The following is a 54,738-nucleotide window of genomic DNA, read 5'->3' on the forward strand; positions in this document are numbered from 1 at the left end:
AGGACTCAACGCGGGGAATGCATCAGCCGTGAGCGAACCCGGCAGACGAATCTCTACCGCGACCGGCAGGTGATCGGAAATGGGTTGGGCCAGCACCTCGACCTTTTCAAGGGTCAGGCTCGGGCTCAGTAGAATGTGGTCCAGGCAGCGCTGCGGACGCCAGCTGGGGAATGTCGCTTCCAGTTGCGGGGCCAACAGGCCGAGGTCGCGCAACGGAGAGTTTTGCAGCAGGTCACTGGCATGGGTGTTCATGTCACCCATCAACACCTGGTGTTTGTAGCCACCGATCAACTCGCGGATGTAGGACAGTTGCAGGCTCCGGGCGCGAGCGCCCAGCGCCAGATGCATCATCACCACCACCAACGCTTCCGAGCCTTCGCCGAAACGCACCAGAATCGCTCCGCGACCCTTGGGGCCCGGCAGCGGGTGATCTTCAATCGCCCACGGGCGCAGGCGGCTGAGCACGCCATTGCTGTGCTGGCCGAGGCGACCGAGATTTCGATTGAGTTGTTGATACCAATAGGGAAAGGCGCCGAGCTGCGCCAGGTGTTCGACTTGATTGACGTAGCCTGAACGCAGGCTGCCGCCATCGGCCTCCTGCAAGGCGACCAGATCGAAGTCACCCAGCAGACTGCCGATTTTTTGCAGATTGTCGGCGCGCCCGGTATGCGGCAACAGGTGCTGCCAGCCTCGGGTCAGGTAATGCCGATAACGCTCGGTACTGATGCCGACCTGGATATTGAAACTGAGCAAGCGCAGACGGCTGTCTGCGGGCAAGCCCGTGGATTCCAGGTGATGCTCGTTGACCCGCGGATCATGCAGGCCAACGACGCGTTCAGTTCCCCAGCGGTGCATGGCAGGCGTCTCGTTTAGTTGGCAGCAGCCTTGTTAGCCGCTCGCTCTTGAGCAACCAGTTTATCGGCCAGTTGCAGGGCTTGTTCGGCACCGCCGGCAGAGCCGATGTCAAAACGGTACTTACCGTTGACGATCATGGTGGGTACGCCGGTGATTTCATATTTCTTGGCCAGTTCTTTGGCCTTGTTGATCTGACCCTTGATGGCGAAGGAGTCGAAAGTGGCCAGGAACTTGTCTTTGTCTACGCCTTGGGTAGCCAGGAAGTCCGCCATGTCATTCTTGTCGGTCAACTTCTTGTGTTCTTTCTGAATGGCCTCGAAAACCGCAGCGTGAACCTTGTGCTCAACGCCCATGGCTTCGAGGGTCAGGAACATTTGGCCGTGTGCGTCCCAAGGACCGCCGAACATGGCAGGGATGCGAACGAAGTTGACGTCGGAAGGCAGTTTTTCGACCCATGGATTGATCACAGGCTCGAATGCATAACAGTGTGGGCAGCCATACCAGAACAACTCCACCACTTCGATCTTGCCAGGTACGGCAACCTGAACCGGGTTGCTCAATTCGACATAAGGGGCGGCTGGGGCTTCGGCGGCCTGGGCAGTCATGCCGAACAGGCTGGCAGCGACAAGTGCGGCGCTGATGATCAGATTACGCATGCTTTACTCCTGGACAAATTTTATCGCCTCGCGCGACCTGTTTTCAGACAGGCCGGGGCGGGCTTGAGTTCTGTAGTGTAACGGCAGCGGCCACAAAAAAGGGCGGCCAAAGCCACCCTTTTTATACTTGCTGCGACGGATTAATCGAGCGTTAACGTTGCAGGAGATGTATGCCCTGATCAACGCCCGATTCGCCGGTCTTAGTGCAGGCCCTGAATGTAGCTGGACACTGCGGCGATGTCTTCGTCGCTCAGCTTTTTGGCAATGCTTTGCATTGGCTTGGTATCGCCGTCGTTGTTGCGCCCACCTTCTTCCTTGCGGAAATCGGTGAGTTGCTTGGCGACGTATTGAGCGTGTTGGCCACCCAGGTGCGGGAAGCCGGCAGCCGCGTTGCCTGCGCCGTTTGGCGAGTGGCAACCGGTGCAGGATGGCAAGCCCTTGGCCAGGTCACCGCCGCGGAACAGTGCTTCACCGCGAGCCACGACTTTCGGGTCGGCGGCGCCGACGCTGCCTTTCTGGCTGGCGAAGTAGGCGGCGATGTCCGCGAGATCCTGGTCGCTCAGGTTGGTCAGCAGGCCGGTCATTTCCAGAACGGTGCGCTTGCCCGACTTGATGTCGTGCAGCTGCTTGGTCAGGTAACGTTCACCTTGCCCCGCCAGTTTTGGAAAGTTTGGCGCCATGCTGTTGCCATCCGGGCCATGGCAGGCACCACATACGGCGGCTTTTGCCTGGCCTGCGGCGGCGTCACCAGGTTTTACTGGCTCACCTGCAGCATGGGCAATGCCGGAGATTCCCACGGTCAACAGCAGACTCACGATCAATTTGTTCATCAGCTAATCCAACTACGGCTAAGGGTTAAAGAGTTATGGACCGGGATCACTCGCTCATCCAGTGGATGATGGCCTGGTAATCCTCGGCACTGCAGTCCATGCACAAACCACGCGGCGGCATCGCCTTGAAACCCTGGGTCACGTGTTGCACCAGCGTCTCCATACCTTTCGCCAACCTCGGCGTCCAAGCTTCCTGATCGCCCTTGCGGGGCGCCATGGGTAGTTGGCCGGAATGACAGGCACCACAAACACGGTTGTACACAGCTTCCGGATCCTGTGTAGCCTGAGCGCTGTAAAGCGGCATCAAGACACCGGCAGCTAGCAGCCATTTCGTCATAAAACGACCTTTTCAGGGTTGAGAGCGTGTTGCGTTCTAATGCGCAATCAAGGTCTGTCGCTCTCGTGAACTTCATCCTTCGCTGGGACAAAGCGCACACAAAATCTGCGGCATTATATACTGGCGTCACTGAAACGGAAGCGACACTGCTTGCCGCGCCCATTCCCGGCGCCTCCCACATCGGAAATCCCATGCAACTCAAGAATCCCATCCTCGGTCTGTGCCAACAGTCCACCTTCATGCTCAGCGCCGCCAAAGTCGACCAATGTCCGGATGACGAAGGCTTTGAAGTCGCCTTCGCCGGGCGTTCCAACGCCGGCAAGTCCAGTGCGCTTAACACCCTGACCCATGCCAGCCTGGCGCGTACCTCGAAAACTCCAGGTCGCACACAGCTGTTGAACTTCTTCAAGCTAGACGATGAACGTCGTCTGGTCGACCTGCCGGGCTACGGTTATGCAAAAGTGCCGATCCCGCTCAAGCAACACTGGCAGCGTCACCTGGAAGCGTACCTGGGCAGTCGCGAGAGTTTGAAAGGTCTGATTTTGATGATGGACATCCGTCATCCAATGACAGACTTCGACTTGCTGATGCTCGATTGGGCAGTCGCCAGCGGCATGCCGATGCACATTCTGCTGACCAAAGCGGACAAGCTGACTTACGGCGCGGCCAAGAACACGTTGCTCAAGGTTCAGTCGGAAATCCGCAAGGGTTGGGGTGACGCCGTGACGATTCAGCTTTTTTCCGCGCCAAAACGCATGGGTCTGGAAGACGCCTACACTGTATTGGCAGGCTGGATGGAGCTGGCGGACAAGGGCGTTGAGGCGGCGGAGTAAGAAATCGCAGGCAAAAAAAACCCCGGACTTCTTATGGGGAGGGGGAAGTTCGGGGTCCAAGTTCTAGACCGCTAGGGCGGGGTCCAGATATCTGCCAACACTTAACACAACATAGGAGCATCGAAGGGCTTCACCAGCCATTCAGTAACTCTGAGTGGCGAAACCGCCGATTAGTTCAGAATATTTTCTAATGTGTTTGGAATAAGCCGACGCAGTTTCCGGATAAAACGCCCTATACCCCTTCTGCCGCGGCAGTATGCCGCAGCAGAAAGCGCCTGTTTCAGACGGCTCAGTGAGCCTCATCCCAGTTATTGCCCACGCCAACCTCAACCAGCAGCGGAACATCCAGTTTCGCCGCGCCGCTCATGTGCAGACGAATTTCTTCGCTGACCTGCTCGACCAGGTCTTCACGCACCTCAAGCACCAGTTCATCGTGCACTTGAAGGATGACTTTGGCATCAATGCCTGACGTGGATAGCCAGTTATCCACAGCGACCATGGCTTTCTTGATGATATCTGCCGCGGTGCCTTGCATCGGGGCGTTGATTGCCGTGCGCTCGGCGGCGGCGCGCTCTTGCGGTTTGTTGGAGTTGATCTCCGGCAGGTACAACCGGCGGCCGAAGAAGGTTTCCACGAAGCCTTGATCCGCCGCCTGCGCACGGGTGCGGTCCATGTACTCGCGAACGCCGGGATAACGGGCGAAGTAAGTGTCGATGTAGGCCTTGGCGGTCTTGGTATCGACGCCAATGTCCTTGCCCAGCTTCTGCGCGCCCATGCCGTAGATCAAACCGAAGTTGATCGCCTTGGCGCTGCGGCGCTGGTCGGAGGTCACGTCAGTGAGCTCGACCTTGAACACCTCGGCGGCAGTTGCGGTGTGCACGTCCAGGTTGTGGCGGAAGGCGTTCATCAAGCCTTCGTCCCGGGACAGGTGCGCCATGATCCGCAGCTCGATCTGCGAATAGTCCGCCGCCAGCAGTTTGTAACCGGTCGGCGCGACGAAGGCCTGACGGATGCGACGCCCTTCGGCAGTGCGCACCGGGATGTTCTGCAGGTTCGGATCGCTGGACGACAGGCGCCCGGTGGACGCTACCGCTTGGTGATACGAGGTGTGAATCCGCCCGGTGCGCGGGTTGATCTGTTCCGGCAAGCGATCGGTGTAAGTGCTTTTCAGCTTGCTCATGGAACGGTATTCCATCAGCACTTTAGGCAACCGGTAGTCGTCCTCGGCCAGTTTGGCCAGCACTTCTTCGGCGGTGGACGGTTGACCCTTGGCGGTCTTCTTCAGCACCGGCAGGCCGAGTTTTTCGTAAAGGATGACGCCGAGCTGCTTGGGCGAACCCAGGTTGAATTCTTCACCGGCAATTTCGAAGGCTTCACGCTCCAGCGCGACCATCTTGTCGCCCAGTTCGATGCTTTGCACGCCCAGCAGGGCAGCATCAACGAACGCGCCCTGACGTTCGATACGCGCCAGCACCGGCACCAGCGGGATTTCAATGTCGGTCAGGACGCTGGCCAGGCTTGGAATAGCATTGAGCTTCTCGAATAGCGCCTGATGCAGACGCAGGGTGATATCCGCATCCTCGGCGGCGTACGGCCCGGCCTGCTCAAGAGCAATCTGGTCGAAAGTCAGCTGCTTCGCGCCTTTGCCAGCGATGTCCTGGAAGCTCACCGTGGTGTGGTCCAGGTATTTCAGCGCCAGGCTGTCCATGTCATGGCGAGTGGCCGTGGAATTGAGCACGTAGGATTCGAGCATGGTGTCGAAAGCGATGCCACGCACGGTGATGCCGTTGGCCTGATCGCCACCGATGGCGCAGTTGGCCAGGATGTTCATGTCGAACTTGGCGTGCTGGCCGACCTTGAGTTTGTTCGGGTCTTCCAGAATCGGCTTGAGGGCACGCAGGACGGTGTCGCGATCCAGTTGCTCGGGTACACCGATGTAGGAATGGGTCAGCGGGATGTAGGCTGCTTCGTTGGCCTTCACGGCGAACGAAAGACCCACCAGTTGCGCCTGCTGGGCGTCGATGCCGGTGGTTTCCGTGTCGAAAGCGAACAGTTTGGCGTTGTTCAGTTTCTCCAGCCAGACATCGAAACGTGCCTGGTCGAGGATGGTTTCATACGCGGCTTCGACGACGGCCGCCGGTGCTGCGGCCTCGGCGGCGCTGAACAGATCGCCGGCCGGCTCTGGCGCGGCGGCAGCGCTCAGTTCAATTCGTTTGGCATCCCGTTGCAGATCGTTTATCCAGCTCTTGAATTCCAGCAGGGTGTACAGCTCGTAGAGTTTGTCCGGATCTTCCGCGCCCATCTTCAAGTCATCGAGGCCGATGTCCAACGGAACGTCGACCTTGATGGTCGCCAGTTGATAGGACAGGAACGCCATTTCCTTGTGCTCTTCGAGCTTGGCCGGCAGGGTTTTGGCGCCGCGAATCGGTAGGGTCGGCACGATATCGAGCTGCGCGTAGAGTTCGGTCAGGCCGCCGTTGACGCCCACCAGCAGACCGGAAGCCGTCTTCGGACCAATACCCGGTACGCCCGGGATGTTGTCGGACGAGTCGCCCATGAGCGCCAGATAATCGATGATCTGCTCGGGAGCGACGCCGAATTTCTCCTTCACGCCCTCCACGTCCATGCTGCTACCGGTCATGGTATTGACCAAGGTAATGTGGCCGTCGACCAGCTGTGCCATGTCCTTGTCGCCGGTGGAAATGACCACTGGACGATCGGCGGCCGCGCTGCTGCGGGCCAGGGTGCCGATCACGTCATCGGCCTCGACGCCTTCGACGCACAACAGCGGGAAGCCCAGGGCGATCACGCTCTGGTGCAGTGGCTCGATCTGCACGCGCATGTCATCGGGCATGCTCGGACGGTTGGCCTTGTATTCGGCGTACAAGTCATCGCGAAAAGTCCCACCCTTGGCGTCGAACACCACGGCGAACGGACTGTCCGGGTACTGCTTGCGCAGACTCTTGAGCATGTTCAACACGCCCTTGACCGCACCGGTCGGCAGGCCTTTGGATGTGGTCAGCGGTGGCAACGCGTGAAAGGCGCGGTACAGGTAAGAAGAACCGTCCACCAGGACGAGGGGGGCTTGGCTCATGAGCAGGATCAACCTTTTCGGCGGGTCCGGCGCTAGAATAGCGGGACCGTTGACGACAAAGGGACAAGGTTATCATGCGCACACTAAATCGCCTGTTGCTGGCTGGCTTGTTTGCAACCGTTCCACTGGCCGTCATGGCGGCGGACGATGCGCCGACTCCGGAGCCTGAAGTCACGATTCGCACGGAAGGAGACAAGGTCATTCAGGAATACCGCCAAAATGGTTTCCTGTACGCGATCAAGGTCACGCCGAAGGGGGCACCACCGTATTTCCTGGTGCGCGCGGACGGTACAGATGCAAACTTTATCCGCTCGGATCAGCCGGATATGCTGATTCCGTCGTGGAAGATCTTTGAGTGGAAATAGTTTCTTAATTTCAATCGGCGCTGGTCCTAGAGCGGCGCCCGTACTGGCAGTTTAAACATGTCTGTGTTCACCCCCCTGGCTCGGCCCGAGCTGGAAGCTTTTCTCGCCCCTTATGGCCTCGGCCGCCTGCTTGATTTCCAGGGGATTGCCGCCGGTAGCGAAAACACCAATTACTTTATCAGCCTGGAGCAGGGCGAATTCGTCCTGACGCTGGTCGAGCGTGGTCCGGTTCAGGAGATGCCGTTCTTCATCGAACTGCTCGATGTGCTGCACGAAGCCGACCTGCCGGTGCCTTACGCCCTGCGTACCACTGACGGCGTGGCGTTGCGTGAGCTGGCCGGCAAGCCTGCTTTGTTGCAACCGCGCCTGGCCGGCAAGCACATCAAGCAGGCCAACGCGCAACATTGCGCGCAGGTGGGCGAGTTGCTGGCGCATCTGCACCTGGCCACTCAGGCGGGAAACATGATCAAGCGCAAAACCGATCGTGGCCTGGACTGGATGCTGGAAGAGGGCACGGAGTTTTTGTCGCACCTGAATGATGAGCCGCGAGCGCTGCTGCAACGGGCGCTGGACGAAATCACTCAGCAGAAAGAGAAAATTCTGGCGCTGCCTCGGGCAAATATCCACGCGGACTTGTTTCGCGATAACGCGATGTTCGAAGGCACGCACCTGACCGGGCTGATCGATTTCTACAACGCCTGTTCGGGGCCGATGCTCTACGACGTGGCGATTGCCTTGAATGACTGGTGTTCGGACGATGATGGTTTGATTGACGGACCGCGGGCGCGGGCATTGCTGGGAGCTTATGCGGCGCTGCGGCCGTTTACGCCTGCCGAGGCCGAATTGTGGCCCACCATGCTGCGAGTGGCGTGTGTGCGGTTCTGGCTTTCACGCTTGATCGCGGCGGAATCTTTTGCCGGGCAGGACGTGTTGATTCATGATCCGATGGAGTTTCAATTGCGCTTGGCGCAGCGGCAGAAAGTCAGCACGCCGTTGCCGTTTGCCCTCTAACAAGCAAAAGATCGCAGCCTGCGGCAGCTCCTACAGAGAAATGCGAAACCCTGTAGGAGCCGGCTTGCTGGCGATGGTCGTTAACGATAACGCGTATGGCCTGGCTAAACGCGGCGTGCTTGAGTCCATCGCCAGCAAGCCGGCTCCGACAAGGGCTGCGATCTTTTTCGATGGTTACAACGACTCCAGACACCCCGCCAGATCATTCCCCAACTTTTCCAATACCTGCTCATACCCCTGTGCAGTCGCAGGCGTGTACCCGCCTAGCGCATCCAGCTCCGCCAGTTTCACCGGCAGGCCCGCCACCAGGGTTTCCGCCAAGCGCGGGCGCAACGGAGGTTCGCTGAACACGCAGGTCTTGCCGACTTCCTGCAACCGCGCGCGCATGGCCGCGACGTGTTGGGCGCCCGGTTGCACTTCGGCCGCGACACTGAACACGCCCGCATGCTTGAGACCGTAGGCGTCTTCGAAGTAGTCGAAGGCTTCGTGGAACACGAAGTAGGGTTTGCCCTCAATTCCTGTCAGACGTTTCTTCAGGCGCAGATCGAGCGCATCGAGACGTTCGTCGAAGGCCTTGAGGTTGCTCTGATAGCGCGCGGCATTCTCCGGATCGGCAGCACTCAGGTCGGCCGCCATTTTCGTGGCGATCACCCGGGCATTGATCGGCGACAACCACAAATGCGCGTCGAGGCTGCCGGGACGGTGATCATGATCATGCTCGTCGGCTTCTTCGGCGTGGGAATGGTTGTCTTCAGCGAAATGACGAAGCTTCAGCCCCGGCAAATCCTGCACGGCAACGCTCGGCAGCGTACGACCATTCAGCACGCGGGGCAGGAAACCTTCCATGTCCGGCCCGATCCAGTACAGCAGATCCACCGATTGCACCTTCCGTACGTCGGACGGGCGCAAGGCATAGTTGTGCGGTGAGGCGCCGGGCGGAAGCAACACTTCCGGAATCGCCACGCCGTCCTGCACGGCTGCGGCGATCAGTTGAAGCGGCTTGATGCTGGTGAGGACTTTGACCTCGGCTTGCGCTGAACCGATCAGCAGAAAACTTGCGATAAATGCGACAAAGATAGAAAAAAGTCGGGGCACGATGACTACTCGAAGAGGCGAGAACGGGTAACATAATAACGTCTCTCACAAAACTCGTCGCCGCTCATGCCTAAAACACCGATTGCCAGCCGTCCCCACGACCACTCTCATTGCGTTCACAGCGCTCTGTCGGAGGCCGATGCCCTGTGTGCACGCCAGGGGCTGCGTCTGACCGCTTTGCGCCGGCGGGTGCTGGAACTGGTGTGGCAAAGCCACAAGCCATTGGGCGCCTACGACATCCTCGCCGTGCTCAGCGAGCAGGACGGCCGCCGCGCTGCGCCGCCGACCGTGTACCGCGCGCTGGATTTCCTCTTGGAAAACGGCCTCGTTCATCGCATTTCATCGCTCAACGCCTTCATCGGCTGCAATCACCCGGAGCACGCGCACCAGGGCCAGTTCCTGATTTGCCGCGACTGCCACGCCGCCATTGAGCTCGAACAGAAATCCATCAGCGACGCGATCGTCGACAGCGCCAAAGATGTCGGGTTTGTCGTCGAAGCTCAGACCGTCGAAGTGATCGGGCTGTGCTCGGGTTGCCAGGGGGCTTGATGAGCAACGCGCTGATCCGCCTCGAGCAGGTTGCCGTCACATTTGCCGGGCAAAGTGTGCTGGATAACATCGAGCTGAGCGTCGAGCCGGGGCAGATTGTCACCCTGATAGGCCCCAATGGCGCCGGCAAGACTACGCTGGTGCGCGCCGTGCTCGGCTTGTTGAAACCGGACAGTGGCACTGTCTGGCGCAAGCCGAAACTGCGCGTCGGCTACATGCCGCAAAAACTTCACGTCGATCCGACCCTGCCGCTCTCGGTGCTGCGCTTCTTGCGCCTGGTTCCCGGTGTCGACCGTGCGATGGCATTGGCGGCACTCAAGGAAGTCGGCGCCGAGCAGGTGATCGACAGCCCGGTGCAAAGTGTTTCCGGCGGTGAAATGCAGCGTGTCTTGCTGGCCCGGGCCTTGTTGCGCGAACCGGAATTGCTGGTGCTCGACGAGCCTGTACAAGGCGTCGACGTGGCCGGCCAGGCCGAACTCTACAGCCTGATCACCCGCCTGCGTGACCGTCACGGTTGCGGGGTGTTGATGGTTTCCCATGATTTGCATCTGGTGATGAGCACAACCGATCAGGTGGTTTGCCTGAATCGCCATGTCTGCTGCTCCGGCCACCCCGAGCAGGTCAGTGGAGATCCGGCCTTCGTCGAGCTGTTCGGAAAAAACGCACAGAGTCTGGCGATTTATCACCACCATCACGACCACGCCCACGACCTGCACGGTTCGGTGGTCAAGGCGCCCGCGTCGGGCCATAACCATGTCCACGGAGATAGCTGCAAGCATGGCTGATTTTCTGCTTTACGCCCTGCTCGCAGGTCTGGCTCTGGCAGTGGTCGCGGGACCGCTGGGTTCATTCGTGGTCTGGCGGCGCATGGCCTATTTTGGCGACACCCTGTCCCACGCGGCTTTGCTGGGTGTGGCATTGGGCTTCCTGCTGGATGTCAGCCCGACCGTTGCAGTGACCGTAGGCTGTTTGCTCTTGGCGGTGTTGCTGGTGACCCTTCAACAGCGCCAACCGCTGGCGTCTGACACGCTTTTGGGAATTCTCGCACCGAGCACCCTCTCTTTGGGGCTGGTGGTACTAAGCTTCATGCACGAAGTGCGGATCGACCTGATGGCGTATCTGTTCGGCGACCTGCTGGCGATCAGCCCGACCGATCTGGCCTGGATTCTCGGCGGCAGCGCGGCGGTGCTGGGGTTGCTGGTGACGTTGTGGCGGCCATTGCTGGCAATTACCGTGCACGAGGAACTGGCGCGGGTCGAAGGCCTGCCCGTGGCGGGGTTGCGCATGGCGCTGATGCTGCTGATCGCCGTGGTAATTGCAGTGGCGATGAAAATCGTCGGTGTATTGCTGATTACTTCGTTGCTGATCATCCCGGCGGCTGCGGCGCAACGTCACGCTCGCTCACCGGAGCAGATGGCACTGGGCGCGAGCCTGTTGGGCATACTCGCCGTATGCGGCGGGCTGGCGCTGTCCTGGTTCAAGGACACCCCCGCCGGCCCATCGATCGTGGTAACGGCCGCCGCGCTGTTTCTGCTGAGTTTTGTTCTGCCCCGTCGAGGGGTGTAGACTTGCTCGTTTTTTGCGCAAATAGAGAGTCGCAGGAATGAAGTTCGCCTCCCGTTATCTGCTCCTTGTCGCATTTTCTTTGCTGCTGGGCGCTTGCCAAAGCACGCCACCGGCGGCCACTGAGGCCACCGATGCGCGGGCCACGGCCATTGCACAGCTTGAGCAAAGCCTCGCCAGCAGCGAGTTGGCCACGGCCGAAGATCAGCTGGCGGCTTTGCAGGCCGAATCGCCCAACGATCAATCCCTTGAGCAATATCAGCGGCAATTGGCCGAGGCCTATCTGATGCGCAGTCAGATTGTGTTGCAAAAAGGCGACGTGAATGCCGCGGCCACTGCTTTGGCCCGTGCCCGCGCGTTGATGCCCAAGGCTCCGGCGCTGACCGGTGGCGTCAACGGCTCCATCGCTCAAGCCCGCAAAGCTGAACTGGAAAAAGCCGAAGCCGCCCTCAAGGCTGCCGAAGCCCAGCCCAAAGCCAAGGTCATCGACCCGACGGCTGAAAGCACCACCGTTGCGTTGAACATCAACGATATGGCCAAGTTGCGTCGTCAACTGGACGCTATCGCCGCCGATGTAGTGAATTTTCAGTGTGATGTGAGCATTCAGGCGCCGCGCACGGATGACTATCCGTGGTTGGCGAATTTGCTGACCAAGCGAGTGAAGAAACTCGATCCGCAATTTGACCTGAACCTGGAGCGGCAGATTATTCGCAGCGTTCCGGCGCAGATGGTGTTGAGTCCGCGTAAGCCTTAAAAGAAAAGATCGCAGCCTGCGGCAGCTCCTACAGAGATGGGTGATTACCCTGTAGGAGCTGCCGAAGGCTGCGATCTTTTGCTTTATTACGCCGGAATCGCCTTCGCCTTCGGCTCCCGATCCCAAACCCGATGCTGCCCAATCGCCGCAAAAAACGGCTTGGCCAATTTGCCATTCGTGCCCACGATCAACCCCGCATCAACCTCCAGCTTCAACACATCCAGCAACTGCTTCGCCTCGCCATGCAACGCGATCGCTTTCAAGTGTTTGTAGGCCTCAAGCAGGTAGTGCAACGCAACGCCGTCCGCGCTCAGCGACTTGATTGACGCTGCACCTCCGGGTACGAACACCGCGTCGAAGGCAATGGACGGCATGCCTTCCATCGATGCATCCACCGGCAGCATTTTGCCGTCGGCGGTGGTGACCGGAGCCGAGGTAGGGCCGAGCAATTTAGCGTGCGCACCTTCGGCTTCCAGCGCTTTTTTCATTGCATCAATCGCGGCGCCATCAACGCCATTGGCCGCCAGAATCGCCACTTTGCGGGTTTTGATATCGCCCGGCAGCAGGTTGGCCTGGCTCAGGGCTGGCGAACGCTCCAAAGAGATTTTTGGCACGTCGACAGTTCCGGCTTTTGGCGCAGGCAGGCCGAGGTTCTGCGCCACGCGCTTGGCCAGCTCCAGATCGATGTTGGCGAGGATCTCGTTGACCTCACGCGCACGGATGAACTCTCGTTCAACCTTGCCCAGTTCAAAGCTATAGGCCGAGATGATGTGCTCTTGCTCGTGCTTGCTCATGCTGTGGAAGAACAGGCGCGCCTGGGAGAAGTGGTCGCTGAACGACTCGCTGCGCTGGCGGATTTTGTTGGCGTCGATACGTTCCGGATAACTCTCGAAGCCGCCGTCCTGAGCGGCGGGCGGGGTTTCTTTCGGCCAGCCGCCGTCGATGGAATTCGGCTCGTAGGAGGCGCGACCCTTATCGATGGTGGTGCGGTGCAGCGCATCGCGCTGACCGTTGTGGAACGGTGCTACCGGACGGTTGATCGGGATTTCGTGAAAATTCGGTCCACCGAGTCGGCTGATCTGCGTGTCGGTGTAGGAAAACAGCCGACCTTGTAGCAGCGGATCATTGGAGAAGTCGATCCCCGGCACGATATGCCCTGGGCAAAAAGCGACCTGCTCGGTTTCAGCGAAGAAATTGTCCGGATTGCGGTTGAGGGTCATTTTCCCCAGCGGCGTAATGGGGACGAGCTCTTCGGGAATCAGCTTGGTGGGGTCGAGGATGTCGAAATCGAAGGCGTGTTCGTTTTCCTCCTCGATGACCTGGACGCCCAGCTCCCACTCCGGATAGTCCCCCATTTCGATGGCTTCCCAGAGATCGCGACGGTGGTAATCGGTGTCTTTGCCCGCCAGTTTCTGCGCTTCGTCCCACACGAGGGAGCAAGTGCCGGCTGTAGGACGCCAGTGGAATTTCACAAAGCGCGATTTACCTTCGGCGTTGATCAACCGGAAGGTGTGCACGCCGAAGCCCTGCATGCTGCGCAGGCTTTTCGGGATGGCCCGGTCGGACATGGCCCAGATCACCATGTGCGCTGATTCCGGGACCAACGAAACAAAGTCCCAGAACGTATCGTGGGCCGAGCCGCCGGTAGGAATCTCGTTGTGCGGTTCGGGTTTTACCGCGTGGACGAAATCCGGAAACTTGATGGCGTCCTGAATGAAAAACACCGGCATGTTGTTGCCCACCAGGTCGAAGTTACCTTCGTCGGTGAAGAACTTCACGGCAAACCCACGTACATCGCGCACGGTATCGCCGGAACCACGGGGGCCCTGCACGGTAGAAAACCGAACGAACACGGGTGTCTGCTTCCCAGGATCTTGTAGGAAACCGGCTTTGGTAAGGACGGAGTGGTTCTCGTAGGACTGGAAGAAACCATGGGCGCCCGTACCCCGCGCATGCACGATGCGCTCGGGAATGCGTTCATGGTCAAAGTGCGTGATCTTTTCACGCATGATGAAATCTTCCAGCAGCGACGGCCCACGGGCGCCGACCTTCAGGGTGTTCTGATTGTCCGCCACCTTCACGCCTTGATTGGTGCGCAAGGCCTGGCCGGTGGCGTCGGAGCGGAAGTTTTCCAGGCTATCGAGTTTGGTGTTGGTGTTGCTGCGGTCCGGGGTATCGGTCCCGGCCAGTGCGCTCTTGGGGGCGGCAGGCTTTTTCGTACTCATCAGGCGTAACTCCTCGGGGTATTTTCGAGATGCTTAAGTAGTGACTGATGAGGGTTTTAGCCGTTCCTTTTATCTGACCTTTGATCGCGTTATTGCCAAATGACTGGATGAATGCGAAATAAATGCTAAGAACCTCTATACGGACAGGCTAAAATGCGCGCCCGGCTAACCGCTGATCCTTTTCCAACGCGCCCCACAAGGTTCGCTACGTGATCGAGTTTCAAAACGTCCATAAAACCTACCGCGTCGCCGGTAAGGATATCCCCGCCCTGCACCCGACCAGTCTGACGATTGAGAACGGCCAGGTCTTCGGCCTCATCGGCCACTCCGGTGCGGGAAAAAGTACCCTGCTGCGTCTGATCAATCGCCTGGAGAACTCCAGTGGCGGCAAGATCTTCGTCGACGGCGAAGAAGTCACCGCGCTCGACGCCAACGGCCTGCGCCGTTTCCGTCAACAAGTCGGGATGATCTTCCAGCACTTCAACCTGCTGGCATCCAAGACCGTTGCCGACAACGTCGCGCTGCCGCTGACGCTGGCGGGTGAAATGTCCCGTGCTGAAATCGACCAGCGCGTCGCCGAATTGCTGGCGCGGGTGGGTTTGTCCGACCACGCCAACAAGTACCCGGCGCAATTGTCCGGCGGGCAAAAGCAGCGCGTCGGCATTGCCCGCGCCCTGGCGACCAAGCCGAAAATTCTGCTATGCGATGAAGCCACCAGCGCCCTCGACCCGCAAACCACGGCGTCGGTCCTGCAATTGCTGGCCGAGATCAATCGCGAGCTGAAGCTGACCATCGTGCTGATCACCCATGAAATGGACGTGATCCGCCGGGTCTGCGACCAGGTTGGCGTGATGGACGCTGGCGTGATTGTCGAGCAAGGCACGGTGGCCGATGTGTTCCTGCATCCGAAACACCCGACCACCAAGCGCTTCGTGCAAGAAGACGAACAGATCGACGAAGGCGAACAGCGCGATGACTTCGCTCACGTGCCGGGTCGCATCGTACGTCTGACCTTCCAGGGCGAAGCGACCTACGCGCCGCTGCTCGGAACCGTCGCTCGCGAAACGGGTGTGGACTACAGCATCCTGGCCGGTCGCATCGATCGCATCAAAGACATCCCTTACGGGCAACTGACCCTGGCCGTGACCGGTGGTGACATGGAAGCGGCCTTCGCCCGCTTCACCGCAGCCGACGTCCACATGGAGGTGCTGCGCTAATGGAAGCCCTGACTACTTTCTTCGCCAACATCGACTGGTTCGAAATCTGGCTGGCCACCGGCGACACCTTGCTGATGCTCGGCGGTTCGCTGTTGTTCACGGTATTGCTGGGCCTGCCGCTGGGCGTGTTGCTGTTCCTTTGCAGCCCGCGTCAGTTGCTCGAGGCCAAAGGCGTGTACGCGATGCTGTCACTGGTGGTGAACATCCTGCGTTCGCTGCCGTTCATCATTCTCCTGATCGTGATGATTCCGTTCACGGTGTTGATCACCGGTACGTCCCTCGGTGTCGCGGGTGCGATCCCGCCATTGGTGGTGGGCGCCACGCCGTTCTTCGCACGATTGGTTGAGACCGCGTTGCGTGAAGTGGATCGCGGCATTATCGAAGCGACTCAGTCCATGGGCGCAACGACGCGGCAGATCATCACCAATGCCTTGCTGCCTGAAGCCCGTCCCGGCATCTTTGCGGCGATTACGGTGACAGCCATTACACTGGTGTCCTACACGGCAATGGCCGGTGTAGTCGGCGCGGGTGGGCTGGGTGACCTGGCGATCCGGTTCGGTTACCAGCGTTTCCAGACTGACGTGATGGTGGTCACGGTGGTGTTGCTGCTGGTGCTGGTACAGGTCCTGCAAACCGTCGGCGACAAACTGGTTGTCCACTTCTCTCGTAAATGATCAATGAGCCGGCCATTCGCTGGCAGGCGCCAAACGGGCGCCGCAAGCGGGCACCCACAAGGAGTTAGCTGTATGAAAAAACTACTCGTCGCATTCGCTGCCGTTGCAGCCTTTTCCGCCCACGCCGACACCCTGACTGTCGCGGCGACCCCGGTCCCACACGCGGAAATCCTCGAGTTCGTTAAACCGGCCCTGGCCAAAGAAGGCGTGGAGCTGAAGGTAAAAGTTTTCACCGACTACATCCAGCCGAACGTACAGGTTGCCGAAAAACGCCTGGACGCCAACTTCTTCCAGCACCAGCCGTACCTCGATGAGTTCAACAAGGCCAAGGGCACTAACCTGGTTTCCGTGGCCGGCGTGCACCTGGAACCGCTGGGCGCTTACTCCAGCAAGTACAAAGCGCTGACCGAATTGCCGGGCGGCGCCAACGTGGTGATCCCGAACGATGCCACCAACGGCGGCCGTGCGCTGTTGCTGCTGGCCAAGGCCGGCCTGATTACTTTGAAGGATCCGACCAACATCCTGTCGACCGTCAAAGACATCACCGCGAACAGTAAAGACCTGAAGTTCCGCGAACTGGAAGCCGCGACCATCCCGCGCGTGCTGACCCAGGTTGACCTGGCCCTGATCAACACCAACTACGCGCTGGAAGCCAAGCTTGATCCGGCCAAGGATGCGCTGGTCATCGAAGGCAGCGACTCGCCTTACGTGAACATCCTGGTCGCTCGTCCGGAAGACAAGGACAGCGCCGCGATGCAGAAACTGGTTGCTGCACTGCACAGCCCTGAAGTGAAAGCCTTCATTCTTGAGAAGTACAAAGGCGCGGTCGTGCCGGCGTTCTGATCTGAAGCGGTAACAAAAATGGGGCGCATTGAATGCGCCCCATTTTTTTATGCCTGAAATACAGCCCCTGTAGGAGCCGGCTTGCTGGCGATGGAGCCAAGTGCGCCGCGTTTATCCAGGCCACACGCATTATCGCTAACGACCATCGCCAGCAAGCCGGCTCCTACAGGGTTATGCATTTCCCCGTAGGCGCAACGCGTAGTGATTACTGACGCTTGAGCATCACCGGCAATTGCGCCACCAGCTTCACATTATTCAACGGCGCCCGAATGAACCCGCGCTGCGTCCCGTCCGGCCCGATCACGGCCAGATTGCCGCTGTGATCGACGGTGTAGTTCGGCTTGCTGGTATCCGCCGGGATGAACGGAATGCTCACCGCGTTGGCGACTTTCTGCAGTTCTTCAATAGACGTCGGCGTCAGGCCGATGAACTGCGGGTCGAAGTAACCCAGGTACTGCTTGAGTTGTTTCGGCGTATCACGATTCGGGTCGACGCTGACCAGCACGATCTGCAACTTGTCCACAGCCTCCGGCGGCAACTCGCTTTTGATCTGGCGCAGTTGGGCGAGGGTGGTTGGGCAGATGTCCGGGCAGAAGGTGTAGCCGAAAAACAGCAGGCTCCACTTACCTTTCAGTTCGTTGATAGCCACAGGTTTGCCGTCCTGATCGGTCATCGTCACGTCCGGTAGGTTGCGGCTTTGTGGCAACAAAATAATGCCAGCGTCGATCAGTGCCGTCGGGTCGCCCTGGCCTTTGCCGGAGAGCACTTTGTTGATGGTCAGGCCCAGGACCAGCGCGATCATGGCGACGAGAATGAAGACGGTTTTCTGGGTTCGGGTCATAGGTTCAACAATAAGTAGTGGTCTACGAGCAGGGCGATGAACAGCAGGAACAAGTAGTAAATAGAGTACTTGAAGGTGTTGATCGCCGCGTGCGGCCGAGTGCCACGGTACAGCACCACGGCCCATTGCAGAAACCTCGCGCCGAGGACGATGGCGCAAATCAGGTAGAGCAGGCCGCTCATGTGGATCACGTATGGCATCAGGCTGACGGCCAGCAACGCGCCGGTATAAAGCAGGATGTGGAGCTTGGTGTAATGCTCGCCGTGGGTGACCGGCAGCATCGGAATGTCGGCCTTGGCGTATTCCTCTTTGCGGTGGATCGCCAGCGCCCAGAAGTGCGGTGGGGTCCAGGCGAAGATGATCAGCACCAGCAGGAGCGGTTCGGCACTGACATGGCCGGTGGCAGCGGTCCAGCCGAGCAGTGGTGGAGCGGCACCGGCCAGGCCGCCGATGACGATGTTCTGCGGCGTCGCACGCTTGAGAAAACCGGTGTAGACCACCGCGTAGCCGAGCAGGGAGGCGAGGGTCAGCCACGCGGTCAGCGGATTGGTGAAGGCCAGCAACAAGGCCTGGCCGAGCAGCGCCAGCACCAAGGCAAAGGTCAGCGCCGCGGCCGGTGACACCCGGCCTTCAGCCAAAGGGCGTTTGTGGGTGCGCGCCATGACGGCATCGATCCGCCGATCCACCACATGATTGACCGCTGCCGCGCCACCGGCACACAAGGCGATTCCCAGATTGCCGAACACCAGCACCGTCCACGGCACCCCGGCGCGGGTCGCGAGGAACATCCCCACCAGCGAGGTGATGAGCATCAGCACCACCACTTTCGGCTTGGTCAGCTCCAGGTAATCACGCCAGATCGCCTGACTGTGACGTTCGCCGATCAGAATCGCCATGGCATCTCTCCTTTTATTGTTATGGGCCCGGCTGAATGTTTACGCGGGCTGAAGCGCCAGCGTGTCGGCTGCTTGACCCGAACCAGACTGGTTCGCGCGTGATAATTGACCAGCACCATCGTTAGCAGCAGCGCGGCGCCCCCGGCGTTGTGCGCGACAGCCACCGGCAGTGGCAGATGAAACAGCACATTGCTGATGCCCAGGGTGATTTGTGCGGCGAGGGCAATCAGCACCAGGCCTGCCAGGCGCGTCATGCCAACCACCTTCAGTTGCCAGGCCAGGCCGAGCAGCACCAGCGTCACCAGCAACGCGCCGATACGGTGAGTCAGGTGAATGGCGGTGCGGGCGTTGCTGTCCAGTTGCCCACCGAGGTAGTTCGGGCCGATGTGTTGGGTCAGGTGAAAGCCATTGGCGAAGTCTGCAGGGGGCAGCCATTGGCCGTGGCAGGTCGGAAAGTCGATGCAGGCCACGGCGGCGTAATTGGAACTGACCCAGCCGCCGAGGGCGATTTGCCCGATCACCAGCAGCAGCCCGGCAGTCGCCCAATACTGCAAACGCCGTGGGACGGTCAGCGCTGGCAGCACGCCGGACAGCCGCAGTGTGAGCAAAAACAGCAGACTCAATGTGGCAAAGCCGCCGAGCAAATGCCCGGTCACCACTTGCGGCCAGAGCTTGAGCGTCACCGTCCACATGCCGAACGCCGCTTGGGCGAATACCACCGCCAACAGGAACAACGGCAATTTCACCGGTTGCCCCGGATGCCGACGATGAACCCAGGCGCGCCCGGCCAACACCGAGATCAGCAACCCGAGCGTGCCGGCGAAGTAGCGGTGGATCATCTCGTTCCAGCCCTTGTGGGCTTCGACGGGCGTATCAGGAAAATGCAATTCGGCATGGGCCAGTTGCGCTTCGCTTTTCGGCACGCTGATGAAGCCATAACAGCCCGGCCAATCCGGGCAACCGAGGCCGGCGTGGGTCAGGCGGGTGTAGGCGCCGAGCAACACCACAATCAGTGCCAGCAAGGTGGCAAACAGCGCGAGGCGAAATCCAGGTTTGGCCATGACGATGCCCTTATCCGATGTTCGACAGTTTCAGCAGGTGACGCAGGTCGTTGAGCAGGTCTTTGCCCTTGACCGACGGGTCGTAGCGCAGCACCAGATTGCCGTGAGGGTCGATGATCCACAGCTGCGGCACGGCCTGGTCACCCGTGGTCTTGCTGAAGGTGGTCAGATCCATGGGGTAGCGTTGCAATTGCGGATACTCACGGGTGAGCTTGGCGTCGTAATCACTGCTCAGTGGTTGTGCCGCCGCCAATGCGTGACTGGCACGCCCGGCATCGCGACCGAGGCCGATCTGGACCTGCCGCGCCAGGTACACCAGTTGCTGGCAATCCACCCAACAATCCTTCGGCGCCGTCACCAGTAATTGCCAGCGCTGATCATCGGCCTGCACCCCAAGGTCGGCGCGGGTCTGGCCATTGCCGATCAGTTCGCCGTGATAGCTGCGACCTTCCGGCACCCAGAACTGCAATTTGTACATGCCGGTGGCGAGGATCATCGGACCGATCACCCCGAGCAGAATCAGCAGCAGCTGCAAACGGCCCTTGCGCCGGTTCGGCGTTTTCGCCTCAGACATGCTGGGTGGATTCATGGCCGCTCCCATGGTGTTTCTCCTTTGCGTTGTGCCAGCCGAGGTAGAGATAAAGACCGAGCAGGGCGATCGACATGGCGAACCACTGCACGGCATAAGCGATATGTTTTTCTGGGCCCATGGCAACCACGGGCCAATCGGCCTGGTAAGTAGCGGGTCCGGTTTCTGCGCGTAATTCGTAGGCGAAGCCGTCCCGGTCGAGGGCTGTCCAGAGCTTCGCCGGCTCGACCGCCGTAATCAGTTGTGGCCAAGCGGTGGTGCTCGGGTCCGCGTGTAATTGAAACGTCGCACCGGGAGATACGTAGACCCAGGCGTCGACGCTCAAGGCATTGGTCGGTGTGGTAAATTGCGGCGGAGTGCGACGGTCCGGCCATGGCAGCCAGCCACGATTGACCAGCAGCCACAGCCCGGTGGCTTGATCCTGGAACGGTTGCAGCAACTCGACCCCGACCTTGCCGTCGCGCTGGCGGTTATCCAGCAGCAGACTGTGGGCGGCGTCGAAATGGCCGTGCAGGCGCACCCGGCGAAAGGCTGGGTCTGCGGTGTGTTGCAGCTCGGTACTGGCCATCGGTTCGGCGGCCCGGCGCTCGGCGTAGCTTTGCAGCAGCGCGCTTTTCTCCGCGCCCCGGCTCAATTGCCAGAACCCGAGCGACACCAGCAGCGGCAGCAACAGCGCCACCACCAGCGTCGGCACAATGCCCGGCCGAAAGCGCTTCATGGCATCGCCAGAAAGTCGGTCATCGCGATAGCTATACTCAAGTGCATCGCTTGTCCCCCGGAGTCTCACCATGCTCAAAGCAGCCATCGTCCTGATGCTGATTGCCACGGTTGTCAGCCTGTTCAGCGGCCTGTTTTTTCTGGTCAAGGACGACAGCAGCTCGAACCGCCTCGTCATTGCCTTGAGTGTCCGTGTAGCGCTGGCCGCCATTACCGTCGGCTTGATTGCCTGGGGTTTTTTCAGCGGCCAGTTGGTGTCACATGCGCCGTGGTAGCACTCAGAGTACGTAGACGAAAACGAACAGCCCGATCCACACCACGTCCACGAAGTGCCAGTACCAGCTCGCGGCCTCGAAACCGAATTGGTGCTCGTTGTCGAAGTGCCCGCGCATGACCCGCATCAGCATCACGAACAGGATGATGGTGCCGATGGTCACGTGGGCGCCGTGGAACCCGGTGAGCATGAAGAACGTCGCCCCGTAGATGCCCGAGCCCAGGGTCAGGCCCAGTTCGTGGTAGGCGTGGATGTATTCTTCGGCCTGAAAGCCGAGGAACGCGCAGCCCAGCAACACGGTGATCGCCAGCCAGAGTTTCAGCGCGCCGCGATGGCCCTTTTTCAAGGCGTGGTGGGCGATGGTCACGGTCACGCTGGAACTCACCAGCAGCACGGTGTTGAGCAGCGGCAAGCCCCAAGGGCTGATGACGTCTTTGGGTGGCGGAAACAGTTTGGAATCCGGGTTGTTCAGCAGTGGCCAGACAAACTCGAAGTTCGGCCATAGCATGTGCGCAATGCCTTTGGCGCCTTCACCGCCGAGGGCCGGCCCGGAGACGTGGCGCACATAAAACAGCGCGCCGAAGAAGGCGATGAAGAACATCACCTCCGAGAAAATGAACCAGCTCATGCCCCAGCGGAACGAGCGATCCATCTGGGCGCTGTACAAGCCGCCGCGACTTTCCTTGATCACCGTGCCGAACCAGCCGAACAGCATGTAAGCCAGCAGCAGGCCACCGACGAAAAAGATCAGCGGGCCATGGGATTCCGGCCGCGCTGCTTTCAGATCGTTGAACCAGGTGGCCAGGCCGAGCACCGTGACGAACATCCCGACTGTGGCGATGATCGGCCATTTGCTCTGGGCCGGAACGTAATAATGCTCATGAGTTGCCATTTATTGTTCTCCTTATCGGGCACGCTCAACCGCCAGTGTTTACTGCGACCGGTGGATGTCGGGCGGTGATATCGAACAGCGTGTAGGACAGCGTCAGGTGCTTCACATCCTTGGGCATGTCGCGGTCAACGATGAAACGTACCGGCATCTCGATCCGCTGCCCGGGTTGCAGCACTTGCTGGGTAAAGCAGAAACATTCGGTCTTGTGGAAGTACGCCGCCGCTGCGCTGGGCGCGATGCTTGGAACGGCCTGGGCGCTCATCGGCTTGTCGGTGGGGTTGTGTGCAATGAAGATCATCTCGTTCACCGCCCCGGGGTTGGCCGTCAGTTCATCGTGCTTGGGATAAAAATCCCAGGACATGTCGGCGGAATTGGTCGACAGAAACTGCACGCGAACCTGCCGCGAGGTATCGACCGTTTGCTCGCCTTCGTACTGCCCGGCAGTCTTGCCATTGATGCCGAACGCCTTGCACATCACGTCGTAGATCGGCACCAGGGCAAAGCCGAAGACAAACATCGCGACCACCACCAGCAATAGCCGAGTGACCAGCTTCTTCATCGAAATCGAATCAGCCATGATTCACGCCCTCCACACAAAACCCTGTGGGAACGCGAAACTGTGGCGAGGGAGCTTGCTCCCGCTGGGTCGCGGAGCGGCCCCAAAAGCTTTTCGTCTGCTTCGCAGCCGAGCGGGAGCAAGCTCCCTCGCCACAAGAGCCCGCGCCCATAAGGCTTGCAGTGTTCATTTCACTTCCGGCGGCGTGGTGAAGGTGTGATACGGCGCGGGTGACGGAATGCTCCACTCCAGCCCTTCAGCCCCATCCCATGGTTTGGCCGGTGCCGGCGGGCCGCCGCGAATGGTCTTGATCACGATGAACAGGAAGAACAGCTGCGTGGTGCCGAACATGAACGCGCCAATCGACGACACCATGTTGAAGTCGGCGAATTGCAGGTTGTAGTCCGGAATCCGCCGCGGCATTCCCGCCAGCCCCACGAAGTGCATCGGGAAGAAGGCCATGTTCATGCCGATGAATGACAGCCAGAAATGCAGCTTGCCGAGGGTTTCGTCGTACATGTGGCCGGTCCATTTCGGCAGCCAGTAGTAGGCCGAGGCGAAGATCCCGAAGATCGCCCCCGGCACCAGTACGTAGTGGAAGTGCGCGACCACGAAGTAAGTGTCCTGGTACTGGAAGTCCGCCGGGGCGATGGCCAGCATCAGCCCCGAGAACCCGCCGATGGAGAACAGGATCACGAACGCCACGGCAAACAGCATCGGCGTCTCAAAGGTCAGCGAGCCTTGCCACATGGTGCTGGCCCAGTTGAACACCTTCACGCCCGTCGGCACGGCGATCAGCAACGTGGCGTACATGAAGAACAGTTCGCCCACCAGCGGAATGCCGACCACGAACATGTGGTGCGCCCAGACGATGAACGACAGGAACGCAATACTGGCCGTGGCGTAGACCATCGAGGTGTAGCCGAACAGCGGCTTGCGCGAAAAGGTCGGGATGATCGAGCTGACGGCACCGAAGGCTGGCAGAATCATGATGTACACCTCGGGGTGACCGAAGAACCAGAACACGTGCTGGAACAGCACCGGGTCACCGCCGCCGGCAGCACTGAAGAAGCTGGTGCCGAAGTGGATGTCCATCAGCATCATCGTCACGCACCCGGCCAGCACCGGCATCACCGCGATCAGCAGGAATGCGGTAATCAGCCAGGTCCAGACGAACAGCGGCATCTTCATCAGCGTCATGCCGGGGGCGCGCAGGTTGAGGATGGTGGCGATCACGTTGATCGCGCCCATGATCGAACTGATCCCCATGAGGTGGATGGCGAAGATGAAGAACGTCACGCTTTCCGGTGCGTAGGTCGTCGACAGCGGGGCGTAGAACGTCCAGCCGAAGTTAGGTCCGCCGCCGGGAGTGAACAGGGTCGACACCAACAGGATGAACGCCGCCGGCAACAACCAGAAGCTGAAGTTGTTCATCCGTGGCAGGGCCATATCCGGCGCGCCGATCATCAGCGGGATCATCCAGTTGGCGAGGCCGACGAAGGCCGGCATCACCGCACCGAACACCATCACCAGACCGTGCATGGTGGTCATCTGGTTGAAGAATTCCGGCTGGACGATTTGCAGCCCGGGCTGGAACAGCTCGGCACGAATCACCATCGCGAACGAGCCGCCGAGCAGGAACATGGAAAACGCAAACCACAGGTACAGCGTGCCGATGTCCTTGTGGTTGGTGGTCAGCACCCAGCGCATCAGGCCTTTGGCGGGGCCGTGGGCGTGGTCGGCATGACCATGGTCATCGATGACGGCGCTCATGGCCTTTCTCCTGTCAACGAATGGGCTGGGCGGGCCGGGGCGCGCTGCCCCGACCGGTTGCTTACGTGCGCAATGGACCGGGTCATTTGCTTTCCGCCTGTTTCAGCTCCAGCACTTCTTTCGGAGTGACCATGTCGCCCTTGTTGTTGCCCCAGGCGTTACGTTCGTAGGTCACGACCGCCGCAATATCGACTTCCGAGAGCTGCTTGCCGAACGCCGCCATCGCGGTGCCAGGCTTGCCGTGGAAGACGATGCTCAGGTGATCCTTGATCGGTCCGGTGGCGATTTTCGAGCCCTTGAGCGCCGGGAACATCGGCGGCAATCCCTGACCTTCGGCCTGGTGACAGGCCACGCACGTGGTGTGATAAACCTTGTCGCCGCGCTCCTTGAGCTCGTCGAGGGTCCATTCCTTGCTGGTCAGCTCCTTGAGTTGCGCGGCTTCGGCCTTGCGTTCGCCCAGCCATTTTTCGTAATCGGCCTTTTCCTTGACCTCGACCACGATCGGCATGAAGCCGTGATCCTTGCCGCACAGCTCGGCGCACTGGCCGCGGTAGATGCCGGGCTTTTCGATGCGCGTCCAGGCTTCGTTGACGAACCCCGGGATCGCATCGCGCTTGACCGCGAAGGCCGGTACCCACCAGGAGTGGATCACATCGGCGGATGTCACCAGGAAGCGCACCTTGGCGCCGATCGGCAGCACCAAAGGCTTGTCGACCTCGAGCAAGTAGTGCTCGCTCTTGGCTTCTTTGTTGTGGATCTGATCGGCGGGCGTGGCCAGGTTGCTGAAGAACTCGACGTCCTGGCCCAGGTATTTGTAGTGCCATTTCCACTGATAGCCGGTGACCTGGATATCGATATCCGGCTCACTGGCGTCGTACATCTTGATCAGGGTCGCCGTCGCGGGAACCGCCATGGCCACCAGGATGATGAAGGGCACGATGGTCCAGAGGATTTCGACGGTGGTGCTTTCATGAAATTTTGCCGCCACCTGCCCGGTCGAGCGGCGGTGCAGAATCATCGACCAGAACATGGCGCCGAAGACGATGATGCCGATCACTACACAGATCCAGAAAATGGTCATGTGCAGGTCAAAAACAGCGTGACTGATTTCAGTCGCTCCAGGCGCCATATTCACAGTCCAGGCCGCTTGCGCCTGACTGAAAATCGACCACAACAGGAGGCCCATCCAGACATGTGGATGTCGCATCATTGCGGGTTCCCCTTATCGTTCTTGTTATCCCGCCGGCTTTCACCTGCGGCAAGGGAGCGGCTGTTTCAGACTACGAACTTGAATCGCCGGGCCTTGCTGCATATGCAGTCGGGCGTCATCAGCTAACTCCATTCCAACCCGAGTATAGACAGCGACTCCCACCTCGCAATGTGAAGGCGTAAATCTACTGAAACAGCATTAACTTGCATTGCAGGTCACGAATGGAGAAGGATGCAGACGAGTGGTGGCGAATCGATATAACGTCGATGTCTCAAGGATGAAATAATTATGACAAATGCGTCTTAGCGTTTTTCGTAAGCCAGCTAAGTTATGTCTTTCCTATTTCATTGCCTTGTTTCCTGGAGTTTTCATGAACACCGCCGCATTGCGCGAGCAGATCCAAAAAGCCCAACAACACGAAGCCGAGACCGGCCTGCTGACGCGTCAGCTGGAAACCAAACTGCCTAATTTACACCCGGCGATCCAACTGCCGGAAGCGGATGCCAACGGCGTATTGACGCGTTTTGTCGCCGCCTACATCGACGAAGTTCCTGATCTGCTGGATGCAGCCAATGAAGTCGCCAGGGAAGCGGGCATTGAGTCACAGATCAAACCGGTACTGAAAATCGCCGAGCAATACTTCCTCCAGCCGCCTGCCATCATGGCCGGCCACGTCGGGCTCGACAGCCTGCTGGACGAGGCCTATCTGGCGCACCGGTTTGTCGAAGAGGTCAACGACCTGTACATCAAGCATTTCGGCCAGCCACTGATCCCCTTGGACATGACTGTCGCCAACCTGATCGCTCACCAATTGATCGGTGAGGAATTTGCCAACCAACTGGACGAGGCGGTGCATCACGCCATCGACGAGATGCTCAACGAAGAAAGCTTTGCGCTGGAGTCGGTCGAAGCCTACCGCGAGAAGCTGAGCAGCCCGGACACCGGCGCCGCGTGGAAACGCTGGCCGTGCATGTCCCGCCGCCTGGGCGTAGGCCTGGAGCTGGATCAGCCGGTGGCATAAGTCCAGATTTCTGTAGGAGCTGGCTTGCCGGCGATGAACGATGACGCGGTCTGTCAGATCAACCGCGTTATCGTTCATCGCCGGCAAGCCAGGCTCCTACAAGGCTTATCCTGTGGAACCTACTCCGGCGGTGGTCCTCACCCGCCCTTCAAGCCGACGCTTCAACCCCCGCGCTTCAATCAACAGCTTCGAACCCTTCGCTGCATTGGCCCGACCCCATTCCTCCAGCAATTCGAGACACGCGTGATCGATGTAGCTCAGATTATTGAGCGGCACATGCACCGTCGCGCCGGCAGGAATGCTGCCCAGTACCTGCGTCAACGCCGGCACTTTAAGGAACGTCGCTGCACCTACCAGACGCAACTCCATTTCGCCGTCCTGCGGCAGGTCGATCAGGCTGATCTTCAAGCGCGAAGCTTTCCACGCCAGTTTGGCCAGGGTCAGGCCGAAGCCGATCAGCACACCGGTCAGCAAGTCAGTGAATATGATTGCCAGCGCCGTCGCGGCGTAGGTGAACATTGGCATCCGGCCGTAACGACCCAAACCGCGAAAGACCTTGAGGTCGACCAGTTTGAATCCCGTGTACACCAACACGCCGGCCAGGCTCGCCACCGGAATGCTTTGCAGCACGCTCGACAGCAACAACACGAACGCGAGCAGCCACAATCCGTGGAAAATCGTCGAGTACCGGGTGGTAGCACCGGCCTGCACGTTGGCCGAACTGCGCACGATTACGCCGGTCATTGGCAACGCGCCGAGCAGTCCGCAGAGCATATTGCCGACTCCTTGGGCAGACAGTTCGCGATCGAAGTCCGAACGCTGGCCACTGTGCATGCGGTCTACTGCGGCGGCGGATAGCAGGGTTTCTGCACTGGCAATAAACGCCACTGCGAACGCTGCAATCAACAACGTGGGATCAGCCAGGTTCAGCAAATCCGCCGGTTTCAGCCAGTCGATGGCTTCAGCCAGGTTAGCCGGGACTTCCACCCGTTTAACTTGCAACGCCAAGGCCAGGCTGGCAACAGTGGCGAGGCCGACGCCAAGCAGTGCGCCGGGAACGAAACGCAGGGCATGGGGGCGGAATTTTTCCCACAGCCACATCACGGCGATCGTCCCCAGCCCAAGCAAACCGGCCTGCCAGCCTAAAGAAGGCAAGGCTTGAGCCACGGCGCTTGGGAACGCTGCGAGGTTATCCAGCCCTGAGGGTTTCGGCGCGGCGTCGAGCATCACGTGCACCTGGGACAGGATGATCAGCACGCCAATGCCGGCGAGCATGCCGTAAACGACGGCTGGCGCCGTCACCCGAAACCAGCAGCCCAGTTTCAACCGGCCGGCCACCAGTTGCAGAAACCCCGCCAGCAGCAGGATCGGCCCGAGCATGGCCACACCATGTACGCGCACCAGTTCGAACACCAGCACAGCCAGTCCCGCTGCGGGGCCGCTGACCTGCAGCGGCGAACCCGCCAACCAGCCCACTACCAAACCACCGATGATCCCGGTGATCAGGCCTTTTGCCGGGGGAAGCCCTGAAGCGATCGCGATGCCCATGCACAAGGGCAGGGCGACCAGAAACACAACCACGGAAGCCAATAACTCCCGTGGCAGAACAGCTTTGAGTTGCGCAGCACGCATAATGATTCTCCCGAAGTTTTCTTCAGGCATGGCAAAGCCAGGCTGCCTGATCGGCAGCCACGGCTAAACCACACGGGGATTTTTAGGAGTATTTAGAAGCGCGCTTTGGGCGTCGCCACCGGCATCGGCAGGCTGCCATTGAGCGGCAGGAAACAACCTTGGTCAGCGTCGTAGGCTTTGATTTCGCTGGTTTCGATGTTGTAGACCCAACCGTGGATAAACAACTGACCATTGGCCATGCGCGAGGCCACCGACGGGTGCGTGCGCAAATGCTGCAATTGGGCGATCACATTCTCTTCGGTGAGGATGTGCATGCTTTCGCTTTCGTTCGCGCAGTTGCAGTTGTCCTGAACCATGGTTTTCGCCACTTCGGCATGCCGAAGCCAGGCTTTGACCGTGGGCATTTTTTCCAGGCTTTGCGGGTTGAGCACTGCGCGCATCGCGCCACAGTCGGAATGCCCGCAAATGATGATGTGATGCACACCGAGAGCCAGCACGGCGTACTCGATGGCGGTGGACACACCACCGTTCATTTGCCCGTACGGCGGCACGACGTTGCCGACGTTGCGGGTGACGAACAAGTCGCCGGGGGCGCTTTGGGTGATTAACTCAGGAACGATGCGCGAATCGGCGCAGGCGATGAACATGGCTCGCGGCCGCTGGGCGGTGGCGAGTTTTTTGAAGAGTTCTTCCTGTTGCGGAAAGATCTCGTGATGAAAATGCAAAAAGCCGTCAACGATATGCTGCAGCGCTGCATCGGCGGTTTCCGCCTCGGGTTGGGCTGAAGCCGACGCAGCCAACGGCTGTTTATCCTTGTCACTCATGATTCATCCTCTTTGGCGGATTCAGGGAAGCTTTCCCGTTTGTCCGGTGTGAAGCCAGTGGCTGGTTAAAAAACATCCAGGTCAACGATCCCGACCCATCAGTCACTCGATGAACAAGGTAGCGGCCGAATCTTAACTCAAACTGAATCAATGCTCTAAAACGTGTGTTCCAGGTCACAAAAAAAGTGACCAGCCTAAATCCTGGGCGCGTTGCCCAATACTAAACCATAGGCCAATTGTCCTTAAATCAACGACATTTGGCGACCCGGCGGACAGAAGGCTTCGCAGTCCAGGTTGAAACTTTCCCGATGATTGAGCCCCAGACGCTTGATGGTTTTGGCAAAGCGCTGCGCCAACAGGTCTGCAAAAGGGCCTTCGCCGCGCATCCGTGCGCCAAATCGACTGTCATAGAGCTCACCACCACGGCTCTGGCGAATCAGGCTCAGGACATGAGCAGCACGTTGCGGATAGTGAGCGGCCAGCCATTCCTCGAACAGCGGCGCCACTTCCAGCGGCAAGCGCAGCATCATATAAGCAGCGCTCTGCGCCCCGGCCGCCTGGGCCTCGGTGAGAAGGTTTTCGAGTTCGCTGTCGTTGATCATCGGAATCATCGGTGAACACAGTACCCCCACCGGAATCCCTGCCTCACGCATGACCCTGATCGCCCGCAGCCGAGCCTTCGGTGCTGCGGCGCGAGGTTCGAGGATGCGTTTGAGTTCGTCGTCGAGGGTGGTCAGGCTGATCATCACCGCCACCAGTCTTTGGCTGGCAAGCTCGGTCAACAGATCCAGGTCTCGAAGTATCAGCGAGCCCTTGGTGACGATGGTCACCGGATGACGGTAGCGCAGCAGCACTTCAAGGGTTTGGCGGGTGATCTTGTACTCGCGTTCGATCGGCTGATAAGGATCGGTGTTGGAACCGAGATTGATCGGCGCGCATTGATAGCCGCGTTTGGAAAGCTGTTGCTCCAGCACATCCGTGGCGTTGGTCTTGGCGATCAATCGGGTTTCGAAATCCAGCCCCGGTGACATGTCCCAATAGGCGTGGCTGGGTCGCGCGTAGCAGTAGATGCAACCGTGCTCGCAACCTCGATAGGGATTGATCGAGCGATCAAAGGGCAGGTCCGGCGAGGTGTTGCGGGTAATGATGGTTTTCGCCGTCTCGATTCGCACCTCGGTGCCTTGAGTCATCGGCACTTCCTGATACCAGCCGTCATCCTCGGTCACCGAGCGATTGGGGGCGAAGCGGTTGTGCGGGTTGGTCGCGGTGCCGCGACCACGAGGGGGTAAGGGCGTTTGCATGGAAGAGTCCTTATGCTGTATGTGCATACAGTATCGCGGGATCTGTCGGCATGCCACTGCCGTTCGGCACCTTTTTACTTTTATATGTTCAACAGGCAATTAACAGAAACATATAAGGGCTGGTTTACATGTTAGGAATATAGGTATTGTTTTCTCGTAGTTAACATAATCGCGAATATCAATGAAAAGGATTTTACAATGTCGTATTTTAATCGTCGTGGCATCTTTCTTCAAAAGCTTGGCCCTACCGTAGTTGATCCCAATGAAGTATTGGTTTCGATGCAATTCGCTCTGAAAGAGTCAGGTCAGGATGAAGGTGACAAGTTGTTGGACTCCAGTATCTACATTGCGTCGTCTTACGATGGTGGAAAAACTTTCAGTATTAGCAAGGCGAAAGATGTAGATGGTGATGGCGACATCGATAATGAAGACAAGGCCAGAATGCTGGCGCTGGCCAAGGCCTATGCGAGTATCGTCAATCCATAACGGATTTTCCGGTTAAACGCAGCAGGGATGGTAGCCAGGGATAATTATCATGTGGGAGCCCCGTAGAAAAGGCGTTTATCTTCAGCGAGTAGAAACCAATGAAAGTAATAAAATAATTATTAAATTGGTAAGAGCACAAACTGAAGATGCGGATGATCTGAAATGGTCTGATCGCTTTGACAAAGTTACAGTCATGGTCTTGCGCATAAACACCGGTGGTGCCGAAGAGTACAGGCTCGATTTCGACCCGTGGTCGGACATAAATGTCATTCCGGACGGAAGCATTGATGAAAAAGATATCAGTGCAATCACTGAGCTGGGCTTTGCATTTTACCGTCAGTCAGTCATAAACCCGGAGTATGGAGTTTTTCTTTCTCGAAATTACCTCGATCTTGTAGAGGTATTTGATCCTGCAAAACCTGTTCAACCTGTCGGGCCTTTGAGACACGTGGTTGGAATTGAAGTGCTTGATCTGGCGGATAGTGAGGAGCCAGAACTTGACTCTTCCTTTAACGCTGAATCTTTTGATGAAGGGGCGAGTTTTTCAGTCAGTAAAAATTATTCTTATACCTACAATTTCGAAGAAACGCCCGGTCTGGTAGACCTGGTCAAAGCCTTCTTCAAGCTGAAATTGTAAGCCCGCGTCGCCTGAAGTCTGCCGGGTTCCCTGACGATTCTGTCCCGTGAGCCCGGCAGCGTTTCACATTTCATTCACGCCTGCCTGACAGGCCTTTGACCGTTCAGGGCTGAAGCTGGCGCCAACATCCAACTCCTTCCCCAATGGTCAACCGAGCATGTCCCTACCGCGCTTTATCACTACGATGTGCCTGTCGCTGGTCGCATTGATCACCCTGACACCTGCCTTTGCCGACGACACTGCGCCGTCCCGTCCGGCAGAGTGGGCGCAACCGGTCGAGGTGCAATACAACCTGTTTCAAATGACGCCGACGCTATATCGCAGTGCACTGCCTGACAGTGGAGCAGTATCGCTACTGGAAAAACTCAAGGTCGGCACCGTGATCAGCTTTCTGCCGGAATCAGACTCAAGCTGGCTGTCGATACCCGGAATCGCTCTGGTGCAACTGCCCTATCGCACCAACCATGTGGATGACGCCGACATACTCAAAGCCCTGCGTGCCATTCAATCCGCCGAAGCCAACGGCCCGGTGCTGATGCATTGCAAACACGGGTCCGACCGCACGGGTCTGATCGCGGCGATGTACCGGGTGATTGTGCAGGGTTGGAGCAAGGAAGATGCGCTGAGTGAAATGACTGAGGGTGGCTTTGGTGACAGCACGCATTTCCGGGACGGTGTCCGTTACATGATGCAGGCTGACATCGACAAGCTGCGTACTGCATTGGCTAACGGCGATTGCAGCACGAGCCCGTTCGCGGCGTGTTCAATGAAGAATTGGTTCAAATCGGCGCATGTGGATTAGCAAAGCCTCCCACCGCATTGCGCGGTGGGAGGCAATTTTCGCTACTCAGTGCTGCTCGTCAGGCTTTTTCTTCAGCTTCGGGTTGGGGAAAAACTGCACGGCCTGAACCTTGGCGTCTGGCACCTTCAGTGCGGCAGTGTTGACCCGGGTGCCCAATTCCTTGGGCACTGACAGACCTTGTTCATTCAATGTGTCGGAATAACCGCAGGCCACACACTCGCGGTGCGGCACGTCGTCTTCGCTCCACATCATCAACTTGTCCGGCTCGCTGCATGCCGGGCAGACCGCGCCGGCAATAAAGCGTCGTTTGGTAATCACGGGACCCTCACTCATGCTGCTGCGTCCTCACTCAGGCCGCTGTGGCGCAAGAGTGCGTCAATCGACGGCTCGCGGCCACGGAAGTCGACGAACAGCACCATTGGCTCCTGGGAACCGCCGCGTGCCAGGATCGCTTCGCGGAACGCGCGACCGGTGTCGGCATTGAGCACGCCTTCTTCTTCGAATTTCGAGAAGGCGTCCGCCGACAATACTTCTGCCCACTTGTAGCTGTAGTAACCCGCCGCGTAACCGCCGGCGAAGATGTGGGCGAAGCTGTTAGGGAAACGGTTGTAGGCCGGTGGACGCATGACCGAAACCTCGTCACGCACACCTTCAAGCACCTGCAGCACACGGCGACCGTCGCCGTGGGTGGCGTGCAGTTCGAAGTCGAACAGCGAGAACTCCAGTTGGCGGACCATCATCAGGCCGGACTGGAAGTTTTTCGCCGCGAGCATTTTGCCCAGCAGGTCCTGAGGCAGAGGCTCGCCGGTTTCATAGTGACCGGAAATCAGCGCCAGGCCTTCCGGCTCCCAGCACCAGTTTTCCATGAACTGACTCGGCAGCTCGACCGCATCCCAGGCCACGCCGTTGATACCGGATACGCCAGCATGTTCGACGCGGGTCAGCAGGTGATGCAGGCCATGACCGAACTCGTGGAACAACGTGGTGACTTCATCGTGGGTCAGCAGCGCAGGCTTGCCGCTGTCGGCCGGGGTGAAGTTGCAGACCAGGTTGGCCACCGGGCTTTGCAGCACGCCATCGGCGGTGCGGCGACGGTCGCGAGCGCCGTCCATCCAGGCACCGCCACGCTTGTTGGCGCGGGCATAAAGGTCGAAGAAGAAGCGTCCGACGTGCTGACCGTTTTCCTTGATCTCGAACAGGCGGACATCCGGGTGCCAGGTGTCGAAACCTTTCTGCTCGGTGATCTCGATGCCGTACAGGCGTTGCACGATGGCAAACAGGCCGCTCAGCACTTTATCGATAGGGAAGTAGGCGCGAAGGGCTTCCTGGGCAACGCTGTAACGCTGCTCGCGAAGTTTCTCGCCATAGAAACCGCTGTCCCAGCTTTGCAGGTCCGGGCAGCCTTGTTCGGCGGCGTAAGCCTTGAGCTGTTGCAGATCCTGGGCTGCGAACGGCTTGCTGCGCTTGGCCAGATCGCGCAGGAAACTCAGCACCTGATCACTGGATTCGGCCATTTTTGTGGCCAGGCTCAGCTCCGAGAAACTGGCGAAGCCCAGTAGTTTTGCCAGCTCCTGACGCAGGTCGAGGATTTCTTCCATGACCGGGCCGTTATCGTTCTGACCGGCATTCGGGCCATGGTCCGACGCACGGGTGCAGTAGGCGGCGTAGACTTCTTCGCGCAGGGCGCGGTCGTGGGCGTAGGTCATCACCGCGTAGTAGCTCGGGAATTCCAGAGTGATCAGCCAGCCTTCGAGGTCTTTTGCCTGCGCAGCGGCGGCCATTTGTGCCTTGGCCGAATCGGTCAGGCCGGCGAGGGCTGCTTCATCGGTAATGTGCTTGGTCCAGGCTTGAGTGGCGTCGAGCAATTGATTGGAGAAGCGGCTGCCGAGCTCGGACAGTTTGCTCTGCACTTCGGCGTAGCGCTTTTGCTCGGCTTCCGGCAGGTCGATACCCGACAGACGGAAGTCACGCAGGGAGTGTTCCAGGATAGTTTTTTGCGCCACGTCGAAACCGGCGGCTTCCGGGCTGTTGGCCAGCGCTTCGAAGGCCTGGAACAGTTCGCGGTTCTGGCCCATTTCGGTGGAATAGGCGCTCAAGGCTGGCAGGCACGACTCGTAGGCTTCACGCAGTTGAGCGCTGTTGCATACGGCGTTCAAATGGCTGACCGGACTCCAGGCAGCGCCGAGGCGGTCGTTGAGTTCGTCCATCGCCAACACCAGACCGGCCCACGTCGGCTGTTTGCCCTGGGTCTTGAGGATCTCGATAATGGCGGCGCGGTTGTCAGTCAGGATCTGTTCAATGGCCGGTTGCACATGCTCGGCACGGATCGCGGAGAACGGCGGCAGGTCGTAGGACTGCAAAAGAGGGTTGTTCACGCTCACGGTTGGCACCTTGGCTGGAAGAAACATGCGGCCATCTTAATTACAATCGACGCTCACCGCAGCTATCAGCAACAGAGAGAAACCCTATCGTGAACCTTCGCAAGTATCAGAACCACACGCCGCTGCTCGGCAAAGGCGCTTTTGTCGACCGTTCGGCGGTGGTGATCGGTGACGTCGAGATCGGCGAAGACAGCTCAGTGTGGCCGCTGACGGTGATCCGCGGCGACATGCACCGTATCCGCATTGGTGCGCGCACCAGCGTGCAGGATGGCTGTGTTTTGCACATCACCCATGCCGGTCCGTTCAACCCCGAGGGTTTCCCGTTGCTGATCGGCGATGACGTGACCATCGCCCACAAAGTCATGCTGCACGGCTGTTCCGTGGGCAGCCGGGTGCTGATCGGCATGGGCAGTATCGTCATGGACGGCGCCGTGGTGGCGGATGACGTGATTATCGGTGCCGGTAGTCTGGTGCCTCCCGGTAAACGCCTGGAAAGCGGCTTTCTTTATGTGGGCAGCCCGGTGAAACAGATTCGGCCGCTGACGGACAAGGAACAAGCCTTCTTCACCTACAGCGCGGCGAACTACGTGAAGCTCAAGGATCTGCATTTGGCCGAAGGCTACGACCAGATCTGAAGCGTCCCACTATTGCCCAGGATTTTTCATGCATTACCAAACCGTTTTGTTCGACCTTGATGGCACCCTGACCGACCCGCGCGAAGGCATTACGCGTTCGATTCAGTTTGCCTTGAGCAAACTGGGCATCGATGAGCCCGACCTGACCAAACTCGAGCATTTCATCGGTCCACCGTTGTTGCAGGCATTCATGCAGTTCTACGACTTCGACGAGCCGAAGGCCTGGGAGGCGGTGAATTTCTATCGCGAACGCTTCAAAGTCACCGGGTTGTACGAAAACCGCGTATTCGACGGCGTTACACCGCTATTGGAAACACTTGGCGGACAAGGGCGACAGCTGTACATCGCGACTTCCAAGCCCTGGGTCTTCGCTCGGGAGATCGCCCGTCATTTCGACTTTGCCAAGCACTTCAAAGTGATTTACGGAAGCGAACTCGACGGCACCCGGACCAATAAAGTCGAACTGATCGCTCATTTGATCGCCGAGGAAGGACTGGATCCGACCAACACCCTGATGATCGGCGACCGCAAGCACGATCTGATCGGTGCGCGCAGCAATGGGCTCGATGCGGCGGCAGTCGGCTACGGTTTTGGCAGCCGGGAAGAGTTGAGCGCTGAAGCGCCGGCGTATCACTTTGAAACGCTGGATGAGATGCATCAGGCGTTTTTGCAGGGCTGATCAGTACGCCATCGCGGGCAAGCCCGCTCCCACAGAGTCCGTGTCAGCCAGACCTTTTTGGATAAATACCCAACTCCTGTGGGAGCGGGCTTGCCCGCGATGAGGACCTATCAGCCACTGATGTTCTTTGATTCTGACAACACTTTTAGCGCCACCTTGCGCTCATCTACGGGCAATACCCCCAGCTTCTGCGCAGCCGCATAAAACTTCACCCAATCGCGACCCTCCTTCTGGAACAGCGCCGCAAACGCCGGCACCCACTGGTCGTACAGCCCAAACGGCAGCAACCGCGCATTGTTCATCGGCGCATTGATCCAAGCGTCATAACGTTTGTCCCCCGCCCATTGGCTGTCGCGCAACAGTCGGTATTCACCGCGCAATCGCTCGAACTCAGCAGCTTTGCGTTGACGCATTTGCTCAGCCGGCAATGGCTGGGCGTAGAGTTTTTCAAGGCGGGTTCGGCTGTCGAGAACCAGCTGAATGAACTGATCCCGTCGTTGCGCTTCGGCACCGTTGTCCGGAGGCAAGCTGCGGAACGCACGCCACTGACGGGTGCCTTCCTGCTCAACGAAGGTGGCGAATGACTCGTTGAACTCGGTGTCGTCCTTCACATACACACGCTGGTGCGCCAGTTCGTGAAAGATCAGCGTGGCCAGCCGCTCATCGCCCCAACCCATCATCGAATTCATGATCGGGTCATTGAACCAGCCCAGCGTCGAATACGCCTCGACACCGCCGATCGACACGTCCATGCCTTGCAGACGCTGCAGCGCCGCCTCACCGCGGGCCGCGCTCTGGCTGTAATAACCGCGATAGGCCACGCAACCGGCGATGGGGAAGCAATGGTTCTGTGGCTTCAGGGAAAATTCCGGCGTGACGAACACGTTCCAGACGACGAAAGGCCGGCCGATGTCGGCGTACAAGCGGTAGCTTTGATTGTCCGGCAGGTGCAGTTGTTGGCTGGCGAATGTCCGGGCTTTTTGCGATTGGGCCAGGTGCGCTCGCAGCTTTTGATCGCGTTGAGGGTCGGCGATAACGCTGGATACCGGCTCCCGAGCCCGCAGCAATTGCAGCTGACCACTGGCCAGCTGACTGTAATAGCTGACGCTGGAACAACCGTTGAGCAACAAAAACAACACACCCGGAAACAAAACGCGCAAAACGCGATCAAGTAACCCAAGGCTTGGACGCGGCCTGATCAAAATAAAAAATTCCTGGGGAGTCTGCTCGCAAGACTATCCCGCTTGACTGGAGCTCCGCTATGCGCAAGTTGATGCTGACGGGAGGCCTGCTGATGCTGGCCGGTTGTGCTGGTTTCGGAATCCCCCACCATGATCCGTCGCAAGCCTGGATCGATCTGGATTCGAAGCAGGAAAACTCGGCCCTGCAAGCCTTGGAGGTGGATAATAAGGCTGCCACCGATAAGCGCTATTTCGAGGTTCAGCCGGGCAGTCATGAACTGACGGTTCGCTACCAATTCCCGGTCCAGCCCACCAACATTGGCCCTGATGCCGAACCGCTATGGCGTGATTGCCAGATGAATGTGAAATTCAGTGACTTCAACGCCGGTGAGCGCTATCAACTTCAAGCAGGCAATATCGGCTTTCGCCCTTGGGCCAAGCTTTACAACCAGCAGCGAAAAGTAATTGGCCAAGGAACCCCGGCGGGCTGTCAACGCACCTGATTGGCGCTATCCTGAATGTTCAATAGTCAGGACATTCATCATGCGCAAGTTGATGCTGTTGCTCGCTGCAAGCGTGGTGACTGGCTGTGCGAGTCCATTGCCGGCGGTCAATCCGCAGATGGCCTGGGTCGACTTTTCGACACCCTTCCCCAATGACAAAATGTTGATGGCCGAGAGGCTGGATAACCAGCGATTGCGCGACGGGCGTTATTTCCAGGTGACTCCGGGTAGACACGAACTGACCGTGCGCTTCGATTTTGAAGTGCCGGGCGGGGGCTCGGACTTGTTCGGCGGGACTACTGAACGGCTGTGCTACATGATCATCAAGTACGATCATTTCGAAGCCGGTCAGCGTTATCTGCTGCAAGCCCGTTCCATGGCGTTCACCCCCGAAGCGCGCCTTTACAACGCCAAACGTCAAATCGTTGCCGAAGAAAGCCAGATCAACTGTGTGCCGTAAGGCCCATCAGCGGTCGTTCTTCTGGTAAATGATTTTCTTGGTGCCGTTTTCGCAAGAGCCCACGACCATATTCTGATCGTGCACTTCGTCATTAGTGACGATTTCCAGGGTGTAGGACGTGACCCCGCGCGCCTGGATCTTCGCTTCGATTTCGGCCTTGAGTTCTTCACAGGGTTTCGGTGCCGCCAGGGCCGAAGTGGCCAGTGCGCAACAGATAACCGCCAAGGCAAAACGTTTCATGGTTGAAGCTCCCTTGAGGCAGCGTGCAGGATTCTGCATTTCGGCTGCTGTCATTTATTCGACCACAAATTGATTGGGCAAATCTGTCGTATATCAAAAAAGATCGCAGCCTTCGGCAGCTCCTGGTAGGAGCTGCCGAAGGCTGCGATCTTTTCGTCTCAATGCGAACTTAACTCACCAACGTTGCGTCCAGGCTGATTTTCGCATTCAGCACCTTGGAAACCGGGCAGCCTTCTTTGGCCTTGTTGCTCAGCTCCTCGAATTGCGCCTGGCTGGCGCCGGGGATTTTTGCCTTGAGAATCAATTTCACCGCCGTGATCGCAAAACCCCCTTCGACCTGGTCGAGGGTCACTTCGGCATTGGTATCGATGCTGTCAGCTTTAAGGCCGGCATCGCCGAGAATCATGGAAAACGCCATGGAAAAACAACCGGCATGGGCCGCGCCGATCAGCTCTTCCGGATTGGTGCCTTTGCCGCCTTCGAAACGCGCCTTGAAGCCGTAGGGTGCTTCTCTGAGTACGCCGGTTTCCGTGGAAATCGAGCCGATGCCGGTTTTCAGGTCACCTTCCCAATGAGCCGATGCTTTCTTGATGATAGCCATGCCTGTCTCCTCAAAATCCGGCGCGAGTACCGCGCCTGTGTGGTTTTCGCTTGCTAGGGTTCTGAGGATAGACGGTGGCGCAAAGTTCACCTGATCTGATCGGTCCGGTAATTTCGTAGGAATTTTCCCTGTGCTATTGAAACTCGGGTATATGCCCTCATTGCATGAAACACGCTTTTAGATTCGGCAGGTTTTCGTTCGCGAGAAAAACCTGCGCCCTCAATTGGAGAAGCAGGTTTATGAAACGACTGTCCGATATCAAGTTTTCGACCCTCGATCTTGTCCCTGTGCGGGAAAACGGCAGCCCGGCCCAGTCGCTGCGCAACTCGCTGGACCTGGCGCAGCATGTCGAGAAATTCGGCTACAACCGCTTTTGGGTCGCTGAACACCACAACATGGATGGCATTGCCAGTTCCGCGACTTCAGTGCTGCTCGGCTACCTGGCTGGCGGCACGTCGACCATTCGTGTCGGTTCTGGCGGGGTGATGTTGCCTAACCACGCGCCCCTGGTGATCGCCGAGCAGTTCGGCACCCTTGAAAGCCTTTATCCCGGGCGCATCGACCTGGGCCTGGGACGTGCGCCCGGTTCCGACCAGATGACCGCCCGTGCGCTGCGTCGTGAACGCTCCGGCAGCGCCGATGATTTCCCGGAAGATGTGGCGGAACTCGTGCGTTATCTAGGCCCGCGCACTCCAGATCAGCGCGTTATTGCGATGCCGGGTACAGGGACCAATGTTCCAATCTGGCTGCTGGGCTCAAGCCTGTTCAGTGCGCAATTGGCCGGTGAGCGTGGTTTGCCCTACGCCTTTGCATCACATTTCGCACCACGCTTCATGCATGAGGCGATTCGCGTCTACCGCAATCACTTCAAGCCTTCAGCCGTGCTGGACAAGCCTTACGTCATGCTCGGCGTACCGCTGGTGGCGGCCGATACTGACGAACAGGCCGACTATCTGGCGACCTCGGTATTCCAGCGAATTCTCGCCTTGATGCGAGGACAGAGTCTGGTGCAACGCCCACCGGTGAAAACCATGGACGGACTATGGCTGCCCCATGAGAAGGAAGCTGTCAGTGATTTCCTTGGTTTGGCGATGATCGGCAGCCCGCAGAAAATCCGCGCCCGACTGGAAGTGCTGATCGAACAGACCCAGGCTGATGAGCTGATTTTTACTTGCGACCTGTACGAACATTCGGATCGTGTGCATTCCTACGAGTTGCTGGCGCAGGTCATGAAAGGCTGACGTCGAAACCTGACCCATAAAAAGCCGACAACGGGTGTCGGCTTTTTTATGAAAACTGGAATCAGCCTAGCGCTTGTAGACGATTTCCTTGGAGCCCTTCTCACAGGTGCCGACGACTTTCCCGCCGGCAGCGGTGCCTTTGTCGACAATTTCCAGCGAATAGCCTGCAACGCCCTTGGCATCAAGCTTCGCTGCGATCTCGGCTTTCAGCTCTTCACACGATTTGCCATCCGCTAAGGCGGCGCCCGCAAGGCTCAACAAACCTACCGCCAAAATAAACTTCTTCATCGGTCGCATTCTCTGGTCGGATCAATAGGGTGGGCATCCAGCAATCGACCGGATGCACTCAGGTAGCGCTTTGCCATTCCCTATGGCACTCGGCCAGCGCGCAAGTTCAGAAGATGATCTTGAACTCAGCTGCTGGCAATCCGGAACCCTACCTTGAGCGTCACCTGGAAATGCGCAGCCTTGCCGTCCTTGATGTGCCCGCGGGTTTCGGTCACTTCAAACCATTCCATGTACTTTAGACTTTTGCTGGCTTCGGCCAGCGCGTTGTTGATCGCGTCTTCGATACTGCTGGTGGACGAGCCAACCAATTCGACTTTCTTGTAGGTGTGGTGGTCAGTCATGGCTTTCTCCTAGGGTGTGAAATACAGACTAGCAGTGATTTTCCTTCTTACTTCTGTCGGTCGGTCCGACATGGAAGTTCACATTTTCTGCACTTTCTCGAACCCCTGAAGTCCCAACCAACACACGCCACTCATCAACAATGCAGGAGAGCCACCATGGCCAACAGCTCGTTACGTAAAGCCTCATTGCAAAGCATGGAAGCGGAAATCGAGAGTCTGCTCAAATCCTTGGAAAACCTGAAGGACGACGCCTCGGACGAGTCGCGTAAAACCCTCAAGGTGTTGAAAGGCAATGCCGAGAACGCGTTGAAACATTCGCGTCATCTGCTCAGCGATGCCTATGAAGAGGTCAAGGTCAAAACCCGTGAAACCGGGATTGCCACGCGGGACTACGCCCAGGAGCACCCTTGGACTACAGCGGGTGTCGCCGTGGGGGCGTTGGGTTTGCTGGCAGCCTATTTACTGTGCAAACGCGGTGATTAATCCGTCTGGCGCAGCTCGTTTTTAAGCCAATGCGCCAGTTGCCGTGCGCGCCCGTCTGCGGCGCGCTTGGGTAGCCATAACGCCAGTTGCGCCGGGGTTTCACTGAAGCCCCACGGCGCAACCAGGCGACCCGCCTTCAAGTCCTCGATCACCAGCGGCTCCGGGGCAATCGCCACGCCCAGCCCGGCCACGGCCGCTTCCAGCAAATAATACAAATGTTCGAAACCTTGACCGAACTTCAGCGCCCCGGCATTTAGGCCGCTTTGCTGTGCCCAAACAGGCCAGGCTTGCGGACGGGAGGTGGTGTGCAGCACCGACTCATTCAAAAGGGCCCCGGCGGGTGCGGCTTTTAATCTTTCATAGCCGGCGAATCGTGGACTCATCACCGGGCCGATACGCTCGCTCGCCAATTCGAACACCTGCATGTCCGCCGGCCACGGTGGCTCGGCGAATACCAGCAAGGCATCCAGACCTGGACGGCGCGGATCGAGATCGCCTTCGCCCGCCGATAGATGCAGGCGCAGATCAGGCAAATCGGCATTCAGCCGCCCCAGGCGCGGAATGAACCAGCGTGCCAGCAGACTGCCCGAGCAGCCGAGGACGAATGGCGCATCGGCGGTGCTTTGTGTGAGTTCTGCGCAGACCGTACGCAAGCGCTCGAAGGCTTCAGCGCTGGCATCGCGCAAGCGTATACCGGCATCTGTGAGTTTCAGGCCGCGACCCTCTTTGACGAACAGGCTCACGCCAAGATGCTCCTCAAGCACCTTCAATTGCCGGCTGACCGCACCGTGAGTAACGTGCAGCTGTTCGGCAGCCTGACTGACGCTGTTCAAGCGAGCCGTGGCTTCAAAGGCACGGAGGGCGTTCAGCGGTGGGAGGTCGTGGCTCATGATATCTGTGAGTTTTCCTGACAGGTTACAGCGATCTTATCGGTTTTCAGTCCGGGGCGTCAGGGGTAGAGTGGACTCCATTATCACTTCACGCACTCAACTGGAGCGCCAAATGACCCAGACTAATCTGCGTAACGGCCCTGACGCCAACGGCCTGTTTGGCGCGTTCGGCGGCCGTTATGTCGCCGAAACCCTGATGCCGTTGATCCTCGATCTGGCCCGTGAATACGAGACGGCCAAGGAAGATCCTGCATTTAAGGAAGAACTGGCCTACTTCCAGCGTGACTACGTCGGACGTCCGAGCCCGCTGTATTTCGCTGAGCGTCTGACCGAGTTCTGTGGCGGCGCCAAGATTTACCTCAAGCGTGAAGAGCTGAACCACACCGGCGCGCACAAGATCAACAACTGCATCGGCCAGATCCTGCTGGCGCGGCGCATGGGCAAGAAGCGCATCATTGCCGAGACCGGCGCCGGCATGCACGGCGTGGCAACCGCCACCGTTGCAGCGCGTTTCGGTCTGGACTGCGTGATCTACATGGGCACCACTGACATCGAACGTCAGCAGGCCAACGTGTTCCGCATGAAGTTGCTGGGCGCCGAAGTGATCCCGGTCGTGGCTGGCACCGGCACTTTGAAAGATGCGATGAACGAAGCCCTGCGCGACTGGGTGACCAACGTCGACAGCACCTTCTACCTGATCGGCACCGTGGCCGGCCCGCACCCTTATCCGGCGATGGTTCGCGACTTCCAGGCCGTGATCGGCAAGGAAACCCGTGACCAGCTGCAAGCCCAGGAAGGCCGCCTGCCGGACAGCCTGGTGGCGTGCATCGGCGGCGGCTCCAACGCCATGGGCCTGTTTCATCCATTCCTCGACGACAAGAGCGTCGAGATCATCGGCGTTGAAGCGGCCGGCTACGGCATCGAAACCGGCAAGCACGCGGCCAGCCTGAACGGCGGCGTACCTGGTGTGCTTCACGGCAACCGTACTTTCCTGTTGCAGGACGACGATGGCCAGATCATCGACGCCCATTCGATTTCCGCTGGTCTGGACTACCCGGGCATCGGCCCGGAACACGCCTGGTTGCATGACATCGGCCGCGTTCAGTACACCTCGGTGACCGATGACGAAGCCCTCGCGGCGTTCCACCAATGCTGCCGACTGGAAGGGATCATTCCTGCACTGGAAAGCGCCCATGCCCTGGCCGAAGTATTCAAACGCGCGCCGACCCTGCCGAAAGATCACCTGATGGTGGTCAACCTGTCCGGCCGTGGCGACAAAGACATGCAAACCGTGATGCACCACATGGAACAATCTAAGCAGGAGAAACACTGATGAGCCGCCTGCAAACACGTTTTGCCGAACTCAAGGAACAGAACCGCGCCGCCCTGGTGACCTTCGTCACTGCTGGCGATCCGGGTTATGACACCTCGCTGGCAATCCTCAAAGGCTTGCCGGCGGCGGGTGCCGACGTGATCGAATTGGGCATGCCCTTCACCGATCCGATGGCGGACGGCCCGGCGATCCAACTGGCCAACATTCGTGCCTTGGAGGCCAAGCAGAACCTGGCGAAAACCCTCCAAATGGTTCGCGAGTTCCGCAAGGACAACAACGAAACACCGCTGGTACTGATGGGCTACTTCAACCCGATCCACAAGTACGGCGTGCCGCGCTTCATTGCCGAAGCCAAAGAGGCGGGTGTTGACGGACTGATTGTGGTTGACCTGCCGCCAGAGCATAACGGCGAGCTGTGCGACCCGGCCCAGGCTGCCGGTCTGGACTTCATCCGCCTGACCACCCCGACCACCGATGACGTGCGCCTGCCAACCGTTTTGAACGGCAGCTCCGGGTTTGTGTATTACGTGTCGGTGGCCGGTGTGACGGGTGCGGGCGCGGCCACTCTGGAGCACGTCGAAGAGGCGGTTGCGCGTCTGCGTCGTCATACCGATCTGCCGATCAGCATCGGTTTCGGCATCCGTACACCAGAGCAAGCAGCCGCCATTGCGCGTCTGGCCGACGGCGTGGTGGTGGGTTCGGCGCTGATCGATCACATCGCCAATGCCACCACGCCGGATCAGGCCATCGATGGTGTGCTGAGCCTATGCTCGGCGTTGTCCGAAGGCGTGCGTAAGGCCCGCGTCAGCTAAAGGTAAAGTTCCTGATACAGAGGAATTAGAGCCTTCCGACACAGACTAATCAGCAAGACCGAGGGTTTCAGGACTACGTTCTGAAGCCCTTTTTGTTGTGTGTAGTGAGGAAAGACTCAATGAAAATGCCGAAACGTCTGATTGCCAGCCTCGGTGTGCTGATGCTCAGTGCGACCCCGTTGCTGCACGCCAGCGCCGACCAACGCGACGATCACGACCACGGCGGCCCGCAGCAGGGCCATTACGATAACCACGGCGATGATCACCGTGGCGGGCAGGACAATCGCCGTGGCGGGCCACCGCCCCGAGACTTCGGCCCGGTGCGCCAGACTATTCACGACAACCACGACTATTTCGTCCGTGGTGCGCCGCCACCTCCGGGTGTCCATCTGGTGCGTGGCCAGCCTTTGCCTCATGGCTATTACGGCGAACGCCTGGATAACCGGGCGTTGGGGCGTCTGCCGTATTACCCGGGTTACGAATGGCGCCGCGCGGGCGCGGATGTTGTGTTAATTGCGGTGGGAACAGGGATTGTTTATGAGGTATTGCAGGGGGGTCTGTAGCGCGTAAAAAAGATCGCAACCTTCGGCAGCTCCTACAGGGAACGTACTTTCATGTAGGCGCTGCCGAAGGCTGCGATCTTTGCTTTTATAACCTCAAGGCAACTCCAACCCACCCGCTGCCTTGTGTAACTTGCGCAGATGTTCGCCAATCTGTTTCACGTTGGCCTCGTTGGCCGCCATTTCAGCCGCACGGCTCGGTTCGAGCAGCGCTCTCACTTCCTTGTCCAGATCCCCGGTCAATGCCTGAAGCTGTTTCTGCCGCAGGCTGCTTTCCGATTCCAGACGTTGCCATTCAGCCGGTTGCGGCAAGCCATACCCGCCGCTGCCGAGCAATTCCGCCGGGCGACTGAGAAAGCCGCTGTTATCGAGAATTTGCCTGAGTGTCGCGTTGGCTTTGTCCATCCCGCCGTTTTTCAACTCGCGGGCCCCCAGATAACGCTGCTTCACCTCATCCTGAGCCAAGAGCATCTGCTGGCGAAAGCTCGCCTGTTCCAGCAGGAGCAATGCCGCGCTGGCGCGCAAATCTGCCTGATCGAACCATGGGCGGCGTTCGGCTGCGGTCAGGGACAACCAGTCTTCGACCTTTTCCTGCTTGATCGGCAGGCGCTTTCTCAATACTTCGAACATCGCTTGATAGCGGTCACGGAAAGAGTCAAAGCGATAGCCCAGGCGCAGTGCTTCACGAGGATCATTCAGCACGCTGGTATCCGCCAGCCCCCGCCCCTTCAGTACTTCCAGCAAACCATTGGGCATGATGTTGTCGAGCGCAACCAGCTTGGAATTGTTGGTTCCGCTACGCAGCAACTTCAGCTCTTCCACCGCGCAGTTGTTCGACAGGAAGAAGTAGTTGCCGTCGTAACTCCAGTGCATCTCGGCGGCACGTTCCACGACGTTTTCGATCTCGTCGCGTGACAGGTTCAGCGGCACCGAGGCGAGGCTGCGCAGCTCGGTCTTGGTGTATTCGTCGATCACCTGCGCCAGTGGCAACACGAACAGGCGTGACGGGTATTTTCCCACCAAGCCATCCCAACTCGACAACTGTACGTCGCCAACGAAGGCGCGGTAGGACAGCACCAAATGCTGATCGAGATCCAGCCGACAATCCGGTCCGCGTGGTCGGCCCGGCGCGCAGATCACCAGCCGCAACATGCTGTGACCCCAGCGGCTGACCCAATTCTGGTTGGCCTCGGCCAGTAGATAGTCGACGGCGTAAACCCGTTCCGGATCGACCTGGCCTAGTGGCGTTTTGGCAAAGTCATTGCCGGCATTGAGGAACGCGAAGGTTTTGCCGCAAGAGTCCTTGGCGGCGGGCGCCCAGCCAAAGTGTTCCTTGTAATAACGGTACAGCGCCGGGCGGCGGCAGGCGTAACTTGGGTCGAGGAGGAAATACTCCATGTTGACCGCGACGAATTCCTTCGGGCTGCTCGTCTCGTAAATGTCCGGGCTGCGGGCGATCTGGCGGTTGTGCTGTTCGCGCTCGCCACGACGGCCCACGTATTGCTGCCAGCCGGCAAGGTCGAGCAGACGCGGATCGTCGCTGAGGGTAAAGCGTCGGTCAGACTGGCTGCGGCATTCGTCAGGAATACCGATCAGTCCAGAGCTGGCATTGCGCTGTGTGCAACGTTGAATCAGCCTGCGCTCGGCATCCGGCCACAGGCGCGAACGATCATAAATGTGGGTCAGTTCGTGCAGCACCGTCGCCAGCATTTCCCGGCGCACAGTGCCGTGGGGGCGATAGGTTTTCCGGGTCGCAGCGCTGCCGTCCGTGAGGCTGGCCAGCAGGTTGCGATTCAGATCGAGTTCGGACACCAGCGACGCCTGGCCGTAGGCGTTGCTCGGCATGTTGTCGGTCCAACCGACGTCGATGCGCCGGTCGAGTTGCTCGACGAAGCGCGGCGGTAACGCCTGCATGGCTTCATCGAGCAGCGCCTGGCTGGCCTGTTGTTGAGCGGGGCTCAGGCCTTCGGTTTTGAGATGTAGTTCAAGGCCGGCGTGGGCGCTATTGCCAAGCAGCAACAACGCCCCGGCCAATAGCCAGGCAGATGGAGACCTCACAGTGCGAGGATGGCTTCGGCGAGATCCTGATCACTGGCATCGCGAGCTTCCGGCACTCGGGTGCGCAGCAGATTAAAAGCCGATTCCAGATGCGCGCCACGAATGTCGCCATCGCTGGCCACAAAACTGGCCGCATCGTCCTGAGCTTCGCGGACGATTTTCGAATCGCGGATCGACGTGGTGGTATCGGAAGTGAAATCCAGTGTGCGCTGGGTGGCGCGAATGAGGATGTTACTGGTGGCGACCAGGGTATGGGCCTGGGCCACATCGGCCAACAAAAGCAGGCCAAGGGTGGCGGCAATCAGCGGGTTACGCATGGAACGACTCCGGAGAAACTTGGGATAACTATTGGACGAGAATTGCCTGTGCCAGTTCAAGGTCGCTGGCATGAAGTTTTGGCTGGGTCCGGCGTAGATAATTCAGTGCCGATTCCAGTCGTGCGCCTCTCAGTTGGCCGTCAGTGGCGATGAACGCTGCAGCGTCATCCCGGGCGGCGAGGAGCAGTTTATGGTCGAAGGGTGCAGAGGTCACCATGCTTGTGGCGTAACCGCTGGCGACGGTGCCTTGCGTGGACAGGTTAAAGGCGTCGAAAGCCTGGACGAAACCGGAGTAGCTGGCCGCAAGAACAATCGAAGTGGTGAGCAGGCGTGTAAGAAAACCCATGGGACTCGACAGTTGAATGTGAGTCCCAAGGCTAGCGTAAGGCCCGGTCTAGAGCCAGCGCCGAAATATGGGGACACCTTTGACGTGTCCCGCTTCGGAGCCGTCGCTTAGATGGTCAGGATGGCCTGGGCCAGTTGTGCGTCGGTTGCATTCAGCTGGGGCGCCTGATGGCGAATGTGGTCCAGTGCGCTTTCTAGTTTCACGCCGCGGATGGAGCCTTCGCTGGCGACGAAGCTGGCAGCGTCATCACGAGCCGCGAGCACAATTTTGTCATCATGAAATGAGGAGGTGACATCCGAAGTGGCGTCGGAACTGGATTTGAGTGCTCCAACGACCGCATCGGTGGTCACGATGAAACTGGTGGCGTGGGAATTGGCAGCCACGGCAAGCAGGGCTGCGGCGCTGAGCAGACGAAGACGGGACATGGTGTAACTCCTTTGAGTGAATCGATTGAAAAGTGGCGTAGTGTCTGGAGAGTCAGGCGCCAGACACTTTGGGCGCGCCACGTTCTGAATTGATAGTAGGCCTGTGCGCGACACTTCGACAGCCCTGACAGTGAAAAACGATTTCGCTGGTTTCAGTCAGGAGAAATCTGGCGGCAAAACTGTTCAGGTAAAATATTAACTTAATAAAACTGTACTGCTTGTGTTTATTCTGGCCTTTATAACGACAAAACCCGTCGTGGTTTCCCACGACGGGTTTTGTTTGTTCAATTCGGGTTGCTGGCGGTGGACCCTTCAGGTCAGGGCCAGCGACGCTAACTTAGCGCCAGAACGGCTTGCTCAGCTCTTCGTAGCGTTGTGCTTCGCTAATCCCGGCGTCAGCCAGCAGACGCGAATCCAGGCGAGCCAGTTGATGGCGGCTGGAGATGCGGCGCTGCCACAGCATCAGGTTGGCGATAACGCGCAGAGGCATGGAAGCCTGGGTTTTTGCAGCGGTGTCTTCGAAGAACAGATCGGAACTGAGTGTACGTTCCATGGTTTTCATCCTTCCGCTTGTGGCGGGATTAGGTAGTGGTTTAACTGGTGCCCATGATCCTCTTGTTTGCCTAGTCTCTGTAGATACAGTTCATCTGTATTGTGAGGGCTCAGTTAACTGTTTATAGGGGGTGTACTGGTCTAAATTGAGGCAACTGTACCTATCTGCTCCATTAAGGTGCAATTTTGCCGATTTGAGATGAAGGTGTAGGAGATTTCGGTAGGAAATGACCGGTACAGCAGTACAGTTTTTGGTGAGATTTCGCTTGGCAGCAGCAAGCTGACGAAACTGTGTTTACGTCAGCTGCTATCTGTACCAATTACTTCTTCAGCATTCGCCCGGTTTCTTCCAGGTTGATGTGCCAACTGAGGGCATCACGCAGGATGTGTGGTGTGTGACCGCCGATGGCACACGCGGCTGTGAAGTAGTCATTCAGCGCTTGGCGGTAATCCGGGTGTACACACTTATCGATAATGACCCGGGCACGCTCCCGGGGTGCGAGACCACGCAAGTCTGCCAGGCCCACTTCGGTCACGAGAATGTCGACGTCATGTTCGGTGTGGTCAACATGGCTGACCATCGGCACCACGCTGGAGATCGCGCCACCCTTGGCGATCGACTTGGTCACGAAAACGGAGAGGTGCGCGTTGCGCGCGAAGTCGCCCGAGCCGCCGATGCCATTCATCATCCGCGTTCCGCAGACGTGAGTTGAATTGACATTGCCGTAGATGTCGAACTCCAGCGCCGTGTTGATGCCGATGATACCGAGGCGACGCACGACTTCAGGGTGGTTGGAAATCTCCTGCGGGCGCAGGACCAGTTTGTCCTTGTAGCGCTCAAGATTGCCGAACACGTCGGCATTGCGCCGGCTCGACAAGGTGATCGAACTGCCCGAGGCAAAGCTCAGTTTGCCTGCGTCGATCAGGTCGAAGGTCGAGTCCTGCAACACCTCGGAGTACATCGTCAGATCTTCGAACGGCGAGTCGATCAGGCCACACATCACCGAGTTGGCGATGGTGCCGATGCCGGCTTGCAATGGGCCTAGCTTGTTGGTCATGCGCCCGGCCGCCACTTCCTGTTTGAAGAAGTCGATCAGGTGGTCGGCAATGGCTTGGGTCTCGGCGTCCGGTGCCAGCACGGTGGAGGGCGAGTCAGCCTGGTTGGTGACTACGATGGCGACGATTTTTTCCGGTGGAATCGGGATGGCGGTGCTGCCAATGCGATCGTCGACCTTGACCAGCGGAATCGGCGTGCGGGTCGGGCGGTAAGTCGGGATATAGATGTCGTGCAGGCCTTCGAGATTCGGGTTGTGCGCCATGTTGATCTCGACGATCACGTGCTTGGCGAAAATCGCGAAACTGGCCGAGTTGCCCACGGACGTGGTCGGCACGATATGCCCTTGCTCGGTAATTGCTACGGCTTCAATCACGGCAATGTCTGGCAGTTTCAGTTGCTGGTTGCGCAACTGCTCTACCGTTTCCGACAAGTGTTGGTCGATGAACATGACTTCGCCGGCATTGATCGCCTTGCGCAGGGTGCTGTCCACCTGGAACGGCATGCGTCGCGACAGCACGCCCGCTTCGGTCAGCTGCTTGTCGAGGTCGTTGCCCAGGCTTGCGCCGGTCATCAGGCTGATCTTCAGCGGCGTGACCTTGGCACGTTCGGCCAGCGCCTGAGGGACGGCCTTGGCTTCGCCGGCGCGGGTGAAGCCGCTCATGCCGACGGTCATGCCGTCCTCAATCAGAGCGGCAGCGTCGGCAGCGCTCATCACTTTGTCCAACAACGAAGGCAGGCGAATACGGTCACGGTACATGAATTGTTATCTCGGGTAACAGGTAGCAGGACGTGCAGTCTAGTGAATTGCGCCGACTTCTGTCCCGCTACCAAGGTCGCAATAGAGGCGTCTATTCCGGGCCTTTAAAGCAAAACACCGTTACCGGATCGGTAACAAAAGAATAGTTTCTCCGACGATTTGCGCAAACAAAAACGCCCCGACAAGTCGGGGCGTTTGCGTTGCAGGCGAGGGTTAGTCGACCGCTTTGACCATGTCTTCGATGACCTTTTTAGCGTCGCCGAACACCATCATGGTTTTGTCCAGGTAGAACAGTTCGTTGTCCAGGCCGGCATAACCGCTGGCCATGGAGCGCTTGTTGACGATGATGGTCTTGGCCTTGAACGCTTCGAGGATCGGCATGCCGGCAATCGGCGATTTCGGATCGTTCTTGGCGGCCGGGTTGACCACGTCGTTGGCGCCCAACACCAGCACCACGTCGGCCTGACCGAACTCGGAGTTGATGTCATCCATCTCGAACACCTGGTCGTAAGGCACTTCGGCCTCGGCCAGCAGGACGTTCATGTGCCCAGGCATGCGACCGGCAACCGGGTGGATCGCATACTTCACGGTCACGCCGCGATGGGTCAGCTTCTCGGTCAGTTCCTTCAGCGCATGCTGTGCCCGTGCTACCGCCAGGCCGTAGCCCGGAACGATGATCACGGTGTCGGCGTTGGTCAGCAGGAAGGTCGCGTCGTCAGCCGAACCGGATTTCACCGGACGAGCTTCTTTGGCACCCGCCGGACCTGCTTCGGCTGTATTGCCGAAACCGCCGAGCAGTACATTAAAGAAGGAACGGTTCATCGCCTTGCACATGATATACGAGAGGATCGCACCGGACGAACCTACCAGCGAACCGGCAATGATCAGCATCGAGTTGTTCAGCGAGAAGCCGATACCCGCTGCCGCCCAGCCGGAGTAGCTGTTGAGCATCGACACCACAACCGGCATGTCCGCGCCGCCAATCGGGATGATGATCAGCACGCCAAGTACGAAAGCCAAGGCCAGCATCACGCCGAACGCGGTGTAGTCGCCGGTGAGCATGAAGGTCACGCCCAAGGCCAGTGTGGCCAGGCCCAGCAGCAGGTTCAGCTTGTGCTGACCGCCAAACTGTACCGGTGCACCCTGGAACAGGCGGAACTTGTACTTGCCAGCCAGTTTGCCGAAGGCAATGACCGAACCGGAGAACGTAATTGCACCGATGGCTGCACCGAGGAACAGTTCCAGGCGGTTACCGGCCGGGATTGCGTCGCCGAGTTGCGCAACGATGCCCAGGGACTGCGGCTCGACCACAGCGGCCACGGCGATGAACACCGCTGCCAGGCCGATCATGCTGTGCATGAAGGCCACCAGCTCGGGCATCTTGGTCATTTCAACGCGTTTGGCCATGATCGAACCGGCGGTGCCGCCGATCAGCAGGCCGACGATCACGTAGACGATCCCATCATGGGCCAGCTCGGAGCCGAGCTTGTAGATCAGGCCGACGGTGGTGAGGATTGCCAGGCCCATGCCGAGCATGCCGAACAGGTTGCCGCGACGCGACGTGGTTGGGTGCGAGAGTCCCTTGAGCGCCTGGATGAAGCAGACCGAAGCGATCAAATACAGGGAAGTAACCAGATTCATGCTCATGCTTGCTGCACCTCAGCCTTGACTGCTTCGGCCTTGGCTGCCGGAGCTTTTGCTGAAGCCGCTTTCTTCTTGAACATTTCCAGCATGCGACGGGTGACCAGGAAACCACCAAACACGTTGACCGCGGCCAGTGCCACGGCCAGGGTGCCCATGGTCTTGCCCAGCGGGGTTACGGTGAGGGCGGCAGCGAGCATGGCGCCGACGATGACGATGGCCGAGATGGCGTTGGTCACGGCCATCAGCGGTGTGTGCAGTGCAGGTGTCACGTTCCAGACCACGTGGTAGCCGACATAGATAGCCAGCACGAAGATGATCAGGTTGTAGATACCGTGAGAGATCAGCATGTCTTCCATTGTTTTTATCCTCAGCCGTTCTTGCGCACGATCTGGCCATCGCGGCACATCAGGCACGCGGCGACGATATCGTCTTCAAGGTTGATCACCAGTTGTCCTTCTTTATCGAACAACAGTTTCATGAAGTCCAGCAGGTTGCGGGCATACAGTGCCGAGGCATCGGCGCCAACCGCGGCGGCCAGGTTGGTCGGGCCAACGATGGTCACGCCGTTTTCGACGACGACTTGGTCGGCCACGGTCAGCGGGCAGTTGCCGCCTTGGGCAGCCGCCAGGTCGATGACCACTGAGCCAGGTTTCATCTGCGCCACGGTTTCCGCGCTGAGCAGCGTCGGCGCCTTGCGGCCTGGAATCAGTGCCGTGGTGATGACGATGTCGGCCTGCTTGGCGCGTTCGTGCACGGCCACGGCCTGACGCTGCATCCAGCTCGCTGGCATAGGGCGCGCATAACCACCGACACCGACGGCGCATTCACGCTCTTCATCGGTCTCGTAAGGCACGTCGACGAACTTGGCGCCGAGGGACTCGATCTGCTCCTTTACCGCAGGGCGCACATCAGACGCTTCGATCACGGCACCCAGGCGCTTGGCCGTAGCAATCGCCTGCAAACCGGCCACGCCAGCGCCGAGAATCAGTACGCGCGCCGCTTTCACGGTGCCCGCAGCGGTCATCAGCATCGGCATGAAGCGCGGATAGTAATGAGCGGCCAACAGCACGGCTTTATAGCCGGCAATGTTGGCTTGCGACGACAGCACGTCCAGGCTCTGGGCGCGGGAGGTGCGTGGCGCGGCCTCCAAGGCAAAGGCAGTAATGCCGCACTCGGCCATCTTGGCGATGGTTTCGTTGTTGAACGGATTGAGCATACCCACCACAACGGTGCCGCTCTTAATCAGCGCAAGCTCGCTGTCGCTGGGGGCGACGACCTTCAAAATCAGCTCTGCACCAAACGCCTCACTGGCGCTGCCGATGGCTGCACCTGCGGCTTCATAGGCACTGTCGACAACGCTGGCATTGACGCCGGCGCCGCTTTGTACAGTGACCTTATGACCCTGGCCGATTAGCTTCTTGATGGTTTCGGGGGTTGCAGCAACCCGTGTTTCACCGGTCTGGGTTTCGAGAGGAACACCAATGTGCACGTCAAATCTCCTGCGTGATCTTATTGAGTAAACCCATGCACTACGGATGGTGCGGCTGGGGCGGCCGATCAGCACGACCCCGCCAAATTCAGGCGGGGCGCGGCATTTTGCAGGCGAACTTTGTGCCCTTCAAGGGATTATGACGGGTGACGGAAAATTAACTACAAGTCACCCCGTGACCGAATGTCGCAACCAGCTGGGTCAATCCCTTCTAGGCCGTGCCTTTCAACGATTCTGGCTGAAATTCAAGTTTTTACACATCGGCCATATGAATGATGCGGCATTGCTCTGAAATAGAGGCTCAAAGCCACGTCTTCAGGCGCTTGTGGGACGTTTGTACTCCTTCGGGGTACAGTCTGTGAAAATGCGACAAATACTTATATCTGTAGGGTTTCTAATTTATTGACTACGAGGTCAGCTAATGGCTTGTAGCCTTTATCCTTCTAGGCTGTAGCTGTGTGCCTGATTTACCAGCCAGTCTCGAAAAGCCCTTAAAGACGCAGATTCGACCTTTCGCTCAGGAATCATCAGGTAATAGGCCTTGATGCTGGAGAGTGCCTGAGGATTGGCGATGACCAGGCGTTTCTCGGCCAATTCACGCTGGATCAGGAATGGCGGAATCAAGGCGATACCCATGTCATGCATCGCCGCCTGGGCCAGCATTGAGAATAGCTCGTAGCGTGGCCCTGTCATGTCGCGTGGGACATTCAGATGTTGTGAGTCGAACCACTGTCGCCAGGCGTAGGGGCGGGTGGTCTGTTGCAAAAGCGGCAAATCAGCGATCTCACCGGGTGTCAGAATGGTCTTCATTCCGAGTAGGTTAGGGCTGCATACGGGCAGCGGATGTTCGCCCATCAGTCGGTGGGATTCTGTACCCGACCAGTCCGCGTCGCCGAAGTAGATCGCGGCATCGAAGTCCGTATCGGCAAAAAGAAACGGGCGCGTGCGGTTAGTCAGGTTGACCGTCACTTCCGGGTGTTTTTGCTGGAAGTCCTTGAGTCGAGGCAGGAGCCACTGGGTGCCGAAGGTCGGAACCACGGCCAGTTCAATCA

At 58.8% G+C, this 54,738-nt stretch carries 61 protein-coding genes (2 of these 61 only partly in view); 24 read left to right on the forward strand and 37 right to left on the reverse strand.

Annotation, left to right across the window (positions count from 1 at the left end; genetic code table 11):
* From NL64_RS18145 to NL64_RS18160, 4 genes are all read right to left on the reverse strand, one after another.
* Positions 1-855 carry the 5' portion of an endonuclease/exonuclease/phosphatase family protein gene (locus tag NL64_RS18145; protein WP_034149447.1) on the reverse strand. The gene continues 21 nt to the left of window position 1, outside the view, so the window shows 855 of its 876 coding nt (coding positions 1-855); the start codon lies at positions 853-855; its stop codon lies beyond the left edge, outside the window.
* Between the two features lie 14 nt (positions 856-869).
* Positions 870-1,511: a thiol:disulfide interchange protein DsbA/DsbL gene (locus tag NL64_RS18150; protein ID WP_034149448.1), complete on the reverse strand. Its 642-nt coding sequence runs from the start codon at positions 1,509-1,511 to the stop codon at positions 870-872.
* A 200-nt stretch (positions 1,512-1,711) separates the two neighbouring features.
* Positions 1,712-2,341 (reverse strand): c-type cytochrome, encoded by a 630-nt coding sequence (locus NL64_RS18155; RefSeq protein WP_020798036.1) that lies wholly within the window; start codon positions 2,339-2,341, stop codon positions 1,712-1,714.
* 46 nt (positions 2,342-2,387) lie between these two features.
* Positions 2,388-2,678, reverse strand: coding sequence for a c-type cytochrome (locus NL64_RS18160; protein WP_034149449.1), 291 nt, complete (start codon positions 2,676-2,678; stop codon positions 2,388-2,390).
* 191 nt (positions 2,679-2,869) lie between these two features.
* On the opposite strand from NL64_RS18160, the gene yihA reads away from it, so the two are divergent.
* A complete protein-coding gene (gene yihA, locus NL64_RS18165) occupies positions 2,870-3,511 on the forward strand; it encodes a ribosome biogenesis GTP-binding protein YihA/YsxC (protein ID WP_034149450.1) in 642 nt (213 codons plus the stop codon).
* Positions 3,512-3,800: 289 nt separating this feature from the next.
* Here the strand turns inward: yihA and polA are convergent, their stop codons facing one another.
* Complete coding sequence (gene polA, locus NL64_RS18170; protein ID WP_034149451.1) at positions 3,801-6,605, reverse strand: DNA polymerase I; 2,805 nt, start codon at positions 6,603-6,605, stop codon at positions 3,801-3,803.
* A 74-nt stretch (positions 6,606-6,679) separates the two neighbouring features.
* On the opposite strand from polA, the gene NL64_RS18175 reads away from it, so the two are divergent.
* Positions 6,680-6,970, forward strand: coding sequence for a DUF2782 domain-containing protein (locus NL64_RS18175; RefSeq protein WP_034149452.1), 291 nt, complete (start codon positions 6,680-6,682; stop codon positions 6,968-6,970).
* A gap of 57 nt (positions 6,971-7,027) precedes the next feature.
* Entirely contained in the window at positions 7,028-7,981 is a 954-nt protein-coding gene (locus tag NL64_RS18180) for a homoserine kinase (protein ID WP_034149453.1), read from the forward strand.
* A 174-nt stretch (positions 7,982-8,155) separates the two neighbouring features.
* On the opposite strand, the gene NL64_RS18185 is transcribed toward NL64_RS18180, so the two are convergent.
* A complete protein-coding gene (locus NL64_RS18185) occupies positions 8,156-9,076 on the reverse strand; it encodes a zinc ABC transporter substrate-binding protein ZnuA (protein ID WP_034149454.1) in 921 nt (306 codons plus the stop codon).
* 66 nt (positions 9,077-9,142) lie between these two features.
* Between NL64_RS18185 and zur the strand changes: the two genes are divergently transcribed.
* Genes zur through NL64_RS18205 form a run of 4 tightly spaced genes read left to right on the forward strand, consistent with a single transcriptional unit; the run spans position 9,143 to position 11,942 of the window.
* Positions 9,143-9,625 carry a zinc uptake transcriptional repressor Zur gene (gene zur, locus NL64_RS18190; protein ID WP_034149455.1) on the forward strand — a complete coding sequence of 161 codons (483 nt, stop codon included), beginning with the start codon at positions 9,143-9,145 and terminating at the stop codon, positions 9,623-9,625.
* Entirely contained in the window at positions 9,625-10,410 is a 786-nt protein-coding gene (gene znuC / locus NL64_RS18195; protein WP_034149456.1) for a zinc ABC transporter ATP-binding protein ZnuC, read from the forward strand. The genes zur and znuC overlap by 1 nt, the downstream gene beginning before the upstream one ends.
* Positions 10,403-11,191 carry a zinc ABC transporter permease subunit ZnuB gene (gene znuB / locus NL64_RS18200; protein WP_034149457.1) on the forward strand — a complete coding sequence of 263 codons (789 nt, stop codon included), beginning with the start codon at positions 10,403-10,405 and terminating at the stop codon, positions 11,189-11,191. Before znuC ends, znuB begins: the two co-directional genes overlap by 8 nt.
* Before the next feature lie 37 nt (positions 11,192-11,228).
* Entirely contained in the window at positions 11,229-11,942 is a 714-nt protein-coding gene (locus NL64_RS18205; RefSeq protein WP_034149458.1) for a PA5502 family lipoprotein, read from the forward strand.
* An 86-nt stretch (positions 11,943-12,028) separates the two neighbouring features.
* Here the strand turns inward: NL64_RS18205 and katE are convergent, their stop codons facing one another.
* Complete coding sequence (gene katE / locus NL64_RS18210; RefSeq protein WP_034149459.1) at positions 12,029-14,167, reverse strand: catalase HPII; 2,139 nt, start codon at positions 14,165-14,167, stop codon at positions 12,029-12,031.
* Positions 14,168-14,376: 209 nt separating this feature from the next.
* On the opposite strand from katE, the gene NL64_RS18215 reads away from it, so the two are divergent.
* From NL64_RS18215 to NL64_RS18225, 3 genes are all read left to right on the forward strand, one after another.
* Positions 14,377-15,384 (forward strand): methionine ABC transporter ATP-binding protein, encoded by a 1,008-nt coding sequence (locus NL64_RS18215; protein WP_034149460.1) that lies wholly within the window; start codon positions 14,377-14,379, stop codon positions 15,382-15,384.
* Entirely contained in the window at positions 15,384-16,058 is a 675-nt protein-coding gene (locus tag NL64_RS18220) for a methionine ABC transporter permease (RefSeq protein WP_034149461.1), read from the forward strand. Before NL64_RS18215 ends, NL64_RS18220 begins: the two co-directional genes overlap by 1 nt.
* Positions 16,059-16,130: 72 nt before the next feature.
* Complete coding sequence (locus NL64_RS18225) at positions 16,131-16,901, forward strand: MetQ/NlpA family ABC transporter substrate-binding protein (RefSeq protein WP_034149462.1); 771 nt, start codon at positions 16,131-16,133, stop codon at positions 16,899-16,901.
* Positions 16,902-17,106: 205 nt separating this feature from the next.
* Here NL64_RS18225 and NL64_RS18230 read toward each other — a convergent pair whose 3' ends face one another.
* Genes NL64_RS18230 through NL64_RS18250 form a run of 5 tightly spaced genes read right to left on the reverse strand, consistent with a single transcriptional unit; the run spans position 17,107 to position 21,006 of the window.
* Complete coding sequence (locus NL64_RS18230) at positions 17,107-17,742, reverse strand: SCO family protein (protein WP_034149463.1); 636 nt, start codon at positions 17,740-17,742, stop codon at positions 17,107-17,109.
* On the reverse strand, positions 17,739-18,638 hold the full coding sequence (gene cyoE, locus NL64_RS18235) for a heme o synthase (RefSeq protein WP_034149464.1): 900 nt from the start codon (positions 18,636-18,638) through the stop codon (positions 17,739-17,741). Before cyoE ends, NL64_RS18230 begins: the two co-directional genes overlap by 4 nt.
* The gene (locus NL64_RS18240) at positions 18,626-19,699 is read right to left on the reverse strand and encodes a COX15/CtaA family protein (RefSeq protein WP_034149465.1); all 1,074 of its coding nucleotides are present in this window, start codon (positions 19,697-19,699) and stop codon (positions 18,626-18,628) included. Before NL64_RS18240 ends, cyoE begins: the two co-directional genes overlap by 13 nt.
* A gap of 10 nt (positions 19,700-19,709) precedes the next feature.
* The gene (locus tag NL64_RS18245) at positions 19,710-20,300 is read right to left on the reverse strand and encodes a hypothetical protein (protein ID WP_034149466.1); all 591 of its coding nucleotides are present in this window, start codon (positions 20,298-20,300) and stop codon (positions 19,710-19,712) included.
* Positions 20,266-21,006 (reverse strand): SURF1 family protein, encoded by a 741-nt coding sequence (locus tag NL64_RS18250; RefSeq protein ID WP_034149467.1) that lies wholly within the window; start codon positions 21,004-21,006, stop codon positions 20,266-20,268. The genes NL64_RS18245 and NL64_RS18250 overlap by 35 nt, the downstream gene beginning before the upstream one ends.
* Positions 21,007-21,076: 70 nt before the next feature.
* Here NL64_RS18250 and NL64_RS18255 point away from each other — a divergent pair, with 70 nt between their 5' ends.
* A complete protein-coding gene (locus tag NL64_RS18255) occupies positions 21,077-21,280 on the forward strand; it encodes a twin transmembrane helix small protein (RefSeq protein WP_008064738.1) in 204 nt (67 codons plus the stop codon).
* 3 nt (positions 21,281-21,283) lie between these two features.
* Here the strand turns inward: NL64_RS18255 and NL64_RS18260 are convergent, their stop codons facing one another.
* From NL64_RS18260 to coxB, 4 genes are all read right to left on the reverse strand, one after another.
* A complete protein-coding gene (locus NL64_RS18260) occupies positions 21,284-22,171 on the reverse strand; it encodes a cytochrome c oxidase subunit 3 (RefSeq protein ID WP_034149468.1) in 888 nt (295 codons plus the stop codon).
* 25 nt (positions 22,172-22,196) lie between these two features.
* On the reverse strand, positions 22,197-22,748 hold the full coding sequence (locus tag NL64_RS18265) for a cytochrome c oxidase assembly protein (RefSeq protein ID WP_034149469.1): 552 nt from the start codon (positions 22,746-22,748) through the stop codon (positions 22,197-22,199).
* A gap of 165 nt (positions 22,749-22,913) precedes the next feature.
* A complete protein-coding gene (ctaD, locus tag NL64_RS18270; RefSeq protein ID WP_034149470.1) occupies positions 22,914-24,500 on the reverse strand; it encodes a cytochrome c oxidase subunit I in 1,587 nt (528 codons plus the stop codon).
* Positions 24,501-24,582: 82 nt separating this feature from the next.
* Positions 24,583-25,710, reverse strand: coding sequence for a cytochrome c oxidase subunit II (coxB, locus tag NL64_RS18275; RefSeq protein ID WP_034149471.1), 1,128 nt, complete (start codon positions 25,708-25,710; stop codon positions 24,583-24,585).
* Positions 25,711-26,080: 370 nt separating this feature from the next.
* On the opposite strand from coxB, the gene NL64_RS18280 reads away from it, so the two are divergent.
* Positions 26,081-26,731, forward strand: coding sequence for a hypothetical protein (locus NL64_RS18280; RefSeq protein WP_034149472.1), 651 nt, complete (start codon positions 26,081-26,083; stop codon positions 26,729-26,731).
* A 105-nt stretch (positions 26,732-26,836) separates the two neighbouring features.
* Here the strand turns inward: NL64_RS18280 and NL64_RS18285 are convergent, their stop codons facing one another.
* The 3 genes from NL64_RS18285 to NL64_RS18295 form a co-directional block, all read right to left on the reverse strand.
* On the reverse strand, positions 26,837-28,363 hold the full coding sequence (locus NL64_RS18285; RefSeq protein WP_034149473.1) for a SulP family inorganic anion transporter: 1,527 nt from the start codon (positions 28,361-28,363) through the stop codon (positions 26,837-26,839).
* A gap of 92 nt (positions 28,364-28,455) precedes the next feature.
* On the reverse strand, positions 28,456-29,187 hold the full coding sequence (locus NL64_RS18290) for a carbonic anhydrase (RefSeq protein WP_034149474.1): 732 nt from the start codon (positions 29,185-29,187) through the stop codon (positions 28,456-28,458).
* 242 nt (positions 29,188-29,429) lie between these two features.
* Entirely contained in the window at positions 29,430-30,488 is a 1,059-nt protein-coding gene (locus NL64_RS18295; RefSeq protein ID WP_034149475.1) for a PA0069 family radical SAM protein, read from the reverse strand.
* A 198-nt stretch (positions 30,489-30,686) separates the two neighbouring features.
* On the opposite strand from NL64_RS18295, the gene NL64_RS18300 reads away from it, so the two are divergent.
* The 3 genes from NL64_RS18300 (at position 30,687) to NL64_RS18310 (ending at position 32,413) form a co-directional block, all read left to right on the forward strand.
* Positions 30,687-30,974 (forward strand): hypothetical protein, encoded by a 288-nt coding sequence (locus tag NL64_RS18300; protein ID WP_034149476.1) that lies wholly within the window; start codon positions 30,687-30,689, stop codon positions 30,972-30,974.
* A 49-nt stretch (positions 30,975-31,023) separates the two neighbouring features.
* Entirely contained in the window at positions 31,024-31,611 is a 588-nt protein-coding gene (locus NL64_RS29165; protein WP_052321264.1) for a hypothetical protein, read from the forward strand.
* A 157-nt stretch (positions 31,612-31,768) separates the two neighbouring features.
* Entirely contained in the window at positions 31,769-32,413 is a 645-nt protein-coding gene (locus NL64_RS18310; protein WP_034149477.1) for a tyrosine-protein phosphatase, read from the forward strand.
* Between the two features lie 45 nt (positions 32,414-32,458).
* Here NL64_RS18310 and NL64_RS18315 read toward each other — a convergent pair whose 3' ends face one another.
* A complete protein-coding gene (locus NL64_RS18315) occupies positions 32,459-32,746 on the reverse strand; it encodes a YheV family putative zinc ribbon protein (protein ID WP_034149478.1) in 288 nt (95 codons plus the stop codon).
* Positions 32,743-34,821 carry an oligopeptidase A gene (gene prlC, locus NL64_RS18320; RefSeq protein WP_172668684.1) on the reverse strand — a complete coding sequence of 693 codons (2,079 nt, stop codon included), beginning with the start codon at positions 34,819-34,821 and terminating at the stop codon, positions 32,743-32,745. The genes NL64_RS18315 and prlC overlap by 4 nt, the downstream gene beginning before the upstream one ends.
* 62 nt (positions 34,822-34,883) lie before the next feature.
* On the opposite strand from prlC, the gene NL64_RS18325 reads away from it, so the two are divergent.
* Positions 34,884-35,429, forward strand: coding sequence for a gamma carbonic anhydrase family protein (locus NL64_RS18325; protein WP_034149479.1), 546 nt, complete (start codon positions 34,884-34,886; stop codon positions 35,427-35,429).
* A gap of 28 nt (positions 35,430-35,457) precedes the next feature.
* Positions 35,458-36,108: an HAD family hydrolase gene (locus NL64_RS18330; RefSeq protein WP_034149480.1), complete on the forward strand. Its 651-nt coding sequence runs from the start codon at positions 35,458-35,460 to the stop codon at positions 36,106-36,108.
* A gap of 110 nt (positions 36,109-36,218) precedes the next feature.
* Here NL64_RS18330 and NL64_RS18335 read toward each other — a convergent pair whose 3' ends face one another.
* Positions 36,219-37,310, reverse strand: a complete 1,092-nt coding sequence (locus NL64_RS18335; RefSeq protein ID WP_034149481.1) for an aminopeptidase — start codon at positions 37,308-37,310, stop codon at positions 36,219-36,221.
* Positions 37,311-37,369: 59 nt separating this feature from the next.
* Between NL64_RS18335 and NL64_RS18340 the strand changes: the two genes are divergently transcribed.
* Positions 37,370-37,792: a hypothetical protein gene (locus tag NL64_RS18340; protein WP_034149482.1), complete on the forward strand. Its 423-nt coding sequence runs from the start codon at positions 37,370-37,372 to the stop codon at positions 37,790-37,792.
* A gap of 40 nt (positions 37,793-37,832) precedes the next feature.
* Complete coding sequence (locus tag NL64_RS18345) at positions 37,833-38,252, forward strand: lipoprotein (RefSeq protein ID WP_034149483.1); 420 nt, start codon at positions 37,833-37,835, stop codon at positions 38,250-38,252.
* Positions 38,253-38,258: 6 nt separating this feature from the next.
* Here the strand turns inward: NL64_RS18345 and NL64_RS18350 are convergent, their stop codons facing one another.
* Both NL64_RS18350 and NL64_RS18355 read right to left on the reverse strand, forming a co-directional pair.
* A complete protein-coding gene (locus NL64_RS18350) occupies positions 38,259-38,492 on the reverse strand; it encodes a DUF1161 domain-containing protein (RefSeq protein ID WP_034149484.1) in 234 nt (77 codons plus the stop codon).
* Between the two features lie 169 nt (positions 38,493-38,661).
* Positions 38,662-39,093, reverse strand: coding sequence for an OsmC family protein (locus NL64_RS18355; protein ID WP_034149485.1), 432 nt, complete (start codon positions 39,091-39,093; stop codon positions 38,662-38,664).
* A 239-nt stretch (positions 39,094-39,332) separates the two neighbouring features.
* Between NL64_RS18355 and NL64_RS18360 the strand changes: the two genes are divergently transcribed.
* A complete protein-coding gene (locus NL64_RS18360; protein WP_034149486.1) occupies positions 39,333-40,334 on the forward strand; it encodes an LLM class flavin-dependent oxidoreductase in 1,002 nt (333 codons plus the stop codon).
* Positions 40,335-40,400: 66 nt separating this feature from the next.
* On the opposite strand, the gene NL64_RS18365 is transcribed toward NL64_RS18360, so the two are convergent.
* Positions 40,401-40,622, reverse strand: coding sequence for a DUF1161 domain-containing protein (locus tag NL64_RS18365; RefSeq protein WP_034149487.1), 222 nt, complete (start codon positions 40,620-40,622; stop codon positions 40,401-40,403).
* A 125-nt stretch (positions 40,623-40,747) separates the two neighbouring features.
* A complete protein-coding gene (locus tag NL64_RS18370; RefSeq protein ID WP_008027736.1) occupies positions 40,748-40,963 on the reverse strand; it encodes a dodecin in 216 nt (71 codons plus the stop codon).
* 156 nt (positions 40,964-41,119) lie between these two features.
* On the opposite strand from NL64_RS18370, the gene NL64_RS18375 reads away from it, so the two are divergent.
* Positions 41,120-41,446 carry a DUF883 family protein gene (locus NL64_RS18375; RefSeq protein ID WP_034149488.1) on the forward strand — a complete coding sequence of 109 codons (327 nt, stop codon included), beginning with the start codon at positions 41,120-41,122 and terminating at the stop codon, positions 41,444-41,446.
* Here NL64_RS18375 and NL64_RS18380 read toward each other — a convergent pair.
* A complete protein-coding gene (locus NL64_RS18380; protein WP_034149489.1) occupies positions 41,443-42,336 on the reverse strand; it encodes a LysR family transcriptional regulator in 894 nt (297 codons plus the stop codon). The genes NL64_RS18375 and NL64_RS18380 overlap by 4 nt on opposite strands.
* Before the next feature lie 112 nt (positions 42,337-42,448).
* On the opposite strand from NL64_RS18380, the gene trpB reads away from it, so the two are divergent.
* The 3 genes from trpB to NL64_RS18395 all read left to right on the forward strand — a co-directional run bounded on the left by trpB (position 42,449) and on the right by NL64_RS18395 (position 45,044).
* Positions 42,449-43,669, forward strand: coding sequence for a tryptophan synthase subunit beta (gene trpB / locus NL64_RS18385; RefSeq protein ID WP_034149490.1), 1,221 nt, complete (start codon positions 42,449-42,451; stop codon positions 43,667-43,669).
* Positions 43,669-44,481, forward strand: a complete 813-nt coding sequence (trpA, locus tag NL64_RS18390; RefSeq protein WP_034149491.1) for a tryptophan synthase subunit alpha — start codon at positions 43,669-43,671, stop codon at positions 44,479-44,481. Before trpB ends, trpA begins: the two co-directional genes overlap by 1 nt.
* A gap of 119 nt (positions 44,482-44,600) precedes the next feature.
* Positions 44,601-45,044 (forward strand): anti-virulence regulator CigR family protein, encoded by a 444-nt coding sequence (locus tag NL64_RS18395; protein ID WP_034149492.1) that lies wholly within the window; start codon positions 44,601-44,603, stop codon positions 45,042-45,044.
* 93 nt (positions 45,045-45,137) lie between these two features.
* On the opposite strand, the gene NL64_RS18400 is transcribed toward NL64_RS18395, so the two are convergent.
* The 10 genes from NL64_RS18400 to NL64_RS18445 all read right to left on the reverse strand — a co-directional run.
* A complete protein-coding gene (locus NL64_RS18400; protein WP_034149493.1) occupies positions 45,138-47,099 on the reverse strand; it encodes a DUF7844 domain-containing protein in 1,962 nt (653 codons plus the stop codon).
* Complete coding sequence (locus tag NL64_RS18405; protein ID WP_034149494.1) at positions 47,096-47,416, reverse strand: DUF2388 domain-containing protein; 321 nt, start codon at positions 47,414-47,416, stop codon at positions 47,096-47,098. The genes NL64_RS18400 and NL64_RS18405 overlap by 4 nt, the downstream gene beginning before the upstream one ends.
* Positions 47,417-47,444: 28 nt before the next feature.
* Positions 47,445-47,762 carry a DUF2388 domain-containing protein gene (locus NL64_RS18410; protein ID WP_034149495.1) on the reverse strand — a complete coding sequence of 106 codons (318 nt, stop codon included), beginning with the start codon at positions 47,760-47,762 and terminating at the stop codon, positions 47,445-47,447.
* 107 nt (positions 47,763-47,869) lie between these two features.
* A complete protein-coding gene (locus NL64_RS18415; RefSeq protein ID WP_034149496.1) occupies positions 47,870-48,187 on the reverse strand; it encodes a DUF2388 domain-containing protein in 318 nt (105 codons plus the stop codon).
* A gap of 337 nt (positions 48,188-48,524) precedes the next feature.
* Positions 48,525-48,740 (reverse strand): DUF1127 domain-containing protein, encoded by a 216-nt coding sequence (locus NL64_RS18420; RefSeq protein ID WP_007947887.1) that lies wholly within the window; start codon positions 48,738-48,740, stop codon positions 48,525-48,527.
* 319 nt (positions 48,741-49,059) lie between these two features.
* The gene (locus tag NL64_RS18425) at positions 49,060-50,553 is read right to left on the reverse strand and encodes an acetyl-CoA hydrolase/transferase family protein (RefSeq protein ID WP_034149497.1); all 1,494 of its coding nucleotides are present in this window, start codon (positions 50,551-50,553) and stop codon (positions 49,060-49,062) included.
* A 213-nt stretch (positions 50,554-50,766) separates the two neighbouring features.
* Positions 50,767-52,200 carry an NAD(P)(+) transhydrogenase (Re/Si-specific) subunit beta gene (locus tag NL64_RS18430; protein WP_034149498.1) on the reverse strand — a complete coding sequence of 478 codons (1,434 nt, stop codon included), beginning with the start codon at positions 52,198-52,200 and terminating at the stop codon, positions 50,767-50,769.
* On the reverse strand, positions 52,197-52,553 hold the full coding sequence (locus tag NL64_RS18435; RefSeq protein ID WP_034149499.1) for an NAD(P) transhydrogenase subunit alpha: 357 nt from the start codon (positions 52,551-52,553) through the stop codon (positions 52,197-52,199). The genes NL64_RS18430 and NL64_RS18435 overlap by 4 nt, the downstream gene beginning before the upstream one ends.
* A gap of 11 nt (positions 52,554-52,564) precedes the next feature.
* Complete coding sequence (locus NL64_RS18440; RefSeq protein WP_034149500.1) at positions 52,565-53,686, reverse strand: Re/Si-specific NAD(P)(+) transhydrogenase subunit alpha; 1,122 nt, start codon at positions 53,684-53,686, stop codon at positions 52,565-52,567.
* 435 nt (positions 53,687-54,121) lie between these two features.
* Positions 54,122-54,738, reverse strand: the 3' portion of a protein-coding gene (locus NL64_RS18445; protein ID WP_034149501.1) for a LysR family transcriptional regulator. 283 nt of this gene lie beyond the right edge of the window; the window shows 617 of its 900 coding nt (coding positions 284-900); the start codon falls outside the window, past its right edge — the gene reads right to left on this strand; its stop codon occupies positions 54,122-54,124.

It is taken from the genome of Pseudomonas fluorescens (genome assembly GCF_000802965.1).
Lineage (GTDB): Bacteria > Pseudomonadota > Gammaproteobacteria > Pseudomonadales > Pseudomonadaceae > Aquipseudomonas > Aquipseudomonas fluorescens_A.

Excerpts from the sequence above, each read along its gene's own strand:
- NL64_RS18150 (WP_034149448.1), bottom strand. The coding sequence starts at position 1,511 with ATGCGTAATCTGATCATCAGCGCCGCACTTGTCGCTGCCAGCCTGTTC.
- NL64_RS18155 (WP_020798036.1), bottom strand. The coding sequence starts at position 2,341 with ATGAACAAATTGATCGTGAGTCTGCTGTTGACCGTGGGAATCTCCGGC.
- NL64_RS18160 (WP_034149449.1), bottom strand. The coding sequence starts at position 2,678 with ATGACGAAATGGCTGCTAGCTGCCGGTGTCTTGATGCCGCTTTACAGC.
- yihA (WP_034149450.1), top strand. The coding sequence starts at position 2,870 with ATGCAACTCAAGAATCCCATCCTCGGTCTGTGCCAACAGTCCACCTTC.
- polA (WP_034149451.1), bottom strand. The coding sequence starts at position 6,605 with ATGAGCCAAGCCCCCCTCGTCCTGGTGGACGGTTCTTCTTACCTGTAC.
- NL64_RS18175 (WP_034149452.1), top strand. The coding sequence starts at position 6,680 with ATGCGCACACTAAATCGCCTGTTGCTGGCTGGCTTGTTTGCAACCGTT.
- NL64_RS18180 (WP_034149453.1), top strand. The coding sequence starts at position 7,028 with ATGTCTGTGTTCACCCCCCTGGCTCGGCCCGAGCTGGAAGCTTTTCTC.
- zur (WP_034149455.1), top strand. The coding sequence starts at position 9,143 with ATGCCTAAAACACCGATTGCCAGCCGTCCCCACGACCACTCTCATTGC.
- znuC (WP_034149456.1), top strand. The coding sequence starts at position 9,625 with ATGAGCAACGCGCTGATCCGCCTCGAGCAGGTTGCCGTCACATTTGCC.
- znuB (WP_034149457.1), top strand. The coding sequence starts at position 10,403 with ATGGCTGATTTTCTGCTTTACGCCCTGCTCGCAGGTCTGGCTCTGGCA.
- NL64_RS18205 (WP_034149458.1), top strand. The coding sequence starts at position 11,229 with ATGAAGTTCGCCTCCCGTTATCTGCTCCTTGTCGCATTTTCTTTGCTG.
- katE (WP_034149459.1), bottom strand. The coding sequence starts at position 14,167 with ATGAGTACGAAAAAGCCTGCCGCCCCCAAGAGCGCACTGGCCGGGACC.
- NL64_RS18220 (WP_034149461.1), top strand. The coding sequence starts at position 15,384 with ATGGAAGCCCTGACTACTTTCTTCGCCAACATCGACTGGTTCGAAATC.
- NL64_RS18225 (WP_034149462.1), top strand. The coding sequence starts at position 16,131 with ATGAAAAAACTACTCGTCGCATTCGCTGCCGTTGCAGCCTTTTCCGCC.
- NL64_RS18230 (WP_034149463.1), bottom strand. The coding sequence starts at position 17,742 with ATGACCCGAACCCAGAAAACCGTCTTCATTCTCGTCGCCATGATCGCG.
- cyoE (WP_034149464.1), bottom strand. The coding sequence starts at position 18,638 with ATGGCGATTCTGATCGGCGAACGTCACAGTCAGGCGATCTGGCGTGAT.
- NL64_RS18240 (WP_034149465.1), bottom strand. The coding sequence starts at position 19,699 with ATGGCCAAACCTGGATTTCGCCTCGCGCTGTTTGCCACCTTGCTGGCA.
- NL64_RS18245 (WP_034149466.1), bottom strand. The coding sequence starts at position 20,300 with ATGGGAGCGGCCATGAATCCACCCAGCATGTCTGAGGCGAAAACGCCG.
- NL64_RS18250 (WP_034149467.1), bottom strand. The coding sequence starts at position 21,006 with ATGAAGCGCTTTCGGCCGGGCATTGTGCCGACGCTGGTGGTGGCGCTG.
- NL64_RS18255 (WP_008064738.1), top strand. The coding sequence starts at position 21,077 with ATGCTCAAAGCAGCCATCGTCCTGATGCTGATTGCCACGGTTGTCAGC.
- NL64_RS18260 (WP_034149468.1), bottom strand. The coding sequence starts at position 22,171 with ATGGCAACTCATGAGCATTATTACGTTCCGGCCCAGAGCAAATGGCCG.
- NL64_RS18265 (WP_034149469.1), bottom strand. The coding sequence starts at position 22,748 with ATGGCTGATTCGATTTCGATGAAGAAGCTGGTCACTCGGCTATTGCTG.
- ctaD (WP_034149470.1), bottom strand. The coding sequence starts at position 24,500 with ATGAGCGCCGTCATCGATGACCATGGTCATGCCGACCACGCCCACGGC.
- coxB (WP_034149471.1), bottom strand. The coding sequence starts at position 25,710 with ATGATGCGACATCCACATGTCTGGATGGGCCTCCTGTTGTGGTCGATT.
- NL64_RS18280 (WP_034149472.1), top strand. The coding sequence starts at position 26,081 with ATGAACACCGCCGCATTGCGCGAGCAGATCCAAAAAGCCCAACAACAC.
- NL64_RS18285 (WP_034149473.1), bottom strand. The coding sequence starts at position 28,363 with ATGCGTGCTGCGCAACTCAAAGCTGTTCTGCCACGGGAGTTATTGGCT.
- NL64_RS18290 (WP_034149474.1), bottom strand. The coding sequence starts at position 29,187 with ATGAGTGACAAGGATAAACAGCCGTTGGCTGCGTCGGCTTCAGCCCAA.
- NL64_RS18295 (WP_034149475.1), bottom strand. The coding sequence starts at position 30,488 with ATGCAAACGCCCTTACCCCCTCGTGGTCGCGGCACCGCGACCAACCCG.
- NL64_RS18300 (WP_034149476.1), top strand. The coding sequence starts at position 30,687 with ATGTCGTATTTTAATCGTCGTGGCATCTTTCTTCAAAAGCTTGGCCCT.
- NL64_RS29165 (WP_052321264.1), top strand. The coding sequence starts at position 31,024 with ATGTGGGAGCCCCGTAGAAAAGGCGTTTATCTTCAGCGAGTAGAAACC.
- NL64_RS18310 (WP_034149477.1), top strand. The coding sequence starts at position 31,769 with ATGTCCCTACCGCGCTTTATCACTACGATGTGCCTGTCGCTGGTCGCA.
- NL64_RS18315 (WP_034149478.1), bottom strand. The coding sequence starts at position 32,746 with ATGAGTGAGGGTCCCGTGATTACCAAACGACGCTTTATTGCCGGCGCG.
- prlC (WP_172668684.1), bottom strand. The coding sequence starts at position 34,821 with ATGTTTCTTCCAGCCAAGGTGCCAACCGTGAGCGTGAACAACCCTCTT.
- NL64_RS18330 (WP_034149480.1), top strand. The coding sequence starts at position 35,458 with ATGCATTACCAAACCGTTTTGTTCGACCTTGATGGCACCCTGACCGAC.
- NL64_RS18340 (WP_034149482.1), top strand. The coding sequence starts at position 37,370 with ATGCGCAAGTTGATGCTGACGGGAGGCCTGCTGATGCTGGCCGGTTGT.
- NL64_RS18345 (WP_034149483.1), top strand. The coding sequence starts at position 37,833 with ATGCGCAAGTTGATGCTGTTGCTCGCTGCAAGCGTGGTGACTGGCTGT.
- NL64_RS18350 (WP_034149484.1), bottom strand. The coding sequence starts at position 38,492 with ATGAAACGTTTTGCCTTGGCGGTTATCTGTTGCGCACTGGCCACTTCG.
- NL64_RS18355 (WP_034149485.1), bottom strand. The coding sequence starts at position 39,093 with ATGGCTATCATCAAGAAAGCATCGGCTCATTGGGAAGGTGACCTGAAA.
- NL64_RS18360 (WP_034149486.1), top strand. The coding sequence starts at position 39,333 with ATGAAACGACTGTCCGATATCAAGTTTTCGACCCTCGATCTTGTCCCT.
- NL64_RS18365 (WP_034149487.1), bottom strand. The coding sequence starts at position 40,622 with ATGAAGAAGTTTATTTTGGCGGTAGGTTTGTTGAGCCTTGCGGGCGCC.
- NL64_RS18370 (WP_008027736.1), bottom strand. The coding sequence starts at position 40,963 with ATGACTGACCACCACACCTACAAGAAAGTCGAATTGGTTGGCTCGTCC.
- NL64_RS18375 (WP_034149488.1), top strand. The coding sequence starts at position 41,120 with ATGGCCAACAGCTCGTTACGTAAAGCCTCATTGCAAAGCATGGAAGCG.
- NL64_RS18380 (WP_034149489.1), bottom strand. The coding sequence starts at position 42,336 with ATGAGCCACGACCTCCCACCGCTGAACGCCCTCCGTGCCTTTGAAGCC.
- trpB (WP_034149490.1), top strand. The coding sequence starts at position 42,449 with ATGACCCAGACTAATCTGCGTAACGGCCCTGACGCCAACGGCCTGTTT.
- trpA (WP_034149491.1), top strand. The coding sequence starts at position 43,669 with ATGAGCCGCCTGCAAACACGTTTTGCCGAACTCAAGGAACAGAACCGC.
- NL64_RS18395 (WP_034149492.1), top strand. The coding sequence starts at position 44,601 with ATGAAAATGCCGAAACGTCTGATTGCCAGCCTCGGTGTGCTGATGCTC.
- NL64_RS18405 (WP_034149494.1), bottom strand. The coding sequence starts at position 47,416 with ATGCGTAACCCGCTGATTGCCGCCACCCTTGGCCTGCTTTTGTTGGCC.
- NL64_RS18410 (WP_034149495.1), bottom strand. The coding sequence starts at position 47,762 with ATGGGTTTTCTTACACGCCTGCTCACCACTTCGATTGTTCTTGCGGCC.
- NL64_RS18415 (WP_034149496.1), bottom strand. The coding sequence starts at position 48,187 with ATGTCCCGTCTTCGTCTGCTCAGCGCCGCAGCCCTGCTTGCCGTGGCT.
- NL64_RS18420 (WP_007947887.1), bottom strand. The coding sequence starts at position 48,740 with ATGGAACGTACACTCAGTTCCGATCTGTTCTTCGAAGACACCGCTGCA.
- NL64_RS18425 (WP_034149497.1), bottom strand. The coding sequence starts at position 50,553 with ATGTACCGTGACCGTATTCGCCTGCCTTCGTTGTTGGACAAAGTGATG.
- NL64_RS18430 (WP_034149498.1), bottom strand. The coding sequence starts at position 52,200 with ATGAGCATGAATCTGGTTACTTCCCTGTATTTGATCGCTTCGGTCTGC.
- NL64_RS18435 (WP_034149499.1), bottom strand. The coding sequence starts at position 52,553 with ATGGAAGACATGCTGATCTCTCACGGTATCTACAACCTGATCATCTTC.